Origin of the sequence: Nonomuraea monospora (genome assembly GCF_039531895.1) — a bacterium.
Lineage (GTDB): Bacteria > Actinomycetota > Actinomycetes > Streptosporangiales > Streptosporangiaceae > Nonomuraea > Nonomuraea monospora.
This window is the reverse complement of the sequence record NZ_BAAAQX010000014.1, coordinates 171306-228976: the sequence shown is the minus strand read 5'-3', so window position 1 is coordinate 228976 and position 57671 is coordinate 171306. Positions and strand designations below refer to the sequence as shown.

The 57671-nt window shown below is 71.1% G+C and carries 52 protein-coding genes (2 of these 52 cut by a window edge); 27 read left to right on the top strand and 25 right to left on the bottom strand.

The genetic code is table 11. The annotated features are described in order from the left end of the window. Positions 1 to 614, bottom strand: the 5' portion of a protein-coding gene (locus ABD331_RS27225) for an ATP-dependent DNA helicase UvrD2 (RefSeq protein ID WP_344480247.1). The gene continues 1432 nt to the left of window position 1, outside the view; 614 of the gene's 2046 nt are visible here — the first part of the coding sequence; the start codon lies at positions 612 to 614; its stop codon lies beyond the left edge, outside the window. A 153-nt stretch (positions 615 to 767) separates the two neighbouring features. Here ABD331_RS27225 and ABD331_RS27220 point away from each other — a divergent pair, with 153 nt between their 5' ends. Beyond that, positions 768 to 1670, top strand: coding sequence for an alpha/beta hydrolase (locus tag ABD331_RS27220; RefSeq protein ID WP_344480244.1), 903 nt, complete (start codon positions 768 to 770; stop codon positions 1668 to 1670). Between the two features lie 74 nt (positions 1671 to 1744). After that, a complete protein-coding gene (locus ABD331_RS27215) occupies positions 1745 to 1993 on the top strand; it encodes a glutaredoxin domain-containing protein (protein ID WP_344480241.1) in 249 nt (82 codons plus the stop codon). 6 nt (positions 1994 to 1999) lie between these two features. On the opposite strand, the gene nudC is transcribed toward ABD331_RS27215, so the two are convergent. Next, on the bottom strand, positions 2000 to 2971 hold the full coding sequence (gene nudC, locus ABD331_RS27210) for an NAD(+) diphosphatase (protein ID WP_344480238.1): 972 nt from the start codon (positions 2969 to 2971) through the stop codon (positions 2000 to 2002). 148 nt (positions 2972 to 3119) lie between these two features. Between nudC and ABD331_RS27205 the strand changes: the two genes are divergently transcribed. From ABD331_RS27205 to ABD331_RS27190, 4 genes are read left to right on the top strand one after another with little or no spacing between them, the layout of a single operon-like run. Continuing rightward, on the top strand, positions 3120 to 4259 hold the full coding sequence (locus tag ABD331_RS27205) for a siderophore biosynthesis protein (protein ID WP_344480235.1): 1140 nt from the start codon (positions 3120 to 3122) through the stop codon (positions 4257 to 4259). Then, complete coding sequence (locus ABD331_RS27200) at positions 4256 to 5731, top strand: IucA/IucC family protein (protein WP_344480232.1); 1476 nt, start codon at positions 4256 to 4258, stop codon at positions 5729 to 5731. Before ABD331_RS27205 ends, ABD331_RS27200 begins: the two co-directional genes overlap by 4 nt. Positions 5732 to 5733: 2 nt before the next feature. Continuing rightward, a complete protein-coding gene (locus ABD331_RS27195; RefSeq protein WP_344480229.1) occupies positions 5734 to 7266 on the top strand; it encodes an IucA/IucC family protein in 1533 nt (510 codons plus the stop codon). Continuing rightward, entirely contained in the window at positions 7263 to 8330 is a 1068-nt protein-coding gene (locus ABD331_RS27190; protein WP_344480226.1) for a type III PLP-dependent enzyme domain-containing protein, read from the top strand. The genes ABD331_RS27195 and ABD331_RS27190 overlap by 4 nt, the downstream gene beginning before the upstream one ends. On the opposite strand, the gene ABD331_RS27185 is transcribed toward ABD331_RS27190, so the two are convergent. From ABD331_RS27185 to ABD331_RS27175, 3 genes are all read right to left on the bottom strand, one after another. Next, complete coding sequence (locus ABD331_RS27185; protein ID WP_344480223.1) at positions 8290 to 11571, bottom strand: ATP-dependent helicase; 3282 nt, start codon at positions 11569 to 11571, stop codon at positions 8290 to 8292. The two genes, ABD331_RS27190 and ABD331_RS27185, sit on opposite strands and share 41 nt — an antisense overlap. Then, positions 11565 to 15056 carry an ATP-dependent helicase gene (locus ABD331_RS27180; protein ID WP_344480220.1) on the bottom strand — a complete coding sequence of 1164 codons (3492 nt, stop codon included), beginning with the start codon at positions 15054 to 15056 and terminating at the stop codon, positions 11565 to 11567. The genes ABD331_RS27185 and ABD331_RS27180 overlap by 7 nt, the downstream gene beginning before the upstream one ends. A 193-nt stretch (positions 15057 to 15249) precedes the next feature. Next, on the bottom strand, positions 15250 to 17925 hold the full coding sequence (locus ABD331_RS27175; RefSeq protein WP_344480217.1) for a P-loop NTPase fold protein: 2676 nt from the start codon (positions 17923 to 17925) through the stop codon (positions 15250 to 15252). A gap of 61 nt (positions 17926 to 17986) precedes the next feature. Here ABD331_RS27175 and ABD331_RS27170 point away from each other — a divergent pair, with 61 nt between their 5' ends. Next, a complete protein-coding gene (locus ABD331_RS27170; protein WP_344480214.1) occupies positions 17987 to 18643 on the top strand; it encodes a class I SAM-dependent methyltransferase in 657 nt (218 codons plus the stop codon). Positions 18644 to 18721: 78 nt separating this feature from the next. Then, a complete protein-coding gene (locus ABD331_RS27165; protein ID WP_344480211.1) occupies positions 18722 to 19348 on the top strand; it encodes an NUDIX domain-containing protein in 627 nt (208 codons plus the stop codon). Between the two features lie 8 nt (positions 19349 to 19356). Here the strand turns inward: ABD331_RS27165 and ABD331_RS27160 are convergent, their stop codons facing one another. From ABD331_RS27160 to ABD331_RS27120, 9 genes are all read right to left on the bottom strand, one after another. Beyond that, a complete protein-coding gene (locus ABD331_RS27160) occupies positions 19357 to 22104 on the bottom strand; it encodes a CDP-glycerol glycerophosphotransferase family protein (protein WP_344480208.1) in 2748 nt (915 codons plus the stop codon). A 208-nt stretch (positions 22105 to 22312) separates the two neighbouring features. After that, the gene (locus ABD331_RS27155; RefSeq protein WP_344480205.1) at positions 22313 to 22627 is read right to left on the bottom strand and encodes an MGMT family protein; all 315 of its coding nucleotides are present in this window, start codon (positions 22625 to 22627) and stop codon (positions 22313 to 22315) included. After that, entirely contained in the window at positions 22615 to 22986 is a 372-nt protein-coding gene (locus tag ABD331_RS27150; protein WP_344480201.1) for a hypothetical protein, read from the bottom strand. The genes ABD331_RS27155 and ABD331_RS27150 overlap by 13 nt, the downstream gene beginning before the upstream one ends. Positions 22987 to 23033: 47 nt before the next feature. Further along, positions 23034 to 24188 (bottom strand): S8 family serine peptidase, encoded by a 1155-nt coding sequence (locus tag ABD331_RS27145; protein WP_344480198.1) that lies wholly within the window; start codon positions 24186 to 24188, stop codon positions 23034 to 23036. Then, complete coding sequence (locus ABD331_RS27140) at positions 24182 to 24982, bottom strand: hypothetical protein (RefSeq protein WP_344480195.1); 801 nt, start codon at positions 24980 to 24982, stop codon at positions 24182 to 24184. The genes ABD331_RS27145 and ABD331_RS27140 overlap by 7 nt, the downstream gene beginning before the upstream one ends. Positions 24983 to 25140: 158 nt before the next feature. Next, positions 25141 to 26358, bottom strand: coding sequence for a S8 family serine peptidase (locus ABD331_RS27135; protein WP_344480192.1), 1218 nt, complete (start codon positions 26356 to 26358; stop codon positions 25141 to 25143). After that, positions 26352 to 27071 (bottom strand): hypothetical protein, encoded by a 720-nt coding sequence (locus ABD331_RS27130; protein WP_344480189.1) that lies wholly within the window; start codon positions 27069 to 27071, stop codon positions 26352 to 26354. Before ABD331_RS27130 ends, ABD331_RS27135 begins: the two co-directional genes overlap by 7 nt. 38 nt (positions 27072 to 27109) lie before the next feature. Beyond that, entirely contained in the window at positions 27110 to 28291 is a 1182-nt protein-coding gene (moeZ, locus tag ABD331_RS27125) for an adenylyltransferase/sulfurtransferase MoeZ (RefSeq protein WP_148440391.1), read from the bottom strand. Between the two features lie 44 nt (positions 28292 to 28335). After that, on the bottom strand, positions 28336 to 29184 hold the full coding sequence (locus ABD331_RS27120; protein ID WP_344480185.1) for an alpha/beta fold hydrolase: 849 nt from the start codon (positions 29182 to 29184) through the stop codon (positions 28336 to 28338). Positions 29185 to 29388: 204 nt separating this feature from the next. On the opposite strand from ABD331_RS27120, the gene ABD331_RS27115 reads away from it, so the two are divergent. The 3 genes from ABD331_RS27115 to ABD331_RS27105 all read left to right on the top strand — a co-directional run bounded on the left by ABD331_RS27115 (position 29389) and on the right by ABD331_RS27105 (position 31371). Beyond that, positions 29389 to 29694, top strand: a complete 306-nt coding sequence (locus tag ABD331_RS27115) for a hypothetical protein (protein ID WP_344480182.1) — start codon at positions 29389 to 29391, stop codon at positions 29692 to 29694. A gap of 501 nt (positions 29695 to 30195) precedes the next feature. Next, a complete protein-coding gene (locus ABD331_RS27110; protein WP_148440394.1) occupies positions 30196 to 30543 on the top strand; it encodes a hypothetical protein in 348 nt (115 codons plus the stop codon). 501 nt (positions 30544 to 31044) lie between these two features. Beyond that, positions 31045 to 31371, top strand: coding sequence for a hypothetical protein (locus tag ABD331_RS27105; RefSeq protein WP_148440395.1), 327 nt, complete (start codon positions 31045 to 31047; stop codon positions 31369 to 31371). Positions 31372 to 32660: 1289 nt separating this feature from the next. Here ABD331_RS27105 and ABD331_RS27100 read toward each other — a convergent pair. Together ABD331_RS27100 and ku are read right to left on the bottom strand one after the other, a co-directional pair. Next, entirely contained in the window at positions 32661 to 33068 is a 408-nt protein-coding gene (locus tag ABD331_RS27100; RefSeq protein ID WP_344480176.1) for a hypothetical protein, read from the bottom strand. A gap of 618 nt (positions 33069 to 33686) precedes the next feature. Further along, positions 33687 to 34589, bottom strand: a complete 903-nt coding sequence (gene ku, locus ABD331_RS27095) for a non-homologous end joining protein Ku (RefSeq protein WP_344480173.1) — start codon at positions 34587 to 34589, stop codon at positions 33687 to 33689. An 82-nt stretch (positions 34590 to 34671) separates the two neighbouring features. Here ku and ligD (ABD331_RS27090) point away from each other — a divergent pair, with 82 nt between their 5' ends. The 5 genes from ligD (ABD331_RS27090) (at position 34672) to ABD331_RS27070 (ending at position 37853) form a co-directional block, all read left to right on the top strand. Beyond that, positions 34672 to 35553, top strand: coding sequence for a non-homologous end-joining DNA ligase (gene ligD, locus ABD331_RS27090; protein WP_344480170.1), 882 nt, complete (start codon positions 34672 to 34674; stop codon positions 35551 to 35553). Further along, complete coding sequence (gene ligD / locus ABD331_RS27085) at positions 35550 to 36422, top strand: non-homologous end-joining DNA ligase (protein WP_344480167.1); 873 nt, start codon at positions 35550 to 35552, stop codon at positions 36420 to 36422. Before ligD (ABD331_RS27090) ends, ligD (ABD331_RS27085) begins: the two co-directional genes overlap by 4 nt. Before the next feature lie 44 nt (positions 36423 to 36466). After that, positions 36467 to 36673 carry a hypothetical protein gene (locus tag ABD331_RS27080; protein WP_344480164.1) on the top strand — a complete coding sequence of 69 codons (207 nt, stop codon included), beginning with the start codon at positions 36467 to 36469 and terminating at the stop codon, positions 36671 to 36673. 238 nt (positions 36674 to 36911) lie between these two features. Continuing rightward, the gene (locus tag ABD331_RS27075) at positions 36912 to 37532 is read left to right on the top strand and encodes a TetR/AcrR family transcriptional regulator (RefSeq protein ID WP_185100948.1); all 621 of its coding nucleotides are present in this window, start codon (positions 36912 to 36914) and stop codon (positions 37530 to 37532) included. A gap of 87 nt (positions 37533 to 37619) precedes the next feature. Beyond that, the gene (locus ABD331_RS27070) at positions 37620 to 37853 is read left to right on the top strand and encodes a DUF3107 domain-containing protein (RefSeq protein WP_344480157.1); all 234 of its coding nucleotides are present in this window, start codon (positions 37620 to 37622) and stop codon (positions 37851 to 37853) included. Positions 37854 to 38445: 592 nt separating this feature from the next. Here the strand turns inward: ABD331_RS27070 and ABD331_RS27065 are convergent. Continuing rightward, positions 38446 to 39090, bottom strand: a complete 645-nt coding sequence (locus ABD331_RS27065) for a ferritin-like fold-containing protein (RefSeq protein WP_344480154.1) — start codon at positions 39088 to 39090, stop codon at positions 38446 to 38448. Positions 39091 to 39441: 351 nt separating this feature from the next. Between ABD331_RS27065 and ABD331_RS27060 the strand changes: the two genes are divergently transcribed. Next, positions 39442 to 41421 carry a DEAD/DEAH box helicase gene (locus tag ABD331_RS27060; protein ID WP_344480151.1) on the top strand — a complete coding sequence of 660 codons (1980 nt, stop codon included), beginning with the start codon at positions 39442 to 39444 and terminating at the stop codon, positions 41419 to 41421. 85 nt (positions 41422 to 41506) lie between these two features. Here the strand turns inward: ABD331_RS27060 and ABD331_RS27055 are convergent, their stop codons facing one another. Then, positions 41507 to 42073 carry a GNAT family N-acetyltransferase gene (locus tag ABD331_RS27055; RefSeq protein WP_344480148.1) on the bottom strand — a complete coding sequence of 189 codons (567 nt, stop codon included), beginning with the start codon at positions 42071 to 42073 and terminating at the stop codon, positions 41507 to 41509. An 82-nt stretch (positions 42074 to 42155) separates the two neighbouring features. Between ABD331_RS27055 and ABD331_RS27050 the strand changes: the two genes are divergently transcribed. Further along, complete coding sequence (locus ABD331_RS27050; protein WP_344480144.1) at positions 42156 to 43046, top strand: alpha/beta fold hydrolase; 891 nt, start codon at positions 42156 to 42158, stop codon at positions 43044 to 43046. Positions 43047 to 43059: 13 nt separating this feature from the next. Further along, positions 43060 to 43956 carry an oxygenase MpaB family protein gene (locus ABD331_RS27045; RefSeq protein WP_344480141.1) on the top strand — a complete coding sequence of 299 codons (897 nt, stop codon included), beginning with the start codon at positions 43060 to 43062 and terminating at the stop codon, positions 43954 to 43956. Here the strand turns inward: ABD331_RS27045 and ABD331_RS27040 are convergent. From ABD331_RS27040 to ABD331_RS27025, 4 genes are all read right to left on the bottom strand, one after another. Then, complete coding sequence (locus ABD331_RS27040; protein WP_344480138.1) at positions 43913 to 45091, bottom strand: MFS transporter; 1179 nt, start codon at positions 45089 to 45091, stop codon at positions 43913 to 43915. The genes ABD331_RS27045 and ABD331_RS27040 overlap by 44 nt on opposite strands. A gap of 16 nt (positions 45092 to 45107) precedes the next feature. Further along, positions 45108 to 45947 carry a RecB family exonuclease gene (locus ABD331_RS27035; protein WP_344480135.1) on the bottom strand — a complete coding sequence of 280 codons (840 nt, stop codon included), beginning with the start codon at positions 45945 to 45947 and terminating at the stop codon, positions 45108 to 45110. 64 nt (positions 45948 to 46011) lie between these two features. Next, positions 46012 to 46722 carry an MBL fold metallo-hydrolase gene (locus ABD331_RS27030; protein WP_344480132.1) on the bottom strand — a complete coding sequence of 237 codons (711 nt, stop codon included), beginning with the start codon at positions 46720 to 46722 and terminating at the stop codon, positions 46012 to 46014. A gap of 40 nt (positions 46723 to 46762) precedes the next feature. Beyond that, complete coding sequence (locus ABD331_RS27025; protein WP_344480129.1) at positions 46763 to 47389, bottom strand: DUF6758 family protein; 627 nt, start codon at positions 47387 to 47389, stop codon at positions 46763 to 46765. 74 nt (positions 47390 to 47463) lie between these two features. Between ABD331_RS27025 and ABD331_RS27020 the strand changes: the two genes are divergently transcribed. Further along, a complete protein-coding gene (locus tag ABD331_RS27020) occupies positions 47464 to 47862 on the top strand; it encodes an NUDIX hydrolase (protein WP_344480126.1) in 399 nt (132 codons plus the stop codon). 4 nt (positions 47863 to 47866) lie between these two features. On the opposite strand, the gene ABD331_RS27015 is transcribed toward ABD331_RS27020, so the two are convergent. Both ABD331_RS27015 and ABD331_RS27010 read right to left on the bottom strand, forming a co-directional pair. Then, positions 47867 to 50923: a hypothetical protein gene (locus tag ABD331_RS27015; RefSeq protein ID WP_344480123.1), complete on the bottom strand. Its 3057-nt coding sequence runs from the start codon at positions 50921 to 50923 to the stop codon at positions 47867 to 47869. Between the two features lie 343 nt (positions 50924 to 51266). Further along, positions 51267 to 52253, bottom strand: a complete 987-nt coding sequence (locus ABD331_RS27010; protein ID WP_344480118.1) for a CPBP family intramembrane glutamic endopeptidase — start codon at positions 52251 to 52253, stop codon at positions 51267 to 51269. A 99-nt stretch (positions 52254 to 52352) separates the two neighbouring features. On the opposite strand from ABD331_RS27010, the gene ABD331_RS27005 reads away from it, so the two are divergent. Both ABD331_RS27005 and ABD331_RS27000 read left to right on the top strand, forming a co-directional pair. Then, positions 52353 to 53042, top strand: a complete 690-nt coding sequence (locus ABD331_RS27005; RefSeq protein ID WP_344480114.1) for a hypothetical protein — start codon at positions 52353 to 52355, stop codon at positions 53040 to 53042. Beyond that, positions 53039 to 53587, top strand: a complete 549-nt coding sequence (locus ABD331_RS27000) for a DUF6529 family protein (RefSeq protein ID WP_344480111.1) — start codon at positions 53039 to 53041, stop codon at positions 53585 to 53587. Before ABD331_RS27005 ends, ABD331_RS27000 begins: the two co-directional genes overlap by 4 nt. On the opposite strand, the gene ABD331_RS26995 is transcribed toward ABD331_RS27000, so the two are convergent. Further along, on the bottom strand, positions 53577 to 54509 hold the full coding sequence (locus tag ABD331_RS26995) for an HpcH/HpaI aldolase/citrate lyase family protein (RefSeq protein WP_344480108.1): 933 nt from the start codon (positions 54507 to 54509) through the stop codon (positions 53577 to 53579). The two genes, ABD331_RS27000 and ABD331_RS26995, sit on opposite strands and share 11 nt — an antisense overlap. Positions 54510 to 54588: 79 nt before the next feature. On the opposite strand from ABD331_RS26995, the gene ABD331_RS26990 reads away from it, so the two are divergent. The 5 genes in view from ABD331_RS26990 to ABD331_RS26970 are tightly spaced (at most 10 nt apart) and all read left to right on the top strand, a layout consistent with a single transcriptional unit that may run on beyond the window. Beyond that, positions 54589 to 54873, top strand: a complete 285-nt coding sequence (locus tag ABD331_RS26990) for an AAA family ATPase (RefSeq protein ID WP_344480104.1) — start codon at positions 54589 to 54591, stop codon at positions 54871 to 54873. Positions 54874 to 54880: 7 nt separating this feature from the next. Then, the gene (locus tag ABD331_RS26985; protein ID WP_344480101.1) at positions 54881 to 55753 is read left to right on the top strand and encodes a hypothetical protein; all 873 of its coding nucleotides are present in this window, start codon (positions 54881 to 54883) and stop codon (positions 55751 to 55753) included. Beyond that, complete coding sequence (locus tag ABD331_RS26980) at positions 55731 to 55859, top strand: hypothetical protein (protein ID WP_344480097.1); 129 nt, start codon at positions 55731 to 55733, stop codon at positions 55857 to 55859. Before ABD331_RS26985 ends, ABD331_RS26980 begins: the two co-directional genes overlap by 23 nt. Then, positions 55849 to 56814, top strand: a complete 966-nt coding sequence (locus ABD331_RS26975; RefSeq protein ID WP_344480095.1) for a hypothetical protein — start codon at positions 55849 to 55851, stop codon at positions 56812 to 56814. The genes ABD331_RS26980 and ABD331_RS26975 overlap by 11 nt, the downstream gene beginning before the upstream one ends. Positions 56815 to 56824: 10 nt before the next feature. Then, positions 56825 to 57671 carry the 5' portion of a DUF262 domain-containing protein gene (locus tag ABD331_RS26970; protein WP_344480092.1) on the top strand. Its footprint extends 884 nt past the window's final position, so 847 of the gene's 1731 nt are visible here — the first part of the coding sequence; its start codon is at positions 56825 to 56827; its stop codon lies off the right edge, out of view.

Below are 57671 nucleotides of genomic sequence, written 5' to 3'. Positions count from 1 at the left end.
TCGGTCATCACGGCCGCGGTCAGCTCCAGGATGGTCTCGAAGTCGACCAGGTGGCGCTCGCGCCTGATCCGCTCGTACGCCTCGTAGACGCGGCTGAGCTGCTCGGCCGGCATGGGCGGCGTGCGGTGGTGCTTGGCGGCGGCGGCCACGTAGTCTTCCGGGCCGATCTGCGTGACCTTGGCCCATTCGACCTCGGAGGCGAGGTCGCGCAGCTCGGAGCGCTCGGGGGTGAGCCGCAGGCTGCGGCAGGCCTCGCCGAGCACGGGCAGCTTGGACTCGATGACCGAGGGGGCGGCGCCGCCGATCACCCGCGGCCAGAAGAAGGTGAGCTGGCGCAGCGCCGCGGCGTGGAAGGTGCGGGCCTGGACGCCGGGCGCGCCGAGCGCGCGCAGGCGCTGGCGCAGCTCGCCGGCCGCGCGCGTGGTGAACGTCACAGCGAGGACGCTCTGCGCGTCGACCACTCCGCTGCGCACCGCGTACGCGATGCGGTGGGTGATCGCCCTGGTCTTGCCTGTGCCCGCCCCGGCCAGCACGCACACCGGCCCGCGCACGGCCTCGGCGACAGCGCGCTGCTCGGGGTCGAGTCCGATCAGTACGTCGTCCGCGTCGTTCACCTGTGTATCCTCCCAGCCGGTGGCGGAGAACCACTTTATTCTGGCAACATGCGGGCCGACGTATGTTGGTAAGGGCGTCGTCAACAAGATGCAAAGAACTGGTCTTTTCCCCCACAATGGGGCCCGACCATGTGCATGGGGGAAAGGAAGGCCGTGCGAACTGCGGTTTCCGTGAGCGCTCTCGCGCTCGCAGCCGTCGCGCTCACACCTGTCGCCGCGAGCGCGTCCATGGAGCCGACCCCCGCCCCCACGGTCGACTCGCCCGTCGACTCGCAGGGTCTCGGCGGGTTGTCGGTGGAGACCGTCCAGTACGGCACGCACAAGCGCCAGAGCATGGACGTCTGGTGGACGCCCGACGGGCAGCAGCGCCCGGGGATCTTCCTCATTCACGGCGGCTGGTGGTCCAGCGGCGACAAGAGGTACATGAAGGAGATCACCCGCAGCTACGCTGAGCTGGGGTACACGGTCTTCAACCTGAACTACCGCCTGTCCGGCGACGCGGCCTGGCCCGCGCAGCGCACGGACGCGCTGGCCGCCATCGCGCTGGCGCGCAAGCACGCCGACCGGTACGCCTTCGACCCGAACAACTACGTGCTGATGGGGTTCTCCGCCGGCGGGCACATCGCGGCGGCCGTGGGCACGTACGGCGACGGGGTCGGCGGGCTGAAGGGCGTGGTGGGGCTGTCGCCGATCATCTCGCCGCTGCGCGCGTACACCGACGGGGAGAAGAGCACCAACGCGCACAAGCGCAAGCTGCGCACGGCCGCGATCAAGCTGGCCGGCGGCTGCGCGCCCAAGGGCAAGTGCTCGCGCATCTGGGCGAGCATGGAGGTGGCCTGGCACGCCAGCCGCAACGACGCGCCGATGCTGACCATCCACTCCGAGAACGAGTTCGTGCCGCCGGTGCAGAGCCAGTTGCTCAAGCAGACGCTCGGGCAGGTGGGCGTGCAGGTGTCGGTGTTCACGCAGCCGGGGATCAACCACAGCTCGCCGCTCTACCGTGAGCCGGGCGTGGCCGAGCGGGTGCAGGCGTGGATCGCCTCCCGAATCGGGTAATCGGGGATTAGACGGGCACCCTGCGTTGTTGCACGGATCGCCTGTTTTTCCTGACCTTGGAGGGATCTCCGAAGATGGCGCTCACGGTCTACAGCACCACGTGGTGCGGCCCTTGCAAGCGGCTCAAGGCCCAGCTCACCCGCGAGGGCATCAGCTTCGACGACGTCGACATCGAGCGTGACCCGTCGGCGGCGGAGTTCGTGATGAGCGTCAACAACGGCAACCAGGTCGTGCCGACCGTGGTCATCGAGACGCCGAAGGGGCGCTTCGTCCGGACGAACCCCTCCGCCCTGGAGGTCAAGAGGCTGCTCGAAGCGGCCTGACCCGGCTCACCAGTCGCCGACGAGCTCGCCGCCGTACCAGGTCTCGATCAGGCGGCGAGCGATCGAGACGGGCGGCGGCAGGCGCAGCTCGCCCGACTCCAGCGCCCGCGTCAGCTCCTCGCGCGAGAACCAGTGCGCCTCGGCGATCTCCTCGGCGTCGGGCGTGAGCGTGGTGGTCGTGGCCTCGGCGAAGAAGCCGAGCATGAGGCTGCGCGGGAACGGCCACGGCTGGCTGCCGAGGTAGCGCGGGTTGGCGACGGCGATGCCGACCTCCTCGGCCACCTCGCGCACGACGGCCGCCTCCAGCGACTCGCCCGGCTCCACGAACCCGGCCAGGATCGACAGGCGGCCCTCCGGCCACTGCGGCCCCCGGGCCAGCAGGCAGCGGTCGGCCTCGTCGCGGACCAGCATAATGACCGCGGGGTCGACGCGCGGGAAGTGCTGGCTGGAGTCCTTCGGGCAGACGCGGATGTGCCCGCCGGCCTGCACCACCGTGTGCGCGCCGCACCTCGGGCAGAACTCGTGCGTGGTGTGCCAGGCCTCCAGCGCCACGGCGTAGACCAGCAGGCCCGCGTCGCGGTCGCCGAGCAGGCCGCCGACCTGGCGCAGCCCGGCGGCCACCGGCTCGCCCTCGGGCGTGTCGCGCAGGGACATGGCCATCGTCACGCGGCCGTTGATGTCGCCCTTGGGGATGCCCGGCAGCGCCGCGGCCACCGCGAAGTAGGCGACGCCGTCCTCGACGCCCAGCAGGTAGCGCTGGCCGGCGGGCGCGTCGGCGGTGGTGAACAGCACCGCGTGCACCTCGTCGCCCGTCCGGCGCACCAGCGTGTGGCCGTTGTCGATGACCAGCACCCTCGTCGCGGGGTCCGCCCAGGCCCGCTCCAGCCACCGCTCGTCGGCGCGCAAGGCCGAGGAGCGGTCGATGGTCCCCCTAGCAAGCAGTAGCGGGCCGATGAGTTGCTCTTCCGCGGTCTCCACTGGTGCCGCCCCCTCCCGAGTCCCATGTCATCCTATGACCTCGCAGTTAGCCGGTGATTACGGTATCCGGGCCTCGTGGTGATCTCTGTAGGGCTAAGATTCGACGGGTTAGGTTAGCCTTACCTGATTCTCCGGGGGTGCCTTCGCGTTGCGGCTCTACCTGACCGCGCTCAAACCGACCGACTCCGTGACGGACGGCTTCCTCCCCGCGGCACGGGCGCTGGGGTGCGAGGTGACGATCCTGACCGACCGGCCGGAGCGGCATCCGGACGCGGTGCTCTGCGACGTACGGGACCCGCGCGCGCTGATCGACACTATCGAGCACCTCGGCAGGCCCGACGCGATCTTCTCCAACTCCGACCACCTGCAGACCGAGACCGCGCTGGCCGCCGCCTACTTCGGGCTGCCGGGCAAGGACTGGCGGGCGTGCGCGGCGGCCAAGAACAAGTTCCTGACGCGGCGCAGGCTGCAGGAGGCCGGCGTCGAGCAGGTCTTCTCCGTACGGCTCGGGCCGCTCGACCCGGTGCCCGCAAGCGTGCCGTACCCCGTGGTGCTCAAGCCCCGCGAAGGGGTGGCCAGCGAGGACGTCATGCTCGTCGAGAGCGGCCTGGAGCGCGCCGTGGCCGAGGTCAGGCGGCGGCGGCCGGGCGAGGCGCTGGTCGTGGAGGAGTACCTCGAAGGGCCGTTGCGGACGCTGGAGACACTGGGCGACGAGGGTGGACTGCGGGTGCTCGGCGGGTTCGCGACGACGCTGGGGGCGTTGCCGCACTTCGTGGAGGAGCGGCTCGACTGGGCTCCGCGCCACGAATCCGAGGAGCATGTGCTGGCCGCGCTGCGGGCGCTCGGGGTGGGGTTCGGGGCGTGTCACACCGAGTACGTGGTCACCGCCGCCGGGCCCAGGATCGTCGAGGTCAACTACCGGGTCATCGGGGACCACTGCGACTTCCTGCTGGCGGACCTGCTCGGGGTGCCGATCTTCGAGTGGATCCTGGGAGTGCATCTCGGAAGGCCGATGCCTGCCGTTCCGGAAATTTCCCGATTCGGTAGTGCGGTCAGCCTGGTCGCCGATCGGGCCGGGGTCGTCAAGGACGCGCCGGGGCACGAGTCCGTGACCGCAGGGGACGTACGCCTGTGGCACCGTCCGCTGCGGACGGTCGGCGAGACCGTCACGCTGACCAGGACGAACCGCGACTACCTGGGCGTGATCAGGGCCGTCGGCCCGTCACGGGAGCGGGTCGAGGCCGCCGTCGAGGAGTACCGGGTCGCGCGGCCGTGGGTGGTCGAATGAGGTCGCGGGAGGCCTACCTGGCCGCCCGGGTGCTGGACGCCCTGCTGCGCGAGGACTACGGCGGGCTGGCCTCCCGCGTCACCCGCACCAAGCACGGGGTGGGGATGCTGCTCGCCGACGGCCGGTGGGTGCGGCTCACGCCAGGGGCGCTGTACCAGGACTTCGTGGTGGCCGCCGACGAGCGGCTGGGGCTGGAGCAGGTGCTGGAGACGCTGGTCGAGGTCTGCGCGCCGGAGGACGCCGAGGGCGTGGCGGCCTTCTTCGAGGAGTGCGTGGCGGCGCTGGCCGCGCTGGAGCTGCACGACGAGCACGGGGGCTCCGCGTCGTCGTACGAGATGCTGGCCGCCTCCGTGGACCATCCGGTCTATCCGACCTCGCGGGCCCGGGTGGGGCTGTCGGAGGCCGAGCTGCTGGCCTACGCGCCGGAGTTCGGGCCCTCGTTCGAGCTGCGGTGGGCGGCGGTTCCGCGCCGCGCGCTCGCGCCGGGCTCCGCCGCGCGGCTGCCCGACGGCGTGGCGCCGGATCTGCCCGTCGGGGACGACAAGACGCTGTTCCCCGTGCACCCGCTGACCGTGGACGAGGTGCGCAAGATCGACGGGGTGCGGCTGCTGGACGAGGCTGCCGTGACCGTGCGGCCCACGCTGTCCATGCGGACCGTCGAGGTCTCCCCGCGCCTGCACCTGAAGCTGCCGCTGCCGATCAGCACCCTCGGCGCCAGGAACCGGCGCTCCATCAAGGCGGGCACGCTCGCCGACGGCGCCAGGGCCGAGCTGCTGCTGCGGGAGCTGGCCGACCCCGGCGTGGTGCTCGCCGACGAGCAGACGTGGGCGCACGCCGGGCACGAGCACCTCGCCTGGATGGCGCGGCGGCTGCCCGAGGGGAAGATCGTGCCGGTCGCCGCGCTGGGCGCCCCCGGCGTGCTCGGCGAGCTGGGCGACGTGCTGCCCGGATATCTGCGGCTGCTGCTGCGGTGGAACGTGCGGCTGTTCGTCCGCTACGGGGTCGCGCTGGAGGCGCACCAGCAGAACCTGGGGCTGCTCTTCCACGGCGACGGGCTCAAGCTGCTGGTCAAGGACAACGACGGGCTGCTGGCGTCCCCGTCCAGGCTGCGGGCCGCCGGGGTCGAGGCGCCCGCGTTCGCCGACGAGCGCATGCTGAACGACGACCCGCACGCCCTGGCCGACGTCTTCGTGACCATCACGCTGCACCTGGCGTCCGCCGCCGTCGCGTTCGGCGCGCTGCCGCACGACCGGGCGGCGGCGCTGCTGCGCGACACGCTGGCCGACGCGCTCGACGAGTACGGCGACGACCCCATGGCCAGGCTCCTGCGCGCCAGGACGCTCGACGCGGCCAGGCTGACCGGCAAGTCCATGATCACCGCTGGCACGCTCGTCTCCAAGGAACGCTCAGGGGCGCGCGACGTCAACAAGTTCTACGGCACCAGCGGGCCGAACTACCTGAGGAGAGCCTGAACATGCACGGACTGGCCATCGACGCGCCTTCCGGCCCTGCCGAGCAGGCGACGCTGGCGGCCCTGCTGCGCTGCTGCGTGCGGGAGGTGGCCGGGCCGCGCGGGCTGGTGTGGCCCGCTCCGCCGTACGTGCTGCTGCGGGTGGGGGGCACGCTGCTGCGGGCCCGCACCCACGGCGGGGCGGCGCTGCGCTTCGAGGGGCCGCCCGAGCGGCTGGAGGCGGGCGCGTGGCGGACGCTGGCGAGCGGCGAGCTGGTCCGGCTGATCGAAGAGGAACTGGAGAGCCGCAACGGCGAGTTCGCCGGGCAGGTGGCGGCCAGCAGGGACGCGGTGGCGGCCATCCTGCGGGCCAGGGCCTCGGCCGTGCCGCCCGCCGACCCGTGGCTGGCCTCGGAGCAGGCGCTGGTGTACGGGCATCCGTTCCACCCCAGCCCCAAGGCGCGGGGCGGGGAGGGCTGGCTGGCCTACGCCCCTGAGGCGCACGCCCAGTTCCCCGTACGGCTGCTCGGCGTGCCGGAGGACGTGCTGGCCGAGGGCGGCGACGCGTCGGTGCTGGACGCCATGGGGCGCGGCCCCGACGGCTACCGGGTGCTGCCCGCCCATCCGTGGCAGCTCGGCCTGCTGGGGCCGGTGCTCGGGCGCGAGCTGATCGATCTGGGGCCGGGGCCGCTCGTGGTGCCGACCTCGTCGGTGCGGACGGTGTACGTGCCGGAGGCGGAGGTGTGCCTGAAGTTCTCCCTGGACGTGCGGATCACCAACTGCGTGCGCAAGAACGCCTGGTACGAGCTGGCCGGAGCCGTGGAGCTGACCGGGCGGCTCGGCCCGATCTTCGACGAGGTGTCCGCCACCCATCCCGCGACCCGCTGGCTGGCCGAGCCCGGCTACCGGTCGGTCGCGCTCGGGAACCGGCTGCACGAGGGGCTGGGCGTGATCGTCAGGCAGAGCCCGTGGGCCGTCTGCGATCCTGGCGTGACCCCGATCCTGGCGGGCGCGCTCGCCCAGGAGATCAAGGCGCACGACCCGGTCGCGTGGTGGCGCTCGTACGTGACGGTGGTCGCGCTGCCCGTACTTGAGCTGTACTTCAGGCACGGCGTGGTGCTGGAGCCGCACCTGCAGAACGTGCTGGTCGGGCTGGACGGCGACGGCATGCCCGCGCAGGCCGTCTTCCGCGACCTGGAGGGCGCCAAGCTCGTCGCGGGCCGCCACGACCTCGGCGGGCTGCATCCCGAGGTGGCCCGCGCGCTCACCTACGACGCCGAGCGCGGCTGGGCCCGGGTGGTCTACTGCCTGCTCGTCAACCACCTCACCGAGATCGCCGCCACGCTCGCGGGCACGGACGACCGCCTGCTGCGCGAGCTGTGGCGGGCCGCCAGGAGCCTGCTCGACTGGCAGGCGGCCGGCCTGGGCTGGCCGCTGCCGCTGTCGGACCTGCTGGCGGGCGCGCCGCTGCCCGCCAAGGCGAACCTGGGCGTGCGCTGGACCAGAGCGGCCGACCGGACCGCCGGTTACGTACCGATCGCGAACCCGCTCGCATGATCGGCCCCCGCGTCCTGACGGCCGCTGCCGCCCTTCCCGAGGCCCCGGCCTACCTCTATGACCTGCCGGCGCTGGACGAGCACGTGGCGGCCGTACGGCGCGCGCTGGGGCCCGTCGAGCTGTACTACGCGGTCAAGGCCAACCCCGACGCCGAGCTGCTGCGGGTGCTGGCCGGGCACGTGGACGGGTTCGAGGTGTCGTCGGCGGGCGAGCACGCGCACGTGACCAGTCTGTTCCCGAGTGCGCGGGTGGCGCTGGGCGGGCCCGGCAAGACCGACGCCGAGCTGCGCCTGCCGCACCACCGGATCCACGTCGAGTCGCCGAACGAGCTGCGCCGCCTGATCGCCACGGGGCTGGAGGCGGACGTGCTGCTCAGGCTCAACCCGGACCTGCCGGTCGAGGGGGCGGCGCTGACGATGAGCGGGCCGTTCGGGATGGACGAGGACGCGGTGGCGCAGTGCCTGCCGCTGTTCGGCGACCGGGTCCGGCTGCGCGGCCTGCACGCCCACCTGGCCAGCGGGCTCGACGCCGGGCCGCTGCTGGGGCTGGCGCGGCGGTTGCTGGACCACGCCTGGGAGGAGGTCAACCTGGGTGGCGGGATGGCGGTGTCGTACGAGTCGCCCGGATCCCGCTTCGACTGGGAGGCTTACGGAAAGGGGCTGGCCGAGCTGGGGCGAGGCAGAAGGCTACGGATCGAGCCCGGCCGGGCGCTGACCGTCTACTGCGGCTACTACGTCACGAAAGTGGTGGACGTGAAGCGGGTGCGCGGCCAGGCGTACGCGATCCTGCTGGGCGGCACCCACCACCTGCGCACGCCCGCGACCAAGGGCCACGACCAGCCGTTCACCGTGCTGCCCGCGGGCAGGCCGGACGTGACCGACGAACCGGTCACGCTCGTCGGCCAGCTATGCACCCCGAAAGACGTCTTCGCCCGAAATATCGTGACCTCGGTGGGTGTGGGAGACACGGTGGTGTTCGAGATGGCCGGGGCCTACGCCTGGAACATCTCGCACCACGACTTCCTCATGCACCCGAAGCCGGCTTTTCACCATCTAAGAGCCTGACGTTCTCGATCAGCGCCACCAGGCCGTCAGCGTCGAGCAGGTCCACCGGGCGCACGGTGCGGTTGGCGCGCACGTAGTGGAAGGCCGCCCCCACCTCCTCCAGCGGCACCTCCGCCAGGTGCGACCAGGCCAGCCGGTACGCGGCGAGCTGCACGGAGGCGGCCTTGGCGGCCTTCTTGCCCCTCGGCGGCTGCCCGGTCTTCCAGTCGACGACCTCGTAGCCGCCGCCGGGCCGCTCGAAGACGGCGTCCATGCGCCCGCGCACCAGCCGGTCGGCGATCATGGTCTCGAACGGGACCTCCAGGTCCACCGGCCGCCGGTCGGCCCACTCGCTCTGCTCGAACCGCTCCTGCAGCTCCGCCAGCCGCACGTCGGCCTCTTCGAGCTCCTCGTCGTACAGCTCCAGGTCGTCGATCAGCCGCTGCTGGTCCCACCGCGTCTCCAGCCACTTGTGGAACGAGGTGCCCCGGCGGGCCAGCGGCGCGGGCTTCTTCGGCACCGGGCGGCGAATTTTGCGGGCCAGCTCGCGCGGGTCGGCGGCCAGCGTGACCAGCGAGGACACGGTCAGCTTCGTCGGCAGCTCGACCGTGGTGGCGGGCCTGCGCCTGTGCAGCTCGCGCTCGCGCAGCAGCAGGTCGGTGTCGCGCTGCCAGGCCCGCAGCCGCTCCTCCTCGTACGCCTTGACGGGCTCGTCCTCGTACGGCCCCAGGGTGCCCGCCAGCGCGTCCTCCACGAGCTGCGCGCCGTCGAGCACGGACTCGTAGCGCAGCCCCTCCGGCTCGACCGGCCAGGTGGCCTGCGCGGGCTCGGCCAGCAGCGGGTTCGTGGCGCCCTCTTCGAGGTCGTCCGCCCAGAACGAGATCCGGTCGGCGGTGTCGCGGATCTCCAGCAGGAAGTCGGACGGCTCCAGCGGCTTGGTCGCGCTGCCCCAGCGGTAACCGGAGGCGATCAGGTGGTAGTGGGCGCGGGTCACGGCCACGTACGCGAGCCTGCGCTCCTCCATCAGGTCACGCTCGCGGCAGTGCTCGTCGAACGCCGCCAGCTCCTCCTTGCTCAGCCCGGACAGCCGGGGCAGGTCGGCGGCGTCGCCGCGCAGCGGGTACGGGAGCTTGCGCGGGTTCTCCGTCCACCGGCTGTTCATCACCGGCGTGGCGGGAAAGATGCTGCCCGTCGCGATCGTCCCCTTCGAGCTGACGAGCTGCGACAGGCCTGGCACCACCACGACCGGCCACTCCAGGCCCTTCGAGGCGTGCACGGTCATCAGCTTGACGCTGTTGCTCTCACCGACCCGGCCCGCCTCCAGCCCGAACTCCTCGCTCTCCGCCGCCTGGAGGTAGGCCAGGAACGCGCCCAGCGTCGGATCCTCCGCGTCGCCCGCGAACCTGGAGGCCGCGTCGAGGAACGCGTCGAGGTCGGCCCGCGCCGCGAACGCGCCTGCCGTGCCGCTGCGCGCCGCCACCTCGATGTCCAGGCCGAGCCTGCGCTCCACCTCGCTGATCAGGTCGGGCAGCGGCTGCGCGGTGTGCGCGCGCAGGTGCCGCAGCTCCTGGGCGAGCGCCACCAGCCTGGTGCGGGCCAGCGGCGAGAACGGCTCCAGCCACTCCTCCCTGTCGGGCAGCTCGTCCAGGGCGTCCACCAGGCTGCCGCGCTCCTCGGCCAGGTCGGCCACCACTTGGTCGAGCGGGTCGTCCTCGCGGTGGCTCTCGCTCAGCTCGCGGGCCAGCGTGCGGGCGTGCTCGCCCAGCACCCGCAGGTCGGCGGGGCCGATCCGCCAGCGGGGCCCGGCCAGCAGCCTCGCCAGCGCGTCTCCAGCCGTGGGGTCGTACAGGACGCGCAGGGTCGCGACGATGTCGTTCACCTCGGGCACGGTCAGCAGGCCGCCCAGGCCCACCACCTCGACCGGGATGTCGCGCTCCTCCAGCGCCCTGCGCAGCGCGGGGAACTGCGAGCGCTTGCGGGCCAGGATGGCGACGTCCTGCGGCTGCACGGCGAGCGTCTTCTTGCGCTCCTTCTCGCCCCACGGCATGCCGTCGGGGGCCGTCTCCTGGCCGAGGAGCTTGTGGATGCCGTCGGCGATCCACTTCGCCTCGTCCTCGGCGGTCTCGTGGAAGGCGCAGGTGACGCGTCCGCGCTCGACCCGGTTCGGGCCGGGGATCAGCACCGGGACCTCGCGGGCCTCCATGCGCAGCGCGAGCTGGACGCGGGCGGCCACGTCGAGCACCCGGTCGCCGTTGCGGAAGCTGACGCTGAGCTGCCGGACCGGCGCCTGGTCGCCGGCGGCCGTGCGGAAGTCCTTCGGGAAGCGCCGCAGGTTGCCCGCCGAGGCGCCGCGCCAGCCGTAGATGGACTGGCACGGGTCGCCCACGGCCGTGACGGGGTGGCCGCCGCCGTAGAGCGAGCGCAGCAGGACGAGCTGGGCGTGGCTGGTGTCCTGGTACTCGTCGAGCAGGACCACCGAGTAGCGGCCCCGCTCGATCTCGCCGACCTCCTTGTGGTTGGCGGCGATGCGGGCGGCCAGCGACATCTGGTCGCCGTAGTCGATCACCTCGCGGGCGCGCTTGAGCCGCTCGTACCTCTCCACCAGGGGCAGGAGCTGCTCCCTGGCCGCGTGCACGCTCAGCGGCTTGCGCTGGGCCAGCGTCGTCCGGCCTGGCAGCACGGCGTGCCTGCCCTCCAGCCACTCCCCCACCCGCCGCACGTCGGCGGCCGAGCGCAGGTGCTCCGACAGCTCGCCCGCCAGCTCCAGCAGCGCGGCCGTGACCGACGGCGGGCCCAGCTCGATCCGGTCCATCGGGCCGTCGTACATCGCCACCACGCGCGAGGCGAGCTGCCACGACACGGCGGGCGTGACCAGCCGCATGGTCGGCTCAAGACCCTCCCGCAGGGCGTGGTCGGTGACCAGGCGGGCGGCGTAGGCGTGGTACGTGGACACGGTCGGCTCGTTGTCGAGCGTGCCCGGCTCGACCAGCCCGGCCTCGGCCAGGCCGTTCAGCCGCTCCCTGACCCTGGTGGCCAGCTCGGCGGCGGCCTTGCGGGTGAACGTCAGGCCCAGCACGTTCTCCGGCTTGACCAGGCCGTTGGCGACCAGCCAGACCACCCGGCCCGCCATGGTCTCGCTCTTGCCCGAGCCCGCGCCCGCCATGACGACCATCGGCTCCAGCGGCGCCTCGATGACCGTCGCCTGCTCGGGGGTGGGCGGGAGGATGCCGAGCTTGCCGGCCAGTTCGGCGGGGGTCAGCACACCTGGCCCCCGTTGTCGTTGACCGGGCAGCTCGCCCTTGCCGCGCACGTACGGCAGCCGTCGTTCACCTTGGCCTGGAAGAACGGGCCCGACATGCCGACCGCCACCGTGTCGACCAGGTCCTTGGCCCAGCCCGGGTTCTTGTCGTCGGCCAGCGCGCCCTGCGACTGCTCCAGCGCGTCGTTCTTGCCCGCCGCCTTGCCGAGCTGCACCAGCGCCGCGCCGCCTGGCTCGGTCATGCCGTGCCTGGCGAACGCGCCCAGCAGCGCCGCGAGCTGGTAGACGCCGAGCTGCGGATGGCGGTCCAGGTCGCCCGCCTTCGGCTTGGAGCCGCCCGTCTTCAGGTCGATGATCACCGCGCGGTTGTCGGAGTCGCGCTCGACCCGGTCGACGCGGCCCTTGATCTGGACGCCCTCCGACACCATCGCCGTGAACGCCTCCTCCAAAGCCACCAGCTCGCGCGGGTTCTCCTTGTGCCAGCGCAGGAACTTGCCGATCATCTGCTCGGCCACCTGGCGCTGCTTGCGGTTGTACCAGACGCCGCCGAAGTCGAGGTCGTTCCAGATCTGGTCGAGGCGGTCGCCGAGCAGGTCCTCGCTGGGCAGGTCGGTGGCCGCCAGGACGGCCAGCGCGTGAATGATGTTGCCCAGACCCTGCGCCGTGCTGGTGCCCGCCGCGCCGACCGCCGTCTCCAGCAGCCAGCGCAGACCGCACTTGGTGAAGCTCTCCACCGCCGACGGCGAGATGCTCACCACCCCGTCCGGCCAGCTCAGCGGACGGTCGTCGGAGATCGGAGTGAGCGCGTACCAGTCGTTCGGGTGGGCGCCCTGCACCCCGGCGGCTGCCAGCCTGGCGAGCTGCTTGGCCGCCTCGTGCCGCAGCCTGCGCGGCTTCGTCGGATCGGTCACCGCGCTGCGCAGGTCGGCCACCAGCGCGGACATGTTCAGCCAGCGCGCCCTGTCGTCCACCGTGGCCGACTCCACCGCGCCCGGCATCAGCTCCGACAGGAACCTGGACGGCCGCTCGTCGGTGTCCTCGCCGCCCACCGCCGTGACCACCAGCCTGCGCCTGGCCCTCGTCGCCGCCACGTAGAAGAGCCTGCGCTCCTCCGCCAGCATCTTGGACACCAGCGACGCCTTGTTCGGCTCGCCGCCCTCCACCACGTCGATCAGGTCCTCGATGCCCAGCAGCGAACCGCGCAGCCGCAGGTCCGGCCAGACGCCCTCCTGGACGCCCGCCACGACCACCACGTCCCACTCCAGGCCCTTGGAGCGGTGGGCGGTCAGCACCCGCACGGCGTCGCCGTCGGGGGCGCGGTCGGCCAGCGTGTCGCCGGGGATCTCCTGGGCGGCCAGGTCGTCGATGAACACCTCGGGGCCCGCCATCGGCATCCGGTCCACGAACCTGGCGGCGTGGTCGAACAGCGCCACCACCGCGTCGAGGTCGCGGTCGGCCTGCGCGCCCCTGGGGCCGCCCGACAGGCTCAGCTCGCTCCAGCGGCGGGCCAGGCCGCTCTCGTCCCAGATCGTCCACAGCAGGTCCTCCGCCGTGCCGCCCTGGCGGGCGGCGTCGCGGGCCGCCGCCAGGAGCTTGGCGACGCGCTCGGCCGGTAGCGCTACGTGCGGCTCGACGCGGGTCAGCTCGCGGATGTCCTTGACGGCGGCGACCAGCAGCTCGCCGGACGAGCGCGCCTTGAACGGCAACCCCTCGACCTCCTCGGCGACCCGGCCCCCCTCCTCCGCACCGGGGTCGGCGGCCCGGCCGACCCGGTCCACGCCCGGATCAGCGGCCCGGTCGCCCGGCGCCACGCCTGCGTCGGCGGTCTGGTCATGCGGCGCCACGCCTGCGTCGGCGGCTCGGCCATCCGCCTCCGCGCCCGCATCGACAGCCCGGTCATCCAGCACCTCGCCCGCATCGACAGCCCGGTCGCCGGGCTCCGCGTCCGGGTCGGCGGTCCGGTCGCCAGGCTTGGTGTCCAGGTCGGCGGCCTCGTCCGAGCTGGCGGTGTCGTCTGGGTTGGTGGCCTCGTCGGCGGCCACGCCCATGGCCTCGTTCTCGGCGATCTTGAGTGCGCGACGCAAGCGGCGTACACCGATCATGTCGGTGCCCCCCAGCGGCCCCGTCAGCAGTTCCTCAGCCACCCCCTCGTCGAGCTCGGACGGATCCAGCGCCACCCGCAGCATCGTCAGCAGCGGACGCACGCCCGGCTCCTGCGCGATCGGCACCTCGTCGCCCGCGATCATCGTCGGCACGCCGGCGTTGGTCAGCGCCCGCCGCAGCAACGGCACCTGCCGCCGGGCCGAGCGGACCAGCACCGCCATCCGGTGCCACGGCACCCCGTCGATGAGGTGGGCGCGGCGCAGCGTGTCGGCCACGATCGCGGCCTCCTGGCTGGTGCTGTCGGCCAGCAGCACCCGCGCCTCGCCCGGGTCGGCGTCCAGCGGCGCGACGAGGTCGCGGTGGCCGTGACGGTGGTCGGGCCGGTGGTCGGGCCAGTCGTCGGGATCCTGGCCGGGCTCCCGGGTCGGCGCGGGGCCGACGGGCAGCTTGGCCGCCACCCGCCGCGAGGCCTCCAGCAGGTCGGCCCCGCTCCTGCGGCACACGCGCAGCGCCAGCACCGGCGCCTCGCGGCCGTCGAGTGTCCTGAACCGCTCGGGGAACTTCATGATGCCCTGGACGTCGGCGCCCCTGAACCCGTAGATCGACTGGTCGGGGTCGCCCACCGCGACCAGGTCGCGGCCGTCGCCCGCGAGCTGGGTGAGCAGCAGCTCCTGCGCAGGGTCGGTGTCCTGGTACTCGTCCACGAACACCACGTCGTGCGCCGCCCGCTCACGCTCGCGCACCTCGGGGTCGGCCAGCAGCGAGGTGGCGGCGCCGACCAGCTCGGCGTAGTCGTAGGTCTCCTCGGGGGCCAGGTCGAACCTGTCCTGGTAGCGCTCGGAGAAGCGCCCGGCCGCCGCCCAGTCGGCCCGCCCGTGCACCCGCCCGAGGGCGATCAGCCGTTCGGCGTCGAGCCCCCGTTCGTTGGCGCGCGACAGGAAGTCGCGCAGCTCCTCGGCGAAGCCCCGCGTCTTGAGCGGCTCGCGCAGTGACTGCGGCCAGTCGGGCGCGCCGCCCTCCAGCTCGCCGTGCAGCAGCCGCCGGATCTCCAGGAGCTGCTCGGGGCCGGTGAGCAGGCGCGGCGGCGCCTTGCCCGCCAGCACGGACTCGCGGCGCAGCAGCGCGTACGCGTAGGAGTGGAACGTCATGGCCACCGGCGTGCGCGTGGTGCGGCGCAGCCGGCCGGTGACGCGGCGGCGCAGCTCCTCGGCGGCCTTGCGGCTGAAGGTGAGGATGAGCACGCGCTCGGGGTCGACGCCGCGCCGCTCGATCCTGTCGACCACGCTCTCCACGATGGTGGTCGTCTTGCCGGTGCCTGGACCTGCGAGAACGAGGAGGGGGCCGCGCCGGTGCCCGACCACGGCACGCTGATGCTCATCGAGCACAGGGGGCACATCGGGCCCCCCGCTGCCTCTACGCACCAACCGCCAGGTCTGAGCACTCACAGCACTAGATTCCACCAGACCACAGGGGTAGATCGTGCCGACTTGCCCCGTCTCCCGCCGCGAATCGCCTACGGTATCGCGGGAAAAGTGCGTGTCTGTGGCGACACGCCGGGGTGCGTGTTCGCCCGAAGCGTTACGGCGTCGCCAGATCCCAGGCCTTGCGGAAGCGCCTGGTGTACTCCAGGGACATGGCGGGGCTGCCCGCCATCAGGCGCCTGGCCATGACGAGCGTCTCCAGGTCGCGCGCGCTGCCCGGCTGCGCCTTGATCTCGGCGAGCCGGTCGACGATCACGTCCGGCTGGAAGAAGTCGAGCACGGTGGCCGCGAAGAGCATGACGGCCGACAACTCCTCGGTGAGCCGGCGCGAGTCGCCGGACTGTGGCGGCTCCGTCAGGGGGACGAGCTGTCTCTCGTACCACTCCAGCAGAGCCCGCGCATCGGCGCTGTCCGTGTGCGGGAGCAGATCCATGACGCAGACCATGAGGTCGCGGCAGAGATCCGGGCTCTTCATGGCCTCGTGCTGCACGGCCCGCATGCGCGCCTGCACCTCGCGCAGGCAGAGCGCCAGGCAGGTCCGCGCGAGCTCCAGCTCCTCGCCCTGAGCGCGCCCGCCCACCAACTGCCTGACGATGCGCCCGGCGTCCCGTGGCAGGCCGCCCGACATCACGTAGCACAGGGCGATGAAGGGCAGGGTCCAGCCGACGAGCAACCCCTTGACGATCTTCTGAGTCAGCTCGTAGTCGAGATGCCTCAGGCTGATCACGTCGTCGAAGGTGCTGTCGAACACGTCGCGGAAGGGGACTCCCCTGCGTTCGAACCCGGCGGCGGCGTCCTCGGAGACGGAGATCAGGAAGTAGCAGCCGGGAACGCCGAAGACCGCCTTGATGTCATTGAGGAAGTTCTGCACGTGCTCCGCAGAACGCAGCTTGTCCAGTTCGTCGATGCAGATGATCAGCTCGTGCTGCTCCGCCACCATCTTGAGGAAGATGCGCAGGTCGCCCACCAGCTCCGGGTAGGACTTCTGGCGGAACTGCATCGTGGCGGCCTGCTTCGCCGCGACGTCCAGGCCGACCGGGATCGGTGGGGCGCCGGCCTTCAGCGTGGTGGTCCGCTCGCTGGTGTAGGACTGCTGGTACCGGATCCGGTGCAGATGTTCGAGGGCGATCTCCCGCAGCGTGGCCTCCGGCATGGGATCCGGGGCGGCCGGCGGCTGACCGTGCAGTTCGACGGGCGAGCGCATCCCGCACGCGCCCGCCACGACGAGCACCAGCCCGCCGAGCACCAGCGGCGTCTCCGTCTGCCAGCCCTGCTCCGCCAGGAACACGACACAGCCGGCCCCGGCCAGGCAGGAGGCGGCGAGGGTGAGGAAGAACACCGACGGCCTGATGAACAGGGTGACGCCGCCGATGACGATCGCCGGCCCGCCGCGGGGCTGGAACGGCGGCCCGTCCAGCCGGTACACCGCCACCACGAGCAGGATGGCCGCCACCGCGAGGACCGCCGCCGCCACATCCGCCGGCAGGGTGACGTTCAGCGCCGGCCGGCGCGCGACGGCGAGCACGAGCAGGGTCAGGCCCGCCGTGACGGCCGCCGGGCTGAGCAGGGCCGTCGCCACCGCGAACCACCGTCGCGGCCGGGGCACGGGCGCGGGGGCGGCGGCGTCGAAGGGGCTCAGGTTCTTGCTCCGCTCGCCCCCCGCGACCGTTTCACAGGCTTCGGAGTACAGGTGCAGGACGAAGTCGCGCGCGTCGTAACTCACCGGCGCCAGGACCTTGACCCCCATGCGGGGCCGGCGCTCGCCTGGGGCGTCCGGGCGCGGATTGGCGAAATAGTCGATGAGCGTGCTCTTGCCGATGCCGCGGGGCCCGGACAACCCGAAACTGCCGTGCCGTCGCTGACGGATCATCGCCTCCAGTCCTTCGAAGGCGCTCGTGACCACGATCCGCTCGCCGGGAGCCGCTTCCAGCAGGCCCGGCATGGCCTCGATCGTCATCAGCGGCGCGGCGTCCAGGCGCATCGCGTCGTTCAACGCGCTCAGGACCAGGGTGGTGACGAGTGATTCGAGATGCCGGGTCAGGTCCTGCCTTCTCGCCTCCCATTCCGCTTCGAGGGTGGCGTACTCACGGTCCCTGCGCGCCACGCCCGCCGCGCTCAGCAGGACGGTCCGGATCACGCTCCGGCAGTCCGCGAGCAGATCCGGCGCGGCCTCGACCTCTGCCACCATCGCCTGATACGTCTCAGCGGATCCCCACACCACGGTTCTCAGCCTCGGGCGGTGGCGTCCGCGCGGAGCGGCTTTCAGCTCTTCAGCCAGCTCGGCGTGCAGTCGCCTGTTCTCGTCCAGCACGTCGAGCGCATGCTCGCGTTCGTCCGGCGACATGCGCTCCCACCGCGCTCGCGAGGTCTCCGCGTCCAGGTGCTCGCCCACGTGCCTGTTCATCGCGGACAGAGCCGCTTGGAGCGAGCTCACCTTCTCGACATGCATGCTCAAGTGAGTGGGCAGGGCCTGGAAGAGCAACCGGTTCAGGTGCATCCCGAGCTGCTGCAGGCCATCCAGTTGCTGGATGCAGCTCGTCTGCAGCACCAGCCGGTGCTCCTGCACGACCTCCACGAGCTCAGGCGGATCGACCAGCATGCTCATCAGGCGCACGACGTCCTCGCCCGCTCTCGCGCCGGCGAGCGCGTCGTCGATGTAGACGTCGAGGTCGGGCTCGTAGGGGCCCGCCTGGATCCCGATGAAGGCGGGCTGCTCCTCGGCGGCGGACGCCTCGCGGAAGGCCATGCGCTCAGGGTCACACACCTGATCCACCCCCGCCAGAATAACCGCGATATATCTTGACTTCCCCACGACGCGACATATCGTGTCTCGTATGACCGACAAGGGTTACAAGGGCATCAGCATGGAAGGCGCGCTCGCCCGCTGGTACGACGCCGGCAACGCCAAGTCCGCCTCCCGCTACGACGAGCAGGTCGCCATGGTGCGGCAGCGAGCCCCCAAGGGCGCCAGGGTCCTGGAGGTGGCCCCCGGCCCCGGCCACCTCTCGATCGCCCTGGCCGCGACCGGCGACTACACGGTCACCGGCCTCGACATCAGCGAGACGTTCGTGTCCATCGCCAGGGGCAGGGCCCTGGAGGCGGGAGTGCCGGTGGACTTCCGGCTGGGGAACGCCTCCGCCATGCCGTTCGACGACGACACCTTCGACTTCCTGGTCTGCTGCGCCGCGTTCAAGAACTTCTCCGACCCGGTGGGGGCGCTGCGCGAGATGCGGCGGGTGCTGCGGCCGGGCGCCGCGGGGCTGATCCTCGACCTGCGCAAGGACGTGTCCAAGCAGGCCGTGGACGCCGACGTGGCGCGGATGCGGATGGGGACGGTGTCCAAGCTGTTCACCAGGCTCGCGCTGCGGTCGTTCCTGCCGAGGCGGGCGTACACGAAGGCCGAGTTCGAGGGGCTGCTGTCGGGGGTGGGCTTCGGCTCGTACGAGGTCAGGCAGACGCCGCTGACGCTTGAGGTCGAGTTGCGCAAGTGACTTCGGCGATCCGGCCACGTACGGAGCGTGCGGGCTTGTAACGTTGGGTCAACATTCCCTTGCGCGGGGGTTGATCGCATGCGCTGGCAGGTCCACTCCGAGAGGTCGGTCTATCGCGATCCGTGGCTCGACGTGCGGATCGCCGACGTGGAGTTGCCCGACGGGCGCCATCTCGACCATCGGCTGGTCCGTACGGCGCCGGGGGCGGGGGCCGTCGTCACCGACGACAAGGGCCGGGTGCTGCTGATCTGGCGGCACCGCTTCATCACCGACAGCTGGGGCTGGGAGATCCCGCTCGGCCAGGTGGACGAGGGCGAGTCGCCGATGGCCGCCGCGGCGCGGGAGGTCGAGGAGGAGACCGGCTGGCGTCCTGGGGCGCTGCGGCCGCTGCTGGCCGTGCAGCCCGGCAACGGGTTCTCCGACGGGCTGAACCACGTCTACCGGGCGCACTCCGCCACCCGCATCGGGGAGCCGGCGCATCCGTGGGAGGCGGAGCGGGTGGAGTGGGTGCCGCTCGCGCACGTCCGCAAGCTGATCGGCACCGGCGACATCGCCTGCGGCACCAGCATCTCGGCGTTGCTGCACACCTACGTCGAGAGCCTGCCGGACGACGTCGCGCTGAGGACGTCGGACCTGGGCTTCCTGTACGACTACGACCCCGGCAAGGTCTATCCCTTGCCGGGGAACCTGCCCGACCTCTTCTGAGTACGAGGTCAGGAGAAGAGCCGGTCGACCACCCTGGCCGTGGCCTTGCCGTCGTCGCGAGGGGCGAAGGTGGCGCGGAAGGCGTCGTAGCGGTCGGCGTGGGCCGCCGCCACCGAGTCGATCGAGCGGAGCGCGTCGACCACGTCGGCCGACGTGGACAGCAGCGGCCCCGGCGCCTGCTCGGGCAGGTCGATGTAGAGGCCGCGCTTGGCGGAGTACTTGGCCAGGTCGTAGCCGTACAGGACGATCGGCTTGCCGGTGCAGGCGAAGTCGAACATGACCGAGGAGTAGTCGGTCACCAGGACGTCGGCCACCAGCAGCAGATCGGCGATGTCCGGATATGTGGTGACGTCGCGGGCGATCTCGGGGACGGCGGGCATGGCCTGCATCGGGTGGGCGCGCACGAGGATCTCGTGGTCGGCGCCCAGCGCCTCGCGGGCCTTGGCCAGGTCCAGCTTGACCATGGCGTTCTTGCGGTCGTAGTCGCGCCACGTGGGCGCGTACAGCACCACGCGCTTGCCCTCGGCCAGCCCGAGCCGCTCGCGCACCGCCGCCGCGCGGGCGTCGCGGTCGGGCGAGTTGAGCACGTCGTTGCGGGGCAGGCCGCTCTCCAGGATCTCGCCCTTGTAGCCGAACGCCTTGCGCAGCACCGGCGTGGCCCACGGCGACTGCGACAGCAGCAGGTCCCAGCCGCGCACCTCGGCCGCCTGGCGGTGCCAGATGGGCGGCCTCGGGTCGCGCTGCATGTGCGGCTGGTCGTTGCCGATCAGCTTGGCAGGCGTGCCGTGCCACGTCTGCAGCACTACCTGGTCCTCGCGCGCCCTGAACCAGGCGGGCAGGAAGGAGTTGGTGACGATGTGGCGGGAGCGGGCCAGCGCCTCGTGGTGCTCGCGGCTGCCCGCCCGGATGACGGTGGCGCCGCCGGGCGGCACGAAGGCGCCGTCCTTGACGATCCAGAGGTGCTCGCGGTCGTCGCCCCTGCGCAGCCGCTCCTCGTAGATGGCGCGGACGCTGTCGGCGTAGTGGCGGCCGTCGTTGACGACGTACACGGTGGTGTCGCGCAGCGGCTCGGTGCGCTGGGCCGGGTAGAAGACGCGGCGCAGGACGTGGGTGCCCGCGACGCCGCGCTCCTGCGCGGGCCTGTCCTCCTCCACGGTGATCACCGGCACGTCGAAGCGGGTCGAGATCATGCGGAAGACGTGGCCGCTGAGCGTGCGCGGCTCCTCGTCGAGGCCGGCCAGGGCCGCGTGGTCCATCCGCAGCGGGACGATCTCGCCGGACGGGTGGCGCAGCGACATGTTCCAGGTGCCGGACGACAACGGCACGGACTCGCCGAAGCGGTCCATGGAGCCGGGCTCCACGCGTACGGAGAACGCGTCGCCGGAGCGCTCCATCGGCAGCAGGTAGGACAGCCCCGACCGGTGGCGCAGCGTGAGCGTGCGCGGGCCGGGCGCGTCGGGGTAGTGGCCGCTCAGGACCAGCGCCGAGCCCTGCCAGACGGCCGAGGTGAGCACCGGGCGGATGCGGTGCGCCGAGACGACGACGCGGTCGCGGCGGTCGCCGAGCACGGTGATCTCGCGGTCGCCGACGGGCGTGCGGGTCTCGACCAGGTCGGCCAGCATGACGGAGGCCGCCGGGTCGCCCTTGGGCTCGACCCAGAGCCGCCGGCCGTCCTTCTCCTGGAGCAGGGCGGGCACGGCCAGGCCGACCAGGACCTTGGTGCCGTCGCCCGACGGGGTGAACTCGGCGGCGATGCGGTGGCCGCCCAGCCTGGCGTGGCCCTTGGTGACCTGCCGGCCGGGCAGGAAGATCTTCAGCTCCAGCCGCTCGCCGTCGAGCGTCACGCCGGTCAGCTCGGCCCTGTTGGGCTGGAGCACGACCTGCAGCGCCCGGTCGGAGGTCCAGACGGGCCGCACCCACCAGCCGGGCTTCAGCTTCAGCCCGGCGGGCCGCTCGGCACGGCCGATCGAGGAGCCGCGCAGCAGGCCGGTGGCCCGAGCGCCACGGCTCCAGAACACGATCTCGGCGCGCCACGTCGTGGCGTCGGGCACGGACGGGCGGTGCCGCATGCGGCGGCGCACGCCGGACACCACGCCGCGCACGGCGCCGCGCCAGCGCAGCGGCCACGGGCTCAGCTCGGCGGTGAAGCCGGACCAGTCGTAGTTGCAGCCGGGCTCGCGCGCGCCGTGGGTGGCCTCGGGGGCCAGGACCCTGCGGGTGCGCAGCCGGATCGGCGGCAGCCAGCGGGGCCCGCGCAGCACGACCGTGGCCATGTTGAACCTGCGGCTGCGCACCGACAGGCCCGCCAGGTAGGCGAAGCCGCTCACCCGCAGCTTGCCGCCGTCCCACACGATGTCGTCGATGTGGGTGACCGGCACCAGGTCGGAGCGGCGCAGCCGGTAGAGGTCGGGCGGCAGCTCGTCGCGGAAGGGCAGGTCGGCGTACCAGCTCAGGCCCTTGCGGATGCGCTTGGACGGCTCGGCCGCCGCGGTGACCACTTTGGTGAGCGTCTCGCCCTCGACGAGTTCCTCGTCGGGACGGTGCTCGATCAGGTGACAGATGACGCGGCGCGCGACCGGCAGGTCGCGTTTGACGCGCGCGTCGACGCCCTTGAGATAGGGGCGCACGAGGTCGAGCATTTCCCGCCGTCGCGGGGCGCCGCGCTTGACCGCGAGGTCGATGCGGGCCCCGAGGGGGCCGCTGAGCACCTCGTTGTCGAACGCCGCGTCGCGACCGCCTGGGCCGACCGCTCGCATGACCGCTTCGAAAGGCTCGCCACGATCGCAGAGATCCTGGACAGCCTTCAGGCGGTCGGCGAGCGAATCGCCGCCCTGGCTTTGGGCTGTGACGCCGGTGGCCATAGGGGTGGCACCGCCTTTCGGGCCGCCTTCAGTGTTCTGCCCATGGTAATGGGAGTCACATGTCACAGAATCGCCCGTTCGGCGAAAGTGCAGGTCAACTGGGTTACTGAAAATCCCCTGAACGCCCGTCCCAGCGTGCCAGGCGCATGTCCGCCCGCTCGCCGCGCAGCGGGGTGCCTTCCTCGCGCCAGTGCGCGAGGCATTGTCGCAGGTGGTCGGGGGCGGCGGCGGTGCCGTCCGCGTGGACGACGCGCCACCACGGCACGCCGCCTCCCCACGTGCTCATGACCTTGCCCACCTGACGGGGGCCGCCCTCGCCGAGGTACTCGGCGATGTCGCCGTAGGCCATGACCTTGCCGGGCGGGATGCGCTCGACGAGGTCGAGCACCCGCTCGGCGAACGGGTTCACGGGCTCCACGCGGCCGGCCCCGCATCGATGATCTCTTCGAACTTGCCGATCGCCACCGTGCCCGCTGCGATGCCGCCCGCCGCCGAGACCTCGATGACGCCCTCGTTCAGCAGGTACTCCTCGCCGTCCTCGCCCACCAGCCGGCCGCCGAGCGCGGTGGACAGCCGCAGGAGCTGCGCGACCTGCCAGTCGGAGCCTGGCTCGCCGACGAGCTGGCCCTGCCAGCGCGCCACGGCGTGCACGCCGCCCCGGTGACCGGTCACGATCTCCTCGGAGTCGCGCAGCTCGAACCCGGCCGGCGCGATGGCCTTCGCGAGCTCCGCGAAGGCGAGTGGTGACTCACGCACCACCCGCAGCTCGTATCCCATGGAGCGGGACCATAGCGGATCTTCCCGCCGAACGAGAATCGGCTTCATCACTCCTGCTTGCGCTGGTTGAGCGCGATGATGGCGCCGCAGAAGGCGACCAGCGCGACCAGCACCCCGCCCCCGTACAACCACAGCCGCAGCGGGTCGGGGCCGGGCCGCGACGGCACCGGCGAGTCCTCGCCCTGACCGAAGTGCTCCATGCCGGGCGCGATGCTGCGCTTGGCGCCGGTCAGGCGCTCGGCGACGTTCAGCGCGGCGGCGGCGTCCACCACCCCGAAGCCGGTCTGGTCGTCGTACCCGGCGGCGGGCCGCCCCCTGGCGCTGGACGACAGCGCCTGGGCGACCTGCTCGGGCGCCAGCTTCGGGTAACGCGACTTGATCAGCGCCGCCACGCCCGCCACCAGCGCGGCGGCCGAGCTGGTGCCCTCCGACAGCTCGTAGCCGCCCTCCCGCTTGAGCACGGGCACCCCGACGCCGGGCGCGGAGACCAGCACCGACAGGTTGTCGCTGCTGAACGTGGCCCGCCTGCCCTGCTTGTCGGTCGCCGCCACGCCGATGACACCCGGGTAGCCGGCGGGGAAGCTCCAGTAGGAGGTGCCCTTCTCCTTGGCGTACGGGGTCAGGCCGTCGTTGCCGACTGCGGCCACCAGCACGACGCCCTTGCCCAGCGCGTACGAGACGGCCTCGCGCTCCGACCGCAGCGGCCCGTACGAGCCGATCGACATGCTGACCACCTGGGCGCCGTGGTTGGCGGCGTACCGCAGGGCGCGGGCGAGCGGGCTCTCGGCCGCCACCCCCTCCGCCTCGACCGGCGGCACGGCGAAGCCGGGCTCGTCGTCGATCACCATGGGCAGCGACAGGACGCGCGCGCCCGGCGCGACGCCGATGAGGCCGTCGTCCGCGCCGGACGCGGCGATCAGCCCCGCCATGGCGGTGCCGTGCCTGCCGGGCGGCAACTCCCGCTCGATCGTGCCGGAGGTCATGTCAGGGCCGCTGTCCACGCGGCCCTTCAGCTCCTTGACGCTGGTGTCCACGGCGCTGTCGACGACGGCGACGGTGACGTTCTCGCCCTTGGTGACCGTCCACGCCTGCTCGATGTTGAGCGCGTCCAGGACCCATTGCTGCTGGTCCCTGGCAGGGTCGGGAGCGGTTCCCGAGAACGCGAGCATCGCGGCGGTGAGCACGCGCACGGCCGTCAGCACACGTTCCCCTGAGTGCAGGGCGGCACCTTGGGCGGGTCCGCCAGGAAGTAGGCGATCTGGTTGCCGATGGACTTGGCGGCCGGCCACAGCTCGCTGTGCAGGATCTCCTCGGGCGGGATCGCGGCCCTGGTGCGCCCGTCGGCGTAGCCGCCCGTCGAGAACACCAGGTACGGGCCCGCGCCCACCCAGCCGGTGCGCTGGCGCTGGTCGGGGCCGAAGCGCTCGCTCACCGTGCCGGGGAAGGCGACCGGCAGCACGCCGACGCGGTCGTCCTGGGTCAGCTCCTCGCCCGCCGAGATGCGCGACGCCTCGTCCTTCAGCACGGCCACGCCGACCGTGAACACGAAGGAGGCCGTCTGGTCCATGTACGTGGCGCGCAGCATCGTGACGCAGCCGTGGCTCTGAAGCACCCCGGCCACCGAGGCGTCCGCGGCCTTGCCGCAGTCGGTCTCCGGGGCGATGCCGATCCGCCTGGCGTACTGCTGGGCGCGGTCCAGCCCGAGGTACTTGACCTCCTCGGGGAAGACCCCGGTGGCGGGCCAGGCCTGCCAGCGCCGGGCGATCTCCTCCTGCTTGTACTGGTTCTGCTCGTCGGGTGTCAGCGGGCGCGAGCGCGTCTCGGCGAACAGGCCGACGGTGCCGAGCAGCACCACGACGGCCGAGACGGCGATGATGACGCCGAGCAGCGCCACGAAGAAGCGGCGGTACCTGATGCCCTGCCGCAGGGCGAGCAGCTCGGCTCGTTCCCTGGCGGCCGTGCGCCTGCGCGAGTCCGCCGCCGGCCACGAGCGCACGCGTGATCGGCGGCCGGTGGGGGCGCCGAGCGGATTGCTCCGCCCCTGCGTGGCTTCTCCCCCGGCGCGCGGTAGCCCTGAGGTCGACCTACGTGCCTTCACCACCGCCTCGTTCCCGCACTCGCTCCGTGTCTATTTCGTCCCCCTAAGGGGCCGGATCATGCCTGTTGTGAGATGTGCACCCGTCGCACGCGTCTGACCAGGATGAATATGACCGCCAATGCGGCGAGGGCGCCGGTGGCGGCTCCCCCGGCGATCGCCGCGTACAGCGTGATCCGCTTCTCGTCCCTGGCGACGACCTTGACCGGGCCGGCGGGCTCACCCGCGACCGGCAGCGCCGGATCCGCGGCCTGCGCGCCGGTGGCGGTCTCGGTGTGACCGGCCAGCCGGGACGCCTCGGCGAGCGCCCTGGCGGCGTTCACGACGCCGAACCCGGTGGCGGTGTCGTAGCCGCCCGGCGGCCGGTCACGCGCGCCGCCCGCCAGGGCCCGCGCCACGAGCGGCGGCGACAGGCCGGGGAACTTGGCCTTGATGAGGGCGGCGACGCCCGACACCAGCGCGGTCGCCTGCGAGGTGCCCCTGCCCACCCAGTACTCGTCGCCGGGGCCCGCGCCCATGATGTCCACGCCGGGGGCGGCCACCAGCACCGAGGAGTTCCAGTTGGAGAACGAGGCCCGCCGCAGCCGCCGGTCGGTCGCCCCGACCGAGACCACGCCGGGGAAGGCGGCCGGATAGGAGTAGGGCGCGAAGTCGCCGATCACCCGGCGGTCGCCGTCGTTGCCCGCAGCGGCGACGAGCACGACGCCCTTGGAGATCGCGTAACGGATGGCCGCGCGCTCCTCCCTGGTCGCCAGCTCCTTGGAGATCGACATGTTGATCACGTCCGCCCCCTCGTCGACCGCGTACCGGATGCCCCGGGCCACCACGTTCTCGAAGCGCTCGGCCGAGTTGAACTCGCGGAAACCCGGCTCCTCGTCCTCGAGGATGACCCTTACAGACAGTACGTCCGCCGCAGGCGCGACGCCGATGATCCCTCGTTTATTCCCGGGGCCGTGGCCGTGCCCGGCGATCAGCGAGGCCATGTAGGTGCCGTGCAGCCTGCTCGGAGGCGTGCCGGGCGGGTTCGCGCCCGCGGTGAAATCCTTGCCCTCGCGCACCGAGCCGCTCAGGTCGCGATGGCCGGGATCGACGCCGGAGTCGAGCACGGCCACCGTCACGCCGGCGCCCGTGCTGGTCCGCCATGCCTGGGTCAGCGCCAGTGTCCTGATCACCGCCTCCTGCCCGCCGCGTACGTCGTCGGCCCGCGCGGGCGGCGCCGCGAACAGCAGCATCCCCGTCGCCGCGACCGCCACCACTCGCCTGCCCGCTTTCAGCACCGCCACTCCTGGGAGTCGCAGTCGGGCATGGCGGGCGTGCTCAGGTCGGTCAGCACGCGCTCGGCCAACTCGGTGGCGAAGGCGAAGATGGCCGGACGGGGCTCGCCCGCCGCGTCCGCCGGCCGGCCGTCCACCTGACCGGCCGTCGTCAGGACGAGGTACGGGCCCGCCTGCCGTACGGAACCGGCCTGCCGCACGCCCGCCGTGAACCGGTCGGACAGCGTGCCGTGGAAGGCCAGCGGGCGCAGGCCGGGAGAGGGTTTGCCGGTGTCGGAGAAGGCGGACCTGGCGCGGGCGGCGCCCGGCTCGTCGCGGAGCGCGACCACGCCGACGGTGACGAGCACGCCGCGCAGGGCGTCCACGTACGTGGCCCGCAGCACGCCCTTGCAGCCGGCCACGCGCAGGGCCTTGACCGCCTTCGGATCGACCGAGTCGCCGCAGGAGGTGCGCGGCGAGATGCCGATCCTGCTGGCACGTTCCCGCCCGCCCTGCTCGGCGGAGTACGGCAGTGTGGCGGGGAAGATACGGCCGGTGGGCCAGGTGCGCCAGCGGCCGGCCACCTCGCGCTCGGCCGCGGCCCGCAACTCGGCCGCCGTGGGGCCGCGGGTCAGCTCCGCGCCCGCCGCGCTGCCCGCCACCCCGGCGGCCACCGCGCAGATCAGCGTCAGCGCGGAGGCCACCACGAGTGTCGGCCACGGGCGGGCGGAGTTCACGGCATCGACCTTAACCGGGACGTCCCGGCCGAAACCCCTTAATAGCTGGGCAGGCTCGGATCGACGGTCTTGACCCAGCTCAGCACGCCGCCGCCGACGTGCACGGCGTCGGCGAAGCCCGCGTTCTTGACGACCGCGAGCGCCTCGGCGGAACGCGCACCCGACTTGCAGTGCAGCACGATCTTCTTGTCCTGCGGCAGCTTCTCCAGGGCGGAGCCGTTGAGGAACTCGCCCTTCGGGATCAGCGTGGCGCCCGGGATCGAGACGATCTCGTACTCGTTGGGCTCGCGCACGTCCACGACGTAGATGTTCTCGCCGCGGTCCATCATGCCCTTGAGCTCCAGCGCGGTGATCGTGGAGCCGCTGGCGGCCTCGGCGGCCTCGTCGGAGATCGCGCCGCAGAACGCCTCGTAGTCCTCGAGCAGCTCGGTGACCGTCGGGTTCTTACCGCACAGCACGCACTCGGGGTCCTTGCGGACCTTGACGTCGCGGTACTTCATCTCCAGGGCGTCGTAGATCATCAGCCGGCCGACCAGCGGGTCACCGATGCCGGTGAGCAGCTTGATGGCCTCGTTGACCTGGATCGAGCCGATCGACGCGCACAGCACGCCGAGCACGCCGCCCTCGGCGCACGACGGCACCATGCCGGGAGGCGGGGGCTCCGGGTAGAGGCAGCGGTAGCAGGGGCCGTGCTCGGCCCAGAACACGCTCGCCTGGCCGTCGAAGCGGTAGATCGAGCCCCACACGTACGGCTTGCCCAGCAGGACCGCCGCGTCGTTGACCATGTAACGCGTGGCGAAGTTGTCCGTGCCGTCGACGATGAGGTCGTAGCCGGAGAAGATCTCCATGACGTTCTCGGTGGTCAGCGCCGTGTTGTGGATCACAACGTCGACCAGCGGGTTGATCTCACGGACCGACGCCGCGGCGCTCTCGGCCTTCAGCCTGCCCACGTCGGACTGGCCGTGGATGATCTGGCGCTGCAGGTTGGACTCATCGACCACGTCGAAGTCGATGATGCCGAGGGTGCCGACGCCCGCCGCCGCCAGGTACATCAGCGCGGGCGAGCCCAGGCCCCCGGCGCCCACACACAGCACCTTGGCGTTCTTCAGCCGCTTCTGCCCCGCCATGCCCACGTCGGGAATGATCAGGTGGCGCGAGTAACGGCGCACTTCGTCGACGGTCAGCTCATCGGCCGGCTCGACCAGCGGTGGCAACGACACTTTTCTACGCTCCCGTTTCAGGGGGTCTTATCTCGTAGTGAAACCTAGCCCGGCAGTGGGGCATTCCCCAATCGAGTCTCACCGATCAGACGGCGTGCTTCCGCCGCCACGACCTGCGGCGTCTCCATCATCGCCACGTGCCCCGCCGTCGGCAGCAACACCAGTCTGACCTGCCGGAACGTACGGTACGCCTTCCTGGCCATGGCCGGGCGGACCAGGCGGTCGTGGCGCCCGTGAATGATCAGCGTGCGGGCCCGCACCATCGCCGCGTCGTCCCAGAGCGTCTGCTTGCGGCGGAAGTACTCGGCCACGATGCCCCGGGCCGAGCGGATCATGGCCTCGCCCGAGTACGGCAGGTCGTCGCGCCGGCGCTGCTCCTCGATGGCGTCGCGCAGCCGCAGCGGATGCACGGCGTCCATGTTGGCCCAGACGACGGCCATGGAGGCGGTGATGCGCTGCTCGGCCGGGATCAGCCGCAGCCGGGAGGCCACCCACTCCCCCAGGACGGGCACGGCCGCCGCGGCCACGCGCATCGGGCCGTATCTGGGCAGCAGGTCGGGCAGGGCCGGGGAGACGAGCGTGAGCGAGCGGACCAGCTCGGGCCGCAGGGCGGCTACCTTGACGGCGACGGCGCCGCCCAGCGAGTTGCCGAACAGATGGGCCGGCCCCGTGTGCTCCAGCAGCCCGATGACCGCCTTGGAGTGGCCCTCTATCGAGTAGTCGCCGTCGGCGGGCGCGGGCGAGAACCCGGCGCCTGGCAGGTCGAGGGCGTGGCCGGTGACCGTGTCCTTGAGCTCGCCCATGAGGTCGGTCCAGTTGGTGGCGGAGCCCGCCAGCCCGTGCACGAACACCGCCTGTTCGGCGGGGCCGTCCGGAGTGGATCGTACGTGCACCGAGCCGATCATTCGTCCTGGCCAGTGTGGGATCGGCGCCGCGGTCATCTCGTCTCCCCCTTGTCGCTCTTCGAACGTCTCTTCCCGTTCATCAACGATAACCATCGCCTCCAGAAGGGGTCTGGATTCCCTACAGGGCGGTTATTTGCCGGAGGTTTCTGGCAGCAGGGAGATACGTCACACGCGTGCACAGGGGGTACCGCCATGCTCACGTCCCGTATCGTCGCCGGCCTCACGGCCGCGGCGCTCGCCGCGAGCATGCTCGCGGCCGTCGAGGTCTCTCCGGCGAGCGCCGCCGCTGGATGCACGTACCGCGTCGTGCGGGTCAAGACGCGGCTGAACGTACGAGCGGAGCCGCGGGGGCGGATCGTGGACAAGCTGTATCCGGGGGATCGGACGTGGGGAAGCTGCCGGAAGGCGGCCGGGGCGTGGCGGCGGATCCACGGGACGGAGATCGGGCGCAGGGGCTTCTCCTTCGGCCACTACCTGAAGAAGATCGGCAGGCGTTAGGCATACGACACCCCAAGAGTGGGCCAAAAGCCGCTTCTGCTCGTTTAGAGCCGCTACTCTGGGAAATCAACAGAGCACTGATTGTGACGCCTCATTTCTTCGCGCGTCACTCTGACGATGCGGCACAGGGGCATTCATTTCCGCCCCCTCCATAATGCTGTTGCTTTTATGGCGGGCATTTTTTTCCACGCCAGAGCACCACGCCACCGCATCCGTCACACCACCGCTGTCGGCACCCTTTGACGCGCCCGGCGAACACTCACAGCACCCGCCCGCCCCCTCCATATGCGACACAATCGGACATATCCTCTCATTTCATTTGATAAATGTTTAATGCGAGCAATAAGATTGTTAATGCAGAGCAAAATGGAGGCGTATCTGTTTGCCCGTGCACCGGCCCGGAAATGACTTTCGGTGGATGAGCCTTCAGCAGCCGTCCAAGTTTCCTGGCAAACCGGAAACGCCGAAAACGGGGCAATCGATCCTTCAGGGGGAAACACAATGCCCAAGCTCAAGAGTGTCATCGCAGGCCTCGCCATCAGCACGGCGCTGACCGGCGGCATGGTGGGCGCGGGCGCGGCGACGACCGCGGCCAGCGCGACCACCCAGTTCAGCACCGGCACGTCCATCCGCACGGATGACGGCTGGGGCTGGGGACGCCGTCACCACCACCACCACAACCGCCACCACAACCACCGCTGCGGTCGCGGCGGCCACCACGGCGGCGGCGGCTGGGGCTGGGGCTGGGGCGGCCGTCGCCACCACCGTGGCCAGGTCTGCATCGTCATCCGCAACCACAACCACAACGACAACGGCGCCCGCCACCACGAGGGCGGCGAGCGCTGGTAATTGACCGTGCGTCAATGGCGCTAGGAGTTCTCGGGGGCGGCCTGATTCATCGTCGCGGCTGGGCCTGAGGTTCATTTCTCCTCGTCTCCACGGCAACCTTGGTGAGGGCTCTCCCGGCATCGGCCGGGGGGCCCTCGCTGCGTCTTCTCCCGGCTCGTTCGCGGGCCGGGATTTCGGCGTTCGGGGGTCGGGACACGGCGTTCGGGGGTCGGGACACGGCGTTCGACGGCCGGAATTCCGGCACGTTCAGGCGGCCGTGGTTCGGGTGCGTTCAGCGACCGTGGTTCGGGCGTGTAGCGGGCGGGTTCCGGTGCTTTCAGCGGCCGGGGTTCCGTCGTGTTCAGCGGCCGTGGCGAGGCATGCTTGATGCACGGGTTTCGTAACGGGAAAAAACGGACAATTCCCGTTTGTCACCCTTTAGGGGGGAAATATGCCCTGTGTGGATGACTTGCTACTCGTCATCCGCAACGGGGCAATCGAATCCTTTAGGGGGAAAACGCAATGCCCAAGCTCAAGAGTGTTATCGCAGGCCTCGCCATCAGCACCGCGCTGACCGGCGGCGTGGTGTCCGCGGGGGCGGCCACCACCGCCGCCAGCGCAGACGCCGCCACGCAGGTCAGCACCGGCACGTCCGTCCTCGCGGGCAACCACTGCGGGTGGGGCTGGCGTCGCAGCTCCTGCGGTCGCGGCTGGGGTTGGGGATGGGGGTGGAACCGCGGCAAGCGCTGGGGCCACCGCCACCACGGCCACGGTCGCGTCCGGATCGTCATCGTCAACAGGAACTACAACAACAACGGTCACCATCACCGGGATCGTGATCGGTGGTAGAACCTCTGGCTGACGAGCGCGCCGATGGGTGATGAGCTCGGGCCGTAGTTCGGGGAGTGCCTGTGTTCGCCGGGGTGCCGGTGAACACAGGCACTTCTCATGTCCCGGCTCCGGCTCTGGGCGCGGAGTCTGGGCGCGGAGTCTGGGCGCGGAGTCTGGACGCGGAGTCTGGGTCTCGGTGCGGGGTCTGGGTCTGGGGTCTGGGTCTCGGTGCGGGGTCTGGGTCTGGGTCTGGGGTCTGGGTCTCGGTGCGGGGTCTGGGTCTGGGGTCTGGGTGCGACTCTGGGTCTGGTTTCGGCTCTGGCTCCTATGCTCCGGACGCGCTCATGCCGGCGGCCCGCCCGCTCCCGAGCCCGTCACGGTGCGGACGGGCGCGAGGCGTCACGGGGCGGACGGGCGCAAGGCACTGGCCCGGCGCTGACTCCCCTGCTGGCCTGGGCGCCGCACAGCAACGACCGGTCGAGGAACTCTGCACGCGACACCTCATCCGTGCCGAGCCCGCCCTGCCGCCGCGCCGCGCCACGCCACGCCACCCGCCGGACGCCACGCCGCCCCGCCGGACGCCACGCCGCCCCGCCGGACGCCACGCCGCCGTCGTGCCACCGCGCCATCGTGCCGTGACGCCGTGACGCCGTGACGCCGAGCTGCCGTGCGCCACCACGCGACCGCGGCACCGTGGCACTGTGACACCATGAGCGACCGCGCCGCTGTGCCGTGCACCCCGCACGCTCGCGCCGTCGCCGCGCCGCGCCTCCGCGCGTACACCTTCGCGCGCCCGCGCCATGCCACCGCGCAGCCGTGCCACGCCACAGTGCCGTGCACCTCACAAGCCCGCCACACTGCCGCGCCACACCGCGCCACCGCGCGACCTGCCACCGCGCCACGCTGCGGTGCGTTGCGCTCCCCGCCCCCGGGCCTCCGGGCCTCCGGGCCTCCGCGCCAGTGCCTCGACGAGGCTCGCCGTGGGCCATGCGCCGCACGCCGTTCGCCCTCACGCCAGCGAGGGGCCCGTACCTAGCGGCATCCCGCCTCACCGCGTCCCGGGGGCGGGCCGTCACGCAACCCGTGCCGCGCGCCGTACGCACGCCCCCGTAGGCCCCATCCCCGTTGCGCGCCGCATGACCACCCTCGCACCTCGCGAGCGCAGATCTCGCCCTTTACCCGCCACAAGCCCGCACACAAAAGCCAAGAAGAACCACAACGAGGGCCCTCCGGCCATTGACCGGAGAGCCCTCGCAGAAAGCGCCATGAGACGAGGAGAAATCCTGCGCCATTAACGCCCGGTAATATCAGTCCGTCTTGGTGTCGTCAGAAGTACGACGCTCCGACCGCGGCTCGTGGTGCGGGTTGCGGTTGTAGTTCTTGTTGTAGACCTTGATCTTCACGCGCATGCGGTGGTGGCGGTGACCACGGTTGCCCCAGCCCCACCCGCAGCGGCGCCAGCCCCAGCCGCAGTGGTTTCCGGCAAGGACGGACGTGCCGGTGCTGACCTGGGTGGCAGCGTCGGCACTGGCCAGGGTGGTGGCCGCGCCAACGCTCACCACACCACCGGTCAGGGCGGTGCTGATGGCGAGGCCGGCGATGACACTTTTGAGCTTGGGCATTGCGTTTTCCCCCAAAGGATCGATTGCCCCGTTCTCGCCGTTTCCGAATTGTCCCGAAAACGGCTTCTGGATGTTCCGTGAAGAGCCATCCACGATGTGTCATTTCCGGCAGAAGGGCGGGCAAACAGGCACGACTCCTTTTTGCTCTGCATTAACAATCTTATTGCTCGCCTTAAAGAATTATCCAATGAAAAAGCACTACTTATCCGTATATGTCCCTTTCGGCCTCGCCACCCATCCCGGCCAGGTTCCCTCCCGGATGGCGCCAGGCGGCCTGGACTACGTTCCTCCCCGACCGGCTCACCGCGTGGTCGGACGAGTGGCGCCGCTGGTACGCCTCCATCACCGCAGGCCACTTCGGCCAGTACCTGGCCCGCCTGCGTACCTGGAAGACCGCCCGCGACCTCACCACCGCCCAGGCCGACCTCCAGGCGGCGGCACAAGCCACCGAGCCCCGCACGAACGCCTGGACCCGTAAGCCCGCCTTCCTCCAGGGCCGCCCGGCCGACGACCGGGGGCTGAACGGGCAACAGGCTCACGACGGGGCAGGCATCTGGCGTTGCTGGGAGGACACGGCCCGCGGATTCAGCCGTACGGTGCCGAACCCGTACAAGCGCATCATCCGCCTCTCACCCGCAGCAAAGCCGGACAGACTCCAGGTTCGACTGGCTGGAGCCGGGCGCGGCGGGCGCTCTGTCTGGAGGCCTGAGATCAGGCGGACTTGCGGGTCTTCCGCTTGGGCGCGGCCTTCTCGTCCTGCTCCTTGGACTCCTTCGAGTCCTTGGAGTCCTTGGCCGCCGACTTGCCCGCCGCCTTCCGCGGTTTGGCGGACTCGCCGCCGCGCTCCCGCTTGGCCGCCTCCACGCTGGCGCGCAGGGCCGCCATGAGGTCCACCGCGGGCCCGGCCTCTTCCTCCTCGCGGGCCGGGATGACCTCCTTGCCCGCCACCTTCGCCTCGATCACCTGCTGCAACGCCTCGCGGTAGGTGTCGTGGTACTCGGCCGGGTCGAAGTCGGACTCCATGGTGGTGATCAGGGACTCGGCCATCTTGAGCTCCTGGGCGCGGACCTCGATGTCCTCCTCCAGGAAGGCGAACTCGGGCGCGCGGATCTCGTCCGGCCAGAGCATGGTCTCCAGGACGAACACGCCGTCCCTGACGCGCAGCGTGGCGAGGGACTCGCGCTGCCGCAGCGCGACCTTGACGACGGCGACCTGCCCGGAGCTCTCCAGCGCGTTGCGCAGCAGCACGTACGGCTTCGCGCCCTGCGCGTCGGGCTCCAGGTAGTACGACTTGGCGAAGTAGATGGGGTCGATCTGCTCGGCCGGGGCGAACTGCAGCACGTCGATCCTGCGGGACGTGCTGAGCGGCAGGTCCTCGAAGTCCTCGTCGGTGAGGACGACGATCTCGCCGGAGGCCAGCTCGTAGCCCTTGGCGATGTCGGCGTAGGGCACCTCTTCGCCGTCCAGGGTGCAGACCCGCTTGTAGCGGATGCGGCCGCCGTCCTCGCGGTGGACCTGGTGGAAGGTCACGTCCTTCTGTTCGGTCGCCGAGTAGAGCTTGACCGGGATCGTGACCAGCCCGAAGGAGATCGCACCCTTCCAGATGCTGCGCATGGGGCACCCCTCAGCTCTCAACCGGCCCGGCAATGGGCACATACCCGTCATGGGGCAACCAATGCCATACCCAATCGAACCGATGCTGGCCGTACCTGGGGAACTACCGTCCGAACGCGATCAGTACGGCCTCGAGGTCAAGTGGGACGGCATCCGCGCCCTCATCCATCTTGACGGTGGGATGAGGGTCACGGGGAGGCATGGAGCCGAATACACGCGCAGATATCCGGAAATTTCCGGTTTCGGGCTGAAGAACGCCATCATCGACGGTGAGGTCGTGGCCCTCGACCAGCAAGGCAGGCCCAGCTTCGAACGGCTGCAGCGGCGCATGCACCTGATCGACCCAGAGCCGGTCATGCTGGAGCTGTACCCGATCACGTACGTCCCGTTCGACCTGCTCTACCTCGACGGCATGCCGCTGTTCGAGCTGTCCTACCGCGACCGCAGGGCGCTGCTGGACGAGCTGGACATCGGCGCGCCGCCCTACTTCCCCGGCGAGTCCGACCTGCTCTCGGCCACGTCCCAGCAGGGCCTGGAAGGCGTGATCGCCAAGCGGCTCGACTCCCCCTACCGGTCCGGCGTCCGCTCACCCTGGTGGATCAAGGTCAAGAACCTGGCCACCCGCGAGGTCGTGATCGGCGGCTGGAAACCCGGCAAGGGGCGGCGCTCGGGCGGGGTCGGCTCGCTCGTCATGGGGATGTTCACGGACACCGGGCTGACGTACGTCGGCCACGTCGGCACGGGCTTCACCGACGCGGTGCTGGACGAGCTGTACCAGTTGCTGCGACCGCTGGAGATCCCCCGCAGCCCGTTCTGCAACGAGGTTCCGTGGAGGAATCGGTGGGTTAGGCCGGCTCTGGTCGGGGAGGTGGCCTACACGATGTGGACCGACGAGCAACGGCTGCGCCACCCCGTTTGGCGCGGTCTGCGCCCCGACAAGCTCCCCGCGGAGGTGACGCGATGAAAGTGCCGGTCAAGGTGGACGGGCGCGAGCTCACCCTGAGCAACCTGGACAAGGTCCTCTACCCCGACTACGGCTTCACCAAGGCCGAGGTCATCGACTACTACAGCCGGATCGCCCCCGTCCTGCTCCCCCACCTGCGCGGCCGTCCCCTGACCGTCAAGCGCTACCCCAACGGCGTCACCGGCCAGTCGTTCTTCGAGAAGAACGCCCCCGACCACACCCCCGGCTGGGTCAGGCGCGTGACCCTGCCCGCCCCCGGCAGCACCAAGAACCGCGAGACCATCGACTTCGCCGTCGTGGACGACCTGCCCACACTCGTCTACTACGCCAACCTCGCCGCACTGGAGCTGCACGTGCCGCAGTGGCGCGTGGACGAGGACGGCCAGGCGCTGCCGCCCGACACGCTCGTGTTCGACCTCGACCCCGGCGCGCCCGCCACGATCGTCGAATGCACCCGGGTGGCCGTCCTGCTGCGCGACGTGCTCGAGCAGGAGGGCCTGAAGGCCCTGCCGAAGACCAGCGGGAGCAAGGGCATGCAGTTGTACGCCGACTGGGACTGCCGCGAGGAGCCGTCCGCGTACGCCAAGAGACTGGCCCAGCTCCTGGAGAAGCAGCACCCTGACCAGATCGTCAGCGTGATGACGAAGAAGCTGCGGCCTGGCAAGGTGTTCATCGACTGGAGCCAGAACAACCCGGCCAAGACCACCGTCGCCCCGTACTCACTGCGGGCCAGGGAGCAGCCGACGGTCTCGACCCCGCTGACGTGGAAGGAGGTCGAGAGCTGTGAACACCCCGACGACCTGGTGTTCACCGCGCCCGACGCTCTCGCCAGGGTGGAGAAGCGCGGCGACCTTTTCGGCCGGGCGTAGGCTGGTTCCGTCCGCACCGAGAGGGGGACCTGAAGATGTCGGAGATGGACATACGCGGGGACGAAGGCCCTTACGCCGACGAGGAGGGGGAGAGGTCGATCGAGACGCCGGAGGCCGACGCGGCCGAGCAGCAGCGCGAGGTGCTCCAGACCGTGGGGCGGTTGCGTCGCGAGCTGCCGCTGGACGTCGACCCGGCCGACGCGGCCGACCAGGACCGTGTGGTCGATCTCGACGACGACGACTACCGCTGAGCCGGTGCGCGGGCGACGCCGGCCGGGCGTCGCTCCGATGTGGGAGCGGTGTCGGGGCGGCGTCCGTCCGATGCCGGTTCCGTACCGGCCCGATGCCTGGCTTGGCGTCGGTGACCTGCACCGGAGCGGTCCCGCACCGGCGACCGCCGCCGACGCGTGACCTACCGGCACGTAGGATGTGCGCTGCGTGGGAACGCCTGACACCCACAGCCCGCCTGAGAGACCAATGGAGACCCGCGTGACCGCAACCCCGGATGCCAAGCCCCGGGGCACCCGGCTGCCCCGACTGGCCCGACGCCGGCAGCTCCTGAGCGCCGCGCAGGAAGTGTTCGTGGAGAACGGCTATCACGCGGCCGCCATGGACGAGATCGCCGAGCGGGCCGGGGTCAGCAAACCGGTGCTCTACCAGCACTTCCCCGGCAAGCTGGAGCTCTACCTCGCGCTGCTCGATCTGCACGTGGACGACATGGTCAACCGGTGCCGCGAGGCGCTGGCCTCCACGCACGAGAACAAGCTGCGCGTCCAGGCCACCTTCAGCGCGTTCTTCGACTTCGTCTCCAGCCAGGGCGAGGCGTTCCGCCTGGTCTTCGAGTCCGACCTGCGCAACGTCGCGCCGGTGCGGCAGCGGGTGGAGCGTTCGCTGCGCGAGTGCGCCGAGATGGTCAGCGAGCTGATCCAGGAGGACACCGGGTGCACCAGTGACGAGGCGCACCTGCTCGGGGTCGGGCTGGTCGGCATGGCCGAGGTGAGTGCCCGCTACTGGGTGACCACGCAGGGCTCGATCCCCAAGGACGCGGCCGAGCAGCTCATGGCCCGGCTGGCGTGGCGGGGCATCAGCGGTTTTCCGCGTACGGCATAACCCGTTCGCTTGGCGCGATCATCGGCCCTCTCGCGGGGCCGACCGGCGACGATGGGAGTGAGCAAGCCCGTCGACTAGGGAGCCACGATGGAAGTCAAGATCGGCGTACGCTCCGTACACCGCGAACTCGTTGTCGAGACCGACCTCAGCGCCGAGCAGGTCGAAGAGGAGATCAGGAACGCCCTTTCCGCCGATCGCGGCGGTGTTTTCGCGATCACCGACGTGAAGGGCAGGCGGGTCGTGGTGCCGGTGGCCTCGCTCGGGTTCGTCGAGATCGGCGAGGACGAGTCCAGGCCGGTCGGCTTCGGCGGCACGCTCTAGCGGCCCGGCGGGGCGGGGGGGTACGGCTGGCGCGCCGTACCCTTCACGAGCCGCCCATCAGGGGGCGCCGTCGCGCGCCGCGCAGCTCGTCCGCGTAGCTGCGCGAGCCCGTCGGCGTGAATGGCGCAGCCCGCCGCTCATGCCGGGGCGCCGCTTTGCACGGGCTTTGCGCGAAGCACCGCTCTGCACCGGGCACCGCTCTGCACGGGGCGCGGTCAGTGCGCTGCGCGGGCACGTGGGCGTGTCCTGCGCGGGAATCTGGCGGGCGGGCCGTGGGCGTGCCCTGCGCGGGTTCGTGCCCTGCGCGGGATCTGGCGGGCGGGCCTTCGGCGTGCCCTGCGCGGGATTTTGGCGGGCGCGTCAGGGGCGGGAGGAAGTCAGGTGGCAACCGCGGGGAAGCCGAGGCCGGATGACCGCATCACACCTCGGGTCGGAGGCCGGGCAGCGAATGCTCTCCCTCCGCAGCACGGCCCGGGTGGTCCAGCGGTTCGGTCCACATCTCGTCAGGGAACTGCCGTAGCGGCGCGAGGCCCTCATGCCCGGCACGCTACAACCGTCGCGTGCCCGCGCGCCGCCCGATGGCAAGACCCGTTCAGATGCCCATGGCCGCCATGCGCTTGTTGTGCTCCTCGGTCAGTTTGGCAAAAAGCCGGGAGATATCCGTCTGGCCCTCCTGCTGCGACTCCATGAGGAGCAGGGCGAGCTCCGGCCGCGCGGAGGCGACCTGCTGGCCCTGGCTCAGGGCCTCGCCGACCAGCCGCCGCGCCCACAGCGCCAGCCGTCCGGCCGCCGCGGGCTCGGCCTCGATGCCGGCCCTGACGCGTTCGACGGCGAACTGTGAGCGTTCCTCGTCGACCAGCACCTCGTCCACCAGCTTGACGATCGACGGGTCGAGCAGCCTGGCCGCCTCGCGGTAGAAGTCGAGCGCGATGCCGTCGCCCACGTACGTTTTGACCAGCGCCTGGAGCCAGTCGGCCGGCTTCGTCTGGGTGTGCCAGCCGTCGAGGGCGCCCACGAACGGAGACATCGCCGCGTCGGGATCGGCGCCGAGTTCGGTCAGCCGGTCGCGCAGGAGGCGGAAGTGGGCGTACTCGGTCACGGCCAGCTCACTCAGCGCCGCCCTGTCGGCGAGGGAGGGTGCCAGGGTGGCCGCGTCCTCCGTCATGCGCGCGTACGCGCTGAGCTCCGCGTAGGCCAGCACACCGAGCAGGTCGACGACTCCAGGAGACTCCTTCATGGAAGGCAGCGTACTTCTCAGAATCTGCGGGAACATACGCAAGCTCGGTCAGCGTTGTGGTATCGAGTACACTGCTCTGTGAAAGTGCGACCGCACTGTGTTAATTCGGGGGAATCCCCCGATTACCCCCCGATTCCCCGGGTGCGCGGTCGCTGATGACGCGAGAGGGCTGGCTCTACCGCGAGGACCCACAAAACGGGGGCGTTTTCCGCCCGTCGGTCCCGGCAGGCCCGCCTTCATTTGAGACTGAGGCAGGCCACGCTGACGACTTTCCGAGACCTCGGAGTCACACCAGAGATCGCCGATGCCCTCGAGACCGAGGGCATCGTCACACCGTTCCCCATCCAGGAGATGGCGCTCCCGCTCGCGCTGAGCGGCCAGGACCTGATCGGCCAGGCGCGCACGGGCACGGGCAAGACCTACGCGTTCGGCATCGCGATGCTGCAGAGCATCGGCAAGCCGCGCAAGAACCGCAAGAAGCCCCGCGGGCTGGTCGTCGTACCGACCCGTGAGCTCGCCACGCAGGTCAGCGAGGACCTCGTGACCGCGGCGGGCAAGCTCGGCTCAAGGGTCCTCACCGTGTACGGCGGGCGCGCGTACGAGCCGCAGGTCGAGGCGCTCAAGGCCGGGGTCGACGTCATCGTCGGCACCCCCGGCCGGCTGCTCGACCTGGTCAAGCAGAAGCACCTCGATCTGAGTCAGATCACCTCGCTCGTCCTCGACGAGGCCGACCGGATGCTCGACCTGGGCTTCCTGCCGGACATCGAGCGGATCTTCAAGCTGATCCCCGAACAGCGGCAGACGATGCTGTTCTCGGCGACGATGCCGGGTGAGATCGTCGCTCTGTCGCGCAAGTACCTCAACCGCCCGACGCACGTACGCGCCGAGCACGAGAGCGGCGAGGGCGAGGCCACGCCGCAGGTGCGCCAGATCGTGTGGCGCACGCACCGCATGGACAAGATCGAGATCGTGTCGCGGCTGCTGCAGGCCGACGGTCGCGGGCTCACCATGGTCTTCTGTGAGACCAAGCGGGCCTGCGACATGGTCGCCGAGCAGCTCGACACGCGCGGCTTCGCGGTCGCGGCCGTCCACGGCGACCTCGGCCAGGGCCAGCGCGAGCAGGCGCTGCGCGCGTTCCGCAACGGCAAGATCGACGTGCTGGTGGCCACCGACGTGGCCGCCCGCGGCATCGACATCGACGACGTCACCCACGTGGTCAACTACGACTGCCCCACCGACGACAAGACCTACGTGCACCGCATCGGCCGTACCGGCCGGGCCGGGCGCACGGGCATCGCGGTCACGTTCGTGGAGTGGGAGGAGCTGACCCGCTGGAAGATGATCAACCAGATGCTCGGGCTCGACTTCGCCGAGCCCGAGGAGACCTACTCCACCTCGCCGCACGTCTACTCCGAACTCGCCATCCCCGAGGGCACCAAGGGCGTCCTGCCGCACGCCTCGCGTTCACGCGCGGGGCTGTCGGCGGAGCGCATCGAGGACCTCGGCGAGACCGGCCGGACCCGCACCCGTGGCGGGCGACGCCGTGAGGAGCGCGAGGAGCGCCCCGCTGCCCGTACGCCCCGCCAGCGTCGCCGCACCCGCGGCGGCAGGGAGCTGGCGGAGGCCGCACCCGTCGAGAGGCCGGAGGTCGAACTCGTGGATGCCAAGACGGAGGAGACTCCAGCCATCTTCACCGCGGACGAGATCCAGGCGGCGGCCGAGCCCAAGCGCGCACGTACGCGCAGGGGCGCCGCTTCCTCGGCCATCGAGCAGGCGCTCTCCGACGCCCCTGAGGCGGCGCCGGTCAAGCGCACCCGCTCGCGCAAGGCGGAGGCTCCCGCTTCCGTCGAGGAGAGCACGGCGCCGGCCGCCACGCGCGGCCGTACGCGGCGGGCTCCCGTCGAGGAGGCCGTTGCCGAGGCCGAGGTCGAGAACGTGGTCGAGAGCGGGGCTGAGAGTGTGATCGAGAGCGTGGAGGAGGCGCCTGTGAGGCGTAGTACGCGTCCGGCGGCGCGCAGGAGCGCGGGTGCAGGTGAGGCGGGAAGCGTCGAGACGGTCGGCCAGCCGACTGCCGCGCAGGCGCCTGTCGCTCAGTCGCCTGTGGCCCAACCCGAGTTCGAGGCGAATTTCCTGGCGACGCCGCCTCCGCCGGTGCGCAGGGAGCCGGAGCGGATCATCCCGCCCAGCCCGTTCACGGTGATCTTCCAGTCGCCGGATCTGGCGACGGACGACGACGACATCGCGCCGTCGGCCGCGACCGAGCGCAAGCAGCAGCGCCGCCAGTCCCGTGGCGGTGGTGGCGGCGGCGGCAACCGGCGTCGCGCCGGCTGACGTACGGCCGGTAGGCACGTCCAGAGGGGCGCGCACCCATGCCAGGGTGCGCGCCTTTCGCATGCCCGCGACCGTCAGCCGTGAGTCACGTCAGCGTGCGCCGCATGATGGGCCGCGTCGGCGACCGCCGCTCGACCTCCTCGAACCCCGCCCCCTCGAACAGGCCCCGCCACCCGTGGTACAGCTCCTCGGCCCCCACCCGCTTCTCGGAGTCCTTGGGATACCCCTCGACCACCCGGGCCCCTTGCGACGCGGCATACTCCACGGCCCCGTGAAGCAGAGCGGCGGACACCCCGCGCCCCCGCCCCTCCCGCCGCACGTAGAAACAGGTCACCGACCACACCCCAGCCTCCCCAGGGGTGGCGGGCCGCACGACGGGGGACCGGAGCAGCCGTGCGTGCTCCTCACGCGGCGCCACAGCGCACCACCCCACAGGAGCCCCCGACAGGTACGCGAGCACCCCAGGCGCCCTCTCAGAGCCCTCCACGAGCCCCTGGAGCCGCTCCCTGCGCCCGTCGGCGGGCGTGTCGCGGAATTCCGGTCCGGAGAGCCGGAACCACATGCACCAGCACCCGGAATAGGCGCCCCGTGGCCCGAAGACCGTCCGCATGTCGTCCCACGAGGTGGCGGGCCGGATGTCGAGATCGCGCATACCTCACAACTCCTCAGAACTCGCACCAGCGTAGTGGACATGCCGGTGTCGAGGCGCTGACCTCTGGGTATTGTTGCCCCACGTGAGTACGCCGCGATTCCTCGACCTGCCTCCTGGCGTCACACCGCAGAAGATCGAGACGTCACAGGGCACGTTCGCGGCCCTGGAGGCCGTTCCGGTCAGCGGTGTGGTTGAGCGCTGGCCCGCGCTCCTGGTTCCCGGGCTGACGGGCAGCAAGGAAGACTTCATCGCGGTCCTGATGACCTTGGCGCAGTCGGGCCGCCGGGTGGTGGCGATCGATCTGCGCGGCCAGTACGAGACTCCGGGCCCCGACGATCCCGCCGCCTACACGTGCGCGGCCCTCGGGTCCGACGTGGACGCGCTCGCCCAGGTCCTCGGCGCCGGCGACCCCGTTCATCTGGTGGGGCACTCGTTCGGCGGGCTGGTGGGCAGGGAGGCGGTGATCGACGGGCGCACGCGGTTCGCCTCGTTCACGCTGATGGGCTCGGGCCCGGGGGCGATCGAGGGCAGGCGGGCCGGTAACGGCAGGAAGATCATGGAAGAGGTGCCGTCGCTGGGCCTGGAGGCGATCTGGCACGCCAGGTTCGAGCCGGAGGCGCTGGCCCAGGACGTGTCCGACGAGATCCTGCAATTCCTGCGCAAGCGCCTGCTCGCCAACTCCCCCACGGGCCTGTCGTGCATGGCCGAGCAGGTGCTGTCCATGCACGACCGCACCGACGAGCTGCGCCAGATCGAGGTGCCCACCCTCGTGCTGTACGGCGAGCACGACGACGGCTGGCCGCCCGAGTCGCAGTCGGAGATGGCGGCCAGGCTGGGCGCCGAGTGCGTGGTCGTGCCGGGTGCGGTGCACTCCCCGTCCGTGGAGGCGCCGGAGACGACGGCGGCGGCTCTGGTGAGGTTCTGGAACGCGGCGGAAAAACACTTCTTGGACATCCGGTCCAATGCGGTGTAACCATGTACTTACCATGGAGGAAATCGCCGCCCAGCCGCCGCGGAGCGCGACCTGGCAGGTGCATCTCGACCGCTCGATGTGGGTGGGCGGGGTGCGCGGCCTCATGCTGCAGGCGCTGCACCCGCTGGCCATGCTGGGCGTCTGGCAGAACTCCAACTTCCAGGACGACCCCTTCGGCCGCCTGCGCCGCACCGCCGACTTCGTGGGGCGGGTGACGTTCGGCAGCCCGGGCGAGGCCGACGAGATCGGCAGGCGGGTGCGCGCCATCCACAGGTCGCTGCGCATCCGCGATCCCGAGACCGGCAGGACGCACCGGGTCGACGATCCCGAGCTGCTGCTGTGGGTGCACTGCGCGGAGGTCTCGTCGTACCTGGAGGTGGCCAGGCGCGGCGGGCTGGGGCTGAGCGAGCGCCAGGCCGACCGCTACCTGCACGAGCAGCGCAGGAGCGCCACCTACGTGGGCCTGCACCTCGACGACGTGCCCGGCTCGTGCGCCGAGATGGACGCCTACTTCAAGCAGCTGCGGCCCAGCCTGCGGGTGACGCCCGAGGCGGCCTCGACCGTGCGGTTCCTGCTGTGGCCGCGGCTGCCGCGCGAGCTGCGCCTGCTGTCGCCGGGCAAGCCCGTCTACTTCCCGTTCGGCGCGCTCTGCTACTACACGCTGCCCGACTGGGCCAGGCGCATGTACGGCGCGCTGCCGGAGGTGCCCGGCGCGGCCGTCACGGCGGCGCTGAAGGCGTTCAGGCTGGGCCTGAACTCCCTGCCCGAGCCCGTGCACGACCTGGCCTTCATGCCCGGCACCCGGCAGATGCTGCGCGCGTCCAGGGAGCGCCTGGGCGCGGCGGGCTACGACGTCGGCAAGGGGCTCAAGGGCGTGACCGATCCTCGCCGCTGGCCGCGCGACGCCTGACGGGCAGCAGCACGGCCCCGGTCAGCGCCGCCGCGGACGCGCCCGCCATGAGCCAGGCGCCGCCGCCCAGCCCCGCCCGTTCGAACAGCACGCCGAGCAGGGCCGCCGCGGTGCCGGCGCCGACGTACCTGGACGCCTGGAAGACGCCCACGGCGGCCCCGGTGTCGCGCCGGTCGGCGTGCACGAACACCAGCGAGTTGAGCGCGAACTGGGTGAAGGCCGCCGACACGCCGAGCAGCGCCGCGGCCACCAGCACGAGCCACACCGTACGCGCGGGCACCATCAGGCAGGAGCCGGCGAGCAGCAGGGCAGAGCCCGACACCAGCAGCACGCGCAGCCCTGCCCGCCTGGCCAGCGACACCGCCAGGGGCGTGGCCACGATGCCCAGCCCGGCCAGCGGCAGCACGAGCAGCCCCGCGACGTGCGCGGGCAGTTCCGCGACGCTGCGCGCCCACAGCGGCACCGCGAAGAAGGCCAGGTAGAAGACCACGTTCCCGAGCGCGAACTGGACGCAGGTGGCCAGCAGCCCGCCGCTCAGCCGGGGCAGGATCGCCTCGCGGGCCCCGTCCACGCGCACCTTGGGCATCCAGCGCAGCGCCGCGGCGAGCGCGACGGCGGCGAGCGGCACGTTGACCAGGAAGATCGCCCGCCATCCCCACAGCGCGACCAGGAACCCGCCGAGCACGGGCCCGGCGGCGGCGCTGGCGGTGAGCACCATCGAGATCGTGGCGATGGCGCGCGGCGGCGGCCTGCCGTCCTCGCCCGGCATCACGGCCTGGATGACGGCCATGCCCGCGGGCATCGTCGCGCAGCTCCCCAGCGCCTGCAGCAGCCGCACGGCCACCAGCACCGGGTACGACGGCGCCAGCGCGGCCAGCACCCCGGTGACGCCCATCGTGACCAGCCCCGCGCAGAACACCAGCCGCGGCCCGAACCGGTCCGCCAGCGAGCCCGTCACCGGCGGCACCGCGATCCCGACCAGGTAGAACCCGGCCGCGAGCCAGGTCACCGCGGCGATCCCGACGTGGAACTCGGCCTCGATGTCGGCCAGCCCGACGGAGATCATGGACGAGTTCAGCGGGTTGAACAGCGAACCCAGCGCCACCACCGCCGGTAACCGGCCCACAGGTTTCACATGAGGTGCATAACCGCTATTCGGCCAGACCATCCCAAGGTTGGCGTTCCGGACCGGCGGCCAGGCCCTCGGGGCAGTGGCGGCGGAAGTCGCACCAGGAGCAGATCGGCCCGGGGCTGGGCGCGAACAGCTTGTCGACGTCGGCGGGCACCTCGGCGGGGCCGACGGTCTGCCGCTCTCCGGCGGGGCGGCGCGGCCCCGGCCGCTCGCCCATGGCGGCGCGGTAGCGGTCGTCGGCCTCGGACGCCTCCATGGCGACCTCTTCCGCCCTGGTCAGGTGCCGGGCCAGGGACTCCTCGGTGTGCCGCCACTCGACGATCTCGCCGGTGGGCAGGTGGTGCAGCTCGACCGTGCGGCACGGGGTGCGCATCATGGTCGAGGCCGCCACGGCGTACACGGCCAGGGCCAGCGAGGAGCGGGCGTCGTCCTGGGTGAGCGGGCGGCGGCCGGTCTTGTAGTCGACCACGACCAGTTCGTCGCCGCGCCGGTCGAGCCGGTCGATGCGGCCGGACAGGGCGATGACCTTGGTCCGCGTGGCGACCGTGCGCTCGACGCCGACCGGATCGTCGGACGGATCCAGAGTCGCGACATATCCGGACACGAGGTCGCGGGCGCGGCCCAGCCAGCGCGCCGACTGCTCGGCGTCCCTGAACCCCTCGGTGATCCACCCGTTCGTGAGCAGGATGGACGCCGTCAGCGGGGTCCTGCGGTCGTACGGCTCCCGCCACCAGCCCGCCAGCGCGTTGTGCACGCTCGCACCCACGCTGTTGTGCGCCCACGCGGGCCCCTTCGACGGCTGCGGCCGGTCGAGGTAGGTGAACCGGTAGCGGCGGCGGCAGTCGAGCCAGGTGTTCAACCGCGACGGCGTGCACGAGTAGAGCCGCCGCGGCATCCCTTCCAGCGGTAGCTGGCCCTGCACCTCAGTCGTCGCCCAGCTTGATCCCGGAGATCCTGGTGCCGTCGGTGAGCGGGCCCTCGCTCTCGGCCTCGGTGTCGACGCGGGTCAGCGAGCCGGAGACCCAGTCGTCGAAGTGCGGCTCCAGGTCGCCGATGGTGACCTCGTCGCCGTGCGCGGCCAGCACCCGCGTGTCGCCGGGCAGCGTGAACAGCCGCCCGCCGATCGAGGTGAGCTGGTCGGCCAGGGCGGGATACTCGCCGCCCAGCTTGCCGGGGCCGTCGGCCTGCAGGGCCTTGCCCGTGAACACGGCCCCGAGCGCCTCGCAGTAGAGCGAGACGCCGCCGGGCGAGACGCCGGGCGTCTCCATGACGTCGAGCTGGACGTCGGCCACGCCGAAGATGCCGTCGTCCTCCATGTCGATGTCGGGCCAGGTCTCCCGCCAGGTCTCCCGCCACAGGGGCTTGTCCTTGGGATGCAGGGCGACGACTGCCTCGTCCCTGCTGGCCACCTCGATCGCGGCGCCCACGTGGTCGGGCAGGCCCGCCGTGCAGATGACGGCCAGCACCTCCCGCTCGCCGACCTGCTCCAGGATCTTGTCGGCGTCACGCGAGGCGTCGATGACGATCACCTCGTCGTCGTCACCCACGATCCAGGTGTTGTTCTCGACCTTGTGTTCGGTGCCGTCGATCTCGACGACTCCCTCGGTCACCACTCGCTCGATACGCGCTGTCACGCCTCCGCACTCTAGTCCGTTCCCCTGACAGCGCGAATCGCTAATCTTCGAGTCTCGGAGAAAACGCCCCGAACGGGACGTCCAGCTCGTGATCGCGGGCGTCGAGCAGCGACAGCTCGGCGAGCGCGATCATGCAGCCCGCGTCGGCCGGCCAGGCGATCGCCCACAGCCAGTTGCCCATCGCCTCGCCCGCGTAGACGGCCCGGTCGCTCTGGCCGTCCACGCACCACAGCGCGGTGGGGTGGCCCAGCACGGCGATCTTCGCGTTCGGCGGGCCCGCGTCGAACCCCTCGCCGGGGTCGGGCCCGTCGAGCCCGGCGAACGCGGCGCCCAGCCCGATGCCCGGCTCCTCGGCGATGAGGAGGAGGTCCGCCGGCCCTTCCGTCAGCGACGGCCCGGTCAGCGCGACCAGGCTGGCGCGCGCGCCGGTGCGCTGGTCGCCGACCTCGCCGAAGCCGGTCACCAGCCAGCCGGCGGGCAACGGCCATGGCAGCCACACGGGCACGACGGAGCTCTTGCGCATTGCCTCCAGCGCGGTGCTGGTCGGCGGCCACGGAGGCTGATACGGCAGGACATCACCGTGCGAGTCACATCTGAACGCAGACGACCAGGCGCTGGGCCCGTGAAGCGGGCCAAAGCACCGTGGACAGGTTGGAGCCGCTCTCACAACTACCCACGGTGCTTTCTCCGGCACGGCCACGTCAAGGCCGGTGACCGTTATCCCGTCGTAATCTTGGTCATGTGCGCGTAAATTGTGTCGGCGCGATCATTTTCGACGCCTTCGACCGTCTTCTGCTCGTGCAGCGGGGCCGCCCGCCGGGCAGGGGATTGTGGTCCGTCCCGGGCGGACGGCTGGAGCCCGGTGAGGACGATGAGGCCGGAGTGCGGCGCGAGGTGCTTGAGGAGACCGGGCTGCACGTGACGGTCGCACGCCTGGCGGGCGCCGTGGACCGGCCGGGGCCCGGCGGGGTCACGTACGTGATCCGCGACTACCTCGCCACCGTGTCCGCGGGCACGCCCGCCGCGGGGGACGACGCGGCGGACGTGCGCTGGTGCGACCAGGCGGACCTGGAACGGCTGCCGCTGACGGACGGCCTCCTGGCCGCCCTCACCGAGTGGGGCGTGCTCCCCCGCCAGTAGGCCCCTACCGGTTCGAGGTCAGGCTGGAGGTCCACAGGATCAGGTGGTCGGCGCTGTACGTCGTGGAGCGGCCGAGCGCCACGACCTCCGCCCCGTCCACCGCGACCGCCGACAACCACTGCGTGCCCTGCCCCGCCAGGCGGTCCCTGGTGAGCGCCATACGGTTCCACGACAGCCCGTCCTGCGACGTCCAGGCCGCGCTGTCGCCCTCGCCCGGCACACCGTGCCAGCCGACCGCCACGAGGCCCTCAGGCGCCGCCGCCAGGTCGTACACGGCCGCCGCCTGGTCAGCGGGCAGCCACGCCGTCTCCCAGCTCTCTCCGTCGTCCTCCGAGACGGCGGCGAACGCGCGCCGCGACCCGTTCGTCAGCGCCGTGCCGATCGCCACGAGCTTGCCCTGGTACGAGGCGATCCGCCGGAGCCCGGCCGAGGAGGCGCCCGGCGGGGACACGCTGTCGCGGGCCGTCCAGTTGACGCCGTCCGCCGAGTACCAGACCACCGTGCGCTCCTGGTCGGCGCCGCCCGAGCCGCCCACGGCCACGTACCCCTCACCGCTGGCGACGGCGTCGTGCACGCGCACGCCGGCGCCGCCCTGCGGCAGCTTGTTGGACCGGGTGTACTTGCGCATGTCGGGCGTGAACCACATCGCGGCGCTGACCGTGCCCGCCTGGTCCTTCGACTCGCCGGCCAGCACGTAACCCTCCTTGCCCGCCGTCACCACGTCGGTGCGCAGGTAGGGCTGGTCGGAGTGGCGGGCCAGGTCGCCGGTGACGCTGACCCGCTTCCAGCTCTCGCCGTCCGTGGAGGTGACGAGCAGGGGGTCGGTGACGCCGACGTTCGGCTCGGTGCCGCCGACCGCCAGCCAGCCGCGCCCGCCGTGCGTGACGTCCTCCAGCGTCTGCCTGCCGGCGCCGCCCAGGCTCATGGACTTCCAGCTCTGCCAGTTCTTGACCGTCCACAGCCCGGCGTCGCCCGAGGCGGAGCCGACGGCCACGTACCGGCCGTCGTAGCTGGTCAGCGCGTTCGTCTCACGGGCGATCCTGTTCAGGCCCGCCACCTCGCCGAGCTGCACGCGCGAGGCGTCGCCGCGCGGCGGCGCCGCCATGAGCACGAGCTGGTTGTCCACGTCGGACGCCGCCCGGTCGCCGCCGGCGAACAGGGTGCCGCCGTCGGAGATCGTGAACCCGCGCAACGTCGCGCCCGTCAGGTTGCCGAGATCGGCGCGCTTGCTCCACGAACGCCCGTCCGTGCTGGTCAGCACCGTGTACGAGCCCATCGCGCCAGGACTGATCGCGGCCACCCCGGACGGATAGGAGATCACCGACTCCACGCCCGGGCTCTCGGCCGGGAGGCCGCCGATGGACCCGCACTGCGACCACTGCGCCCCGGTCGGGGAGCAGTAGACGCGCACGTCGCCCTCCACCGTGCGGCGCCGCGTCGGCACCAGCACGAACTGCTTGGGCAGCACCGCCACCGTCCCCGCACGGGGATCGGTGGCCTCAGGGAGCTGGAAGCCGGTCGCCTGCCAGTCACGCCCGCCGTTCGCCGAGCGCAGCACCCGCGATCCCTCGCCGTCCGCGGGGACTCCGATGGCCACGACCGTGTCACCCTTGGCGACCACGGCCTTCAGCTCCCGTACTCCCAGCTCCCTCGTCTCCACGCGCTCCCAGGCCCGGCCCTCGTCAGAACGCCAGGCCGCCGGGCCCGTGCCGCCGTCGTCGCCCGTCGTGCGCCCGACCGCGACGAACCCCGACCCGGTCCGCGCGATGTCCTCGATGCGGTCACCGGGGCGGAACGCGGCCAGCCCAGACGACTCCACGGCCGTCCAGCTGTAACCGTCGGTGCTGGTCCACAGGCCGCGCTCGCCGGTGCTCTCGTCGCCGCCGCTGGCCAGCCACCTGCCCTCGCCGCCCACCACGCGCCGCACGATCGCCGTGGAGGCGCCGTTCACCTGGCCCAGCCGCCACGTCTTGCCGCCGTTCGGGGAGAACAGGAAGAGCGGGCGCGGGGTCGGGCTGGTCGTGTCGCTGCCCACCGCCACCACCGCGCGGCCCACCGACGTCATGTCGTTGAGCTTCTGGTCGGTGCCGACGCCTGCGGCGGGGATCGTGAACAGCTCGTCGCCCGAACGTCCGGTGCCCGCCTCCAGGCGCAGGCCCGCGGTGTCCTCGTCGTTCCACTGCCAGACGAGCACGCCCGTCGCCACCAGGACCGCCACGGCCACCGTCAGGACGATCGGGATGGCCCTGGTGCCCCGGCGGGCGGGGCTGGACCTGCGGACGGCGGCGGGAGCGGGGCCGCGGTGGTGGCGGCCGCCCTGGGGGGTGGCGGGGCCTTTCGCCACCAGGAGGTCGGGGCGGGTGGGGCGGCCCGCCGGGGGGCGGCCTACGCGCCGCACCTCGGGCTCGTCTTCGGGGGTGGCGGGTGGCTGGTCCGCCTCCTCCCTCAGGGCCTCCTCCCTCGCGGCCTCTTCCCTCAGGGCCTCCTCCCTCGCGGCCTCGTCCCTCAGGGCCTCTTCGCTCGGGGCGCTCCCGCTGGGGACCTCTTCGCTCGTGGCGCTCCCGCTCGGGGCCTCTTCGTTCGGGGCCTCATCCCTCGGTACGGGGTACACGAGGCGGTACGGAGGCGTGCGGTCCTTGCGCTCGCCGTTGCCCGTCACAGGGTCCCGGGCCGGCTCGTCGGGCGCCACGGCGTCGCCCTCGGGGCGTGGCCGGGGCACGTGGACGTCCGACGCGGCGGGCTCGAACCTGGGCCGGGGCACGTCCCCGGCGTCCCCCTGCTCGGAGCGGGGCGAGTCAGGAGCCTGCGTACGCGGCCCGTCAGGGGCGTCCGCCTGGGACGCGGCGGCGGCCTCGGGCCGGGCGTAGCCGGGAGCGTCAGGCGCGGCGTTCTCGGGCCGCGGCGTGCCGCCCGCCACCAGCTTGTCGGGCCGGTTGACCACGCGCCGGGTCCGGCGCCGCGGCTCCTCCTCGGCCTCCGCCGTCGGCGACGTGTACGGCCGCCGTCCCTTGGGCGGCTCCTGGGGCTCCTCGTCGGGAATCGGAGCGGCGAACGGCGGCATGCCCCAGGGGGAGGTCAGCGGTAACCCCCTGGCCCGGTCGTCGGTGGGACCGGGCGGCGAGTGGCTGATCCTGGGCTCTGCAGAAGGGGAATGGGGCTCGGACGGACCCTCGGAGCGGGGGTCGTCGTCTTCCGGCGGTCGCCGTGGCGGTTCGCTGGGGCCGGAGGCCACGCGCCGTACCTCCTAGTCGAGCTCGTCGTACAAGGTCGATCCCGGCCGCTCTCGCGGACCGTTCCAGGGCGGCGTGGCGGATCCCGTGCCGCACTGACAGCATCCAGACCAGCATGACTCGGCCGGAATTACGAGACCTCTCTAGCGAGATTCCCCGCACCTTGCGCCGGATTTATTCCGAAATAGTGCGGATTGACTGCTTTTTAGCTAGATACATCACACCAAACGCATACACCCCGAGCTGCACCACGGTACCGGCCAGCGCCTGCCACGGCACCGGCATCTTCCCTTGATCCAGCGCGTCCTCCAGATCGCCCGCCGCCGCGCTGAGCCCGAAGGCCACCACGTTGTTCACGACATGCAGCGCGATGGGCGCCTCCAGCCCGCCGGTCCGCACGGCCAGCCACGCCATCACGGCCCCGAACGCGAACACGTCCAGCAGCCCCGCCCACGAGTACCCGTGCAGCGACGCGAACAGCGCCGACCCGATGAGGATGGACCAGATCGGGTTGCGCACGTGCGCCCCGACGGCCTGCGTGAACCAGCCGCGGAAGACGTACTCCTCGGCCGCCGCCTGGAACGGCACCAGCAGCAGGATCACGATGAGCAGCGGCAGGAACGCCGACCATCCGGCCCACCCGAACATGCCGGTGTCCAGGCCGGAGACCGACAGGGCGAGCCACTGCGCGGCCTGCCCGAGCACCAGCGCCAGCACGGCCAGCGCCGCGCACCGCGCCATCCAGGACCAGCGCAGCCGTCCCGCCACGGACGAGAGCGTCCCGGGGCGGCGTCGCTGGACGAGCGCCGCCGCCCCCAGCACGACCAGCAGCACGGGCGCGATGGACAGCAGCGTCATCGCCAGGCCGTAGGCGTTGCCCCTCGGCAGGCCCGTCTCGGGGTCCACGGCCTCGGGCAGGCCGAGCAGCTCCGTCCCCAGCATGAACATGATCACGACCACGACGCCGATCGCCAGGAACCCGGCGCCGACGATCAGCGTGCCGACGATCGCCCGCCACGGCCGCACGCCCGGGATCGCGGCGAGGTGGTCGTACCGGGCCCCGCGCGGGGTGGCCACGAACCACGGCGGCGCCGGCTGCGGGTACGGATACCCGGCCGCCTGAGCGCCGGACGGAAATTGGGGCCCCGGATTTTCCTGCATAACTCCATTCTGTCCGCTTGATGCGCATAAGTTCACAGACGGTCCACCGTTTTAGGCGGATGCTCGGAGTCGTAGGCAATTCGACCCTGGGAGCAGTCCATGTCAAGGCTGGGACCTGTCATCACCCTCACGGCGGGAGCAGTGCTCGCCCTGGGGCTAGGTGTCGCCAGCACGATCGCGACACCGGCGGCCGAGGAAACGGCCGCCAGCACCGCTGCGGAAGCACCACCGGCGGAGGAGAACACCGCGGCGCCGGAGCCCTCCCCCACGCAGACGGCGCCCAAGAAGATCGCCAAGGCCGACTACGGCGGCCGGGTGAAGGGCAACGGCGCGCTCATCGCCATCTCGGTCAGGAACGGCAAGGCCATCGGCTACTTCTGCGACGGCAAGACCGAGGCCTGGTTCAAGGGCTCGGAGGCCGACGGCGAGCTCCAACTCAAGGGCGTGGCGAACGCCGGCTCCAAGGTGACGGCCGAACTGGGCGGCGGCCGCGCCGAGGGCTGGGTCTCCGTCGGCGGCAAGAAGTGGGACTTCACGGCCCCCACGGTGGTCAAACCGTCGGGCCTGTACCGGGCCACCGCCATGGTCAGGGGCGCCAGGCTGCGCGCCGGCTGGATCGTCATCAAGAACCCGAACGGCGGCTACTACCAGGTCGGCGCCGCCTTCGCCGGGGAGGAGCAGCTCGACATCCCGCCGCTGGACAGCGAGCAGCCCACCACCCCCGTGACCGTGGACGGCACCACGGTCAGCCCCGAGGACGTCGACGGCTTCATCGAGGAGATGCAATGACCGCCATCAACCAGCAGCGGCGTTCCCCCAGCGTGGCCTCGCTACTGGTGCCACTGGCCATCGGCGGCCTGGTGGTGCTCGCACTCGGCGTGTACGGGCGTGCGCACACGCCGACGGGGTTCGCCGTCGGCGTGGCGGGCTTCTCCGCGGCGCTGCCGATGAAGGTGTGGCTCACCACCGGCGCGTTCCTGCTGGCGATCGTGCAGGTGGTCTCGGCCCTGTCGATGTGGGGCAAGCTCGGGATCGACATCCCCGCCGGCGTGCACCGCTGGTCGGGCCGCCTGGCGTTCGTGCTCACGATCCCGGTGGCCTTCCACTGCCTGTACGCCCTGGGCCTGCAGTACGACGTCCCGCGCGTGCTCGCGCACTCGCTGCTCGGCTGCTTCTTCTACGGCGTGTTCACCGCGAAGATGCTGGCCCTGCCCAAGCGCGACACGCCGGGCTGGACACTGCCGGTGCTGGGCGGGCTGGCGTTCACGGCGCTCGTGGGGCTCTGGCTGACCTCGTCCTTCTGGTTCTTCACCGCCGTGGGCTTCAAGGTGTGAAGCTCTTCGTACGGACGAGGCCCGCCGCCCGCCCCTTGGCGGCCACGACGAGCGCCATCTTCCTGGAGGCCTCGTCGATCATCTCGTCGCCCAGCATGACCGCGCCGCGCTTCTCGACCGAGGTGTAGTACTCGTACGCCTCCAGGATGAGCTCGGCGTGGTCATAGTCCTCCTGCGACGGCGAGAACACCTCGTTGGCGGCGTCCACCTGCGACGGGTGCAGCACCCACTTGCCGTCGAACCCGAGCGCCGCCGACCGCTGCGCCACCCTGCGGAACCCCTCGACGTCCTTGATCTGCAAGTAGGGCCCGTCGATGACCTGCAGGTCGTGCATCCTGGCCGCCATCAGCAGCCGCATGAGGATGTAGTGGTAGGCGTCGCCCTCGACGTAGCCGGGCGGCTGCTCGCCGACGACCAGCGTGCGCATGTTGATCGAGGCCATGAAGTCGGCGGGGCCGAACACGAGCGTCTCCAGCCGCCCGGACGACCCGGCGATGGCGTCGGCGTTCACCAGGCCGCGCGCGTTCTCGATCTGCGCCTCGATGCCGATGCGGCCCACTTCGTAGCCCATGGTCTTCTCGATCTGCGTGAGCAGCGTGTCGAGCCAGACGACCTCGGTCGGGTCCTGCACCTTGGGCAGCATGAGGCAGTCGAGGTACGCTCCCGCCCCCTCGACGATCTCGATCACGTCGCGGTACGTCCACTGCGTCGTCAGGTCGTTCACCCTGACCACACGCGTCTTGCCCGTCCAGTCGCCCTCGCGCAGGGCGGCCACGATGTTGGCCCGCGCCTCCTCCTTGGCCAGCGGGGCCACGGAGTCCTCCAGGTCGAGGAAGACCTCGTCTACGGGCAGGGTCTGGGCCTTCTCCAGGAACCGGGGGCTGCTGCCGGGCACGGCCAGCACAGAACGTCGTGAGCGCATGCGGACACGCTAGTAGACCCTCAAACAGCGCACACCGAACGCCGACCTCACGAGTCGGGATCAAGCTAGGGTTGCGTCCATGGTCCTGCTGCGTATGGCGGTTGACAACTATCGTTGCTTCAGGGAGCGGCAGGAGATCGAACTCCGACCCATCACTGTGGTCCTCGGCAAGAACAATGCCGGCAAGAGCGCACTCACGCGGCTGCCGCTCCTGCTGGAGACCGGGATTCGCACGAGTTCCAGCCTTCCGCTCGATGTCGACGCTCTCAGCGACGACCCGCCCGATTTCCTCGACCTCGTCTACGGCCGGAAATGTGCATCGCGCGCTGGGGCTGGAGTTCGCAGCGGGAGACTTCCGTCATGAGATCCGAGTGAAGGCGACGATCCAGAACATCGCCGAGCGGCGGACTCAGTTCGTCAGTGAACTGGAGATCGACTACCGGGACAGACGGGTGCATCTGGAGTGGCTCGGGGACGACGTCGCAACGTACTCGATGACCGTGAACGACGGCCCCTCCGCCGAGACACATGTCACCTTCCGCGGGCTGCTCCCCCTCAGAGCCGACCACCCCGACCTACCCAACGGCGGGCGCGACTGGCTTCAATCGCTTCGCTTCAGCATCAGGCAAGACATCGAGAGCACTCGCTATCTGAGCGCCTACAGGCAACGTCCGGCCAGGCTCACGCGCTTGCCGTCGCGGATGGCGGCAGAGGTCGGCCCTGCCGGCGAGAATGCCACGGGCATGCTGGTCAACGATCACGTCCGCGGGGATCGGACCTTGCTGGAATGCGTCAATGAGCTTCTCGGAGACAGTCTCGCCGGTTGGCGGCTTGAGATCGAGGCGCAGGGGCCGATGTACTCGGTCAACCTCCGGTCGGTGGCCGATCCCGCCCTCAGCGTCAATCTGCTCGATTCAGGCACCGGTGTCGCACAGGTTCTGCCCCTGCTCGTGCAACTGGCGGCCGACAGGAACGCCACGCCTCCTTACCGACGGTTACTGCATGTGATCGAAGAACCCGAACTCCATCTTCATCCGGCCTTTCACGCACTGCTGGCAGACCTGTTCATCGGGGGGGGCGAAGCGCGGCAGGGGCCGCTTCCTGATCGAGACCCACAGCGAGACCATGTTGCTGCGGCTCCGCCGCCGCATCGCCGAAGGACGGATATCGTCGGACGACGTGGCCATCCACTTCGTGGATCACAGCGCGGGCTCATCCCAGGTGCGGCGCATCAACATCGATGATCTCGGCAATCTCGACTACTGGCCCAATGGTGTCTTCTCGGAGGATTTCGAGGAGACCAAGAAGCTGGCGGAGGCCCAGTTCGCCCGCGAGCGCCATGAGAGTTGAACTGACGGGCGAGGCGTTCACCACCGAGGGCTTCGGCCTGATCGTCACGCTCATGCAGTACTTCGTCGAGAGCCGCCACGATTGGGTGGTGGATCCGGGCCAGCTCGGGGGCGTCGATGCCTACTTCCGGGATCACGCGCCGAAGATGGCCCAGACCTACGGCTTGCTCGCAAGCAAGGGCCTGGTCAGCCAGGCATGGACGGTCACAGCGGCGCCACGTTCCCGCCTGGTGTCCATAGGCCGCGAGAGCTTGTCCGACCATGTGTGGGACCTGGGCCGATCGGCGCGGTTCGTTGTGGAGAACCAGGAAGGCGACCGGGCGTTCATTCTCGCCCTCGCCCACGTCTTCGGTGCCAAGGACATCGTTGAGGCCTGCGAGAAGGGCTGGCTCGAGTTCGTCCAGGGCGGCGGGAGCGGCGAGGTGCCCAAGGTTGTCAGACACGAGGAAGCAGCCATCAGGCGGGTCAAGCGCGTGGCTTTTCTCCTGGACAGTGATCGGCTGATGCCCGGCGAGCGCTCCAAGCACGAGGCGGCGGTGACCGAACTGCGGGCACTCGGGATATCCGGCCACGTCCTGGACTTCCGCGAGGCGGAGAACTACCTTCCCAATCGTGTTTTAGCCGCGACCATCGAACCTCCGGAAAGACTGACGGAGAAAATTCGTCATCTGAAAACGCTCACGTCACCGCAGCGAGCCCACTTCGACATCATAAACGGGTTCTGGGATCGCAAGAATTTCTGTGCGGCCATCCCTGCCGCACAGCAGGACCTCTACGGCGATCTGGCCGAAAGCGTTAGGGTCGGACTACGGCACGGCTTCGGGCATGGCCTCACCTTGGTCCTCCATCGGGAGGCAGAGGCAGGCAACGTGAAGGAAACCGATTTCGCCGCGCTCGGCCCAACGGTGGCCGAAGAACTGAAGACGCTGCTCGCACTGGTACGAGAGATCATCTAGGAACTCAGGCATGGCTGACAGGCAAGACGAACAAGGGCTGAACGGCCCCGAGGAGTACGCGGGGTCCGCCAATGAGATCGGAGTGCGCCCGGATGTCAACCTCCTGGAGACCTTCCTGGAGAATGTCCGCAAGGGCCAGCTTCGGGTTCCGAAGTTCCAGCGCCCTTTCGTCTGGCGCCCCGATCAGATGCTGGACCTGTTCGACAGCATCGAGCGAGGTTATCCCATTGGGAGCATGCTGCTCTGGGAAACTCCCGCAGCGCTCGAAAGCCTGGAGCACGTCGGCGGCCTAGCGATACCGGACGTGCCACCCGGCCAGAGTGCGACCTACATCCTCGACGGGCACCAGCGCCTGTCCACTCTGTACGCCAGTCTCTATCGTCCCGCCGCCTCCGATCCCATTGATTCCACGGACTGGATCTGGCACATTTACCGGGCGCTGGGCCAGCGCGACTCCCGTGCCAATCGTTATGTGCATTGGAAACATCCCAGCGCACCGCCCCCGCACTATCTCCCGATCCGCTCGGTGCTCAGAACCCTGGACTTTCTCGCCTACGCCCGCAACCTGGCCAAGACCATGGGCGACGATCCTTTCTATGACGAACTGATCGAGGAGGCGGAGCAGGTCGCGCAACGAATCAAGTCGTACAAGGTCTCGGTCGTGACTCTCCTCGGCGGTAATCTGGCCCAGGCCGTCGAGGTCTTCTCCCGGGTGAACAGCAAGGGCCAGTCGATGAGCCCTGACCAGATGGTGTCCGCCCTCACCTACAAAGGCAGCGGCGAGGAAAGCCTCGCGAACAGCATCGCGGCCATCCTCGACCGGGTCGCAGCCGAAGGCTTCGGGGAGATCAACTCTA

Coding starts and splice junctions, on each gene's coding strand:
- ABD331_RS27150 (WP_344480201.1), bottom strand. CDS start 22,986: ATGGGATACGAGCTGCGGGTGGTGCGTGAGTCACCACTCGCCTTCGCG.
- ABD331_RS27015 (WP_344480123.1), bottom strand. CDS start 50,923: ATGCCGCCGTTCGCCGCTCCGATTCCCGACGAGGAGCCCCAGGAGCCG.
- ABD331_RS27045 (WP_344480141.1), top strand. CDS start 43,060: ATGGAGGAAATCGCCGCCCAGCCGCCGCGGAGCGCGACCTGGCAGGTG.
- ABD331_RS27105 (WP_148440395.1), top strand. CDS start 31,045: ATGCCCAAGCTCAAGAGTGTTATCGCAGGCCTCGCCATCAGCACCGCG.
- ABD331_RS27010 (WP_344480118.1), bottom strand. CDS start 52,253: ATGCAGGAAAATCCGGGGCCCCAATTTCCGTCCGGCGCTCAGGCGGCC.
- ABD331_RS27110 (WP_148440394.1), top strand. CDS start 30,196: ATGCCCAAGCTCAAGAGTGTCATCGCAGGCCTCGCCATCAGCACGGCG.
- ABD331_RS27195 (WP_344480229.1), top strand. CDS start 5,734: ATGCACGGACTGGCCATCGACGCGCCTTCCGGCCCTGCCGAGCAGGCG.
- ABD331_RS27160 (WP_344480208.1), bottom strand. CDS start 22,104: ATGCGAGCGGTCGGCCCAGGCGGTCGCGACGCGGCGTTCGACAACGAG.
- ABD331_RS26995 (WP_344480108.1), bottom strand. CDS start 54,509: ATGCGCTCACGACGTTCTGTGCTGGCCGTGCCCGGCAGCAGCCCCCGG.
- ABD331_RS27005 (WP_344480114.1), top strand. CDS start 52,353: ATGTCAAGGCTGGGACCTGTCATCACCCTCACGGCGGGAGCAGTGCTC.
- ligD (WP_344480170.1), top strand. CDS start 34,672: ATGCTGGCCGTACCTGGGGAACTACCGTCCGAACGCGATCAGTACGGC.
- ABD331_RS27080 (WP_344480164.1), top strand. CDS start 36,467: ATGGACATACGCGGGGACGAAGGCCCTTACGCCGACGAGGAGGGGGAG.
- ligD (WP_344480167.1), top strand. CDS start 35,550: ATGAAAGTGCCGGTCAAGGTGGACGGGCGCGAGCTCACCCTGAGCAAC.
- ABD331_RS27190 (WP_344480226.1), top strand. CDS start 7,263: ATGATCGGCCCCCGCGTCCTGACGGCCGCTGCCGCCCTTCCCGAGGCC.
- ABD331_RS27065 (WP_344480154.1), bottom strand. CDS start 39,090: ATGAAGGAGTCTCCTGGAGTCGTCGACCTGCTCGGTGTGCTGGCCTAC.
- ABD331_RS27000 (WP_344480111.1), top strand. CDS start 53,039: ATGACCGCCATCAACCAGCAGCGGCGTTCCCCCAGCGTGGCCTCGCTA.
- ABD331_RS26990 (WP_344480104.1), top strand. CDS start 54,589: ATGGTCCTGCTGCGTATGGCGGTTGACAACTATCGTTGCTTCAGGGAG.
- ABD331_RS27170 (WP_344480214.1), top strand. CDS start 17,987: ATGACCGACAAGGGTTACAAGGGCATCAGCATGGAAGGCGCGCTCGCC.
- ABD331_RS27200 (WP_344480232.1), top strand. CDS start 4,256: ATGAGGTCGCGGGAGGCCTACCTGGCCGCCCGGGTGCTGGACGCCCTG.
- ABD331_RS27070 (WP_344480157.1), top strand. CDS start 37,620: ATGGAAGTCAAGATCGGCGTACGCTCCGTACACCGCGAACTCGTTGTC.
- ABD331_RS27215 (WP_344480241.1), top strand. CDS start 1,745: ATGGCGCTCACGGTCTACAGCACCACGTGGTGCGGCCCTTGCAAGCGG.
- ABD331_RS27165 (WP_344480211.1), top strand. CDS start 18,722: ATGCGCTGGCAGGTCCACTCCGAGAGGTCGGTCTATCGCGATCCGTGG.
- ABD331_RS27060 (WP_344480151.1), top strand. CDS start 39,442: ATGGCGCTCCCGCTCGCGCTGAGCGGCCAGGACCTGATCGGCCAGGCG.
- ABD331_RS26975 (WP_344480095.1), top strand. CDS start 55,849: ATGAGAGTTGAACTGACGGGCGAGGCGTTCACCACCGAGGGCTTCGGC.
- ku (WP_344480173.1), bottom strand. CDS start 34,589: ATGCGCAGCATCTGGAAGGGTGCGATCTCCTTCGGGCTGGTCACGATC.
- ABD331_RS27055 (WP_344480148.1), bottom strand. CDS start 42,073: ATGCGCGATCTCGACATCCGGCCCGCCACCTCGTGGGACGACATGCGG.
- ABD331_RS27115 (WP_344480182.1), top strand. CDS start 29,389: ATGCTCACGTCCCGTATCGTCGCCGGCCTCACGGCCGCGGCGCTCGCC.